The sequence below is a fragment of the Amycolatopsis sp. genome (assembly GCF_036008905.1).
Taxonomy (GTDB): Bacteria; Actinomycetota; Actinomycetes; order Mycobacteriales; family Pseudonocardiaceae; genus Amycolatopsis.
The window spans coordinates 1-54,848 of the sequence record NZ_DASYMU010000124.1 but is presented as its reverse complement, the minus strand read 5'-3'; the positions used below and the strand labels follow the sequence as shown (position 1 = coordinate 54,848).

Below are 54,848 nucleotides of genomic sequence, written 5' to 3'. Positions count from 1 at the left end.
CAATGCGGAAAATCAGGGCGTAGGAAGAGAAACGGTGCCGTCCTTCCAGTGCCAGCTCGGCTGCCGGAAGCGCGGTGACCACCCGAAAGCCCGGTATCGTCGAGCCTTCGGCGAGCGGACGCGGCCCGGACGCCGTGTAGTCGGCGCAGCCGACGATCCGCGCGTAGCCGGCCATCCCGGCTCGGTCCAGTGTTGCGAGCAAAGCTGTCCAGACAGCATCGACGTCTGCGGCGATGTCCGTGGCGTGCTCATCCAGGTACGGCAGCTGAGACACCGGTGCCTCCGTGGGTTTCCCGTGATCGCCGCTCGAGCACCGCGAGGACGGCCTCGCACCAGCGGATGTTCTGCTCCTCGTACATGCGCCCGCCCATGAGCGTGAGATACGGCCCGACGCGTTCGGCGTCACGCAGGTGCGCGTTTTCGGTTTGCCCATCGAGAAGGTTGTCGCGGAGCCGGTCGTAGAGCGCGAGTTTGCCGCGTGCCTGCGCCAAACGCTCGGTGAGGGCTTCCCGCACCGCGTCCAGATCGGTGCCGTCGGCGGCCTGCACCTTGACGAGGAGGTCGTCGCGGATCGCGGTCGGCTTGGCGGGCCGCGCGACGAAGGCGTGCAGCTCTTCGTGTCCGGCGGCGGTAAGGGTGAACACCCGTTTGTTCGGCCGGCGCTCCTGCTCGACCACGCGGCCCCGCAGCAGCGCCTCCGCCTCGAGGCGCTCGAGCTCGCGGTAAAGCTGCTGTGGGGTGGCCGACCAGAAGTTGGCGACCGACACATCGAACCGCTTGGACAGCTGGTAGCCCGACGCTTCGCCCTCCAAAAGGGCGGCGAGGACAGCGTGGCGCAGCGCCATCTACCCATCTCCCGTACGGCGTAGTAGTGTCATCCGCACCTATTAAACTTGTTGATTAGCTGGAGGTCAAGCCGTGCATCCGTTCCGCGCCGCCGTCGAAGCCAAGGACATGGACGCAGCCGTGGCGCTACTCTCCGAGGACATCGCCTTCCGCAGCCCTGTGGTGTTCAAGCCCTACCAAGGCCGCGCGGCCGTCGCGCCGCTCCTGCACGCCGTGTTCCACGTCTTCGAGGATTTCCGCTACGTGCGCGAGATCGGCGCCGAGGGCGCGGCGGACCACGTGCTCGTGTTCCACGCGCGCGTCGGGGACATGGAACTCGAAGGCAGCGACTTCCTCCACACCGGCGAAGACGGCTCGATCGACGAACTCATGGTGATGGTCCGCCCGCTCAGCGCGGCGCTCGCGCTGGCCAAAGCCATGCAGGCCAAACTCGCCGCGGCCGAGGCGTGACCACCAGGTGACGAACGGCGCTCCCGGTCCAGGGTTCGAACCTGGGCTGACGGAGCCAAAATCCGCCGTGCTGCCGATTACACCAACCGGGACTGCCTTCACGTAGCGCGTGCGGGAGTCGAACCCGCGTCACCGAAGTGAGAATCCGGTATCCGTTCCGCTGGACCAACGCGCCATCGATGTCTTGCGTTCTAGTCGGGCACCCGCGAGTCGAACGCGGTGTTTTCCGCTCCCAAAGCGGACGGGTTACCGTCTCCCTCGTGCCCGGTGAAACGCGCTCACGACGGGATTCGAACCCGCATCTTCCGCGCTGACAACGCGGTGCCTCAACCGTTGGGCTACGTGAGCATTCAGTGCCGTCCACACGCGACGGCCGTGCCCCTGCCAGGACTCGAACCTGGGACCTCGCCATTCGTAATGGCGCGCTCTTTCCTGCTGAGCTACAAAGGCTTTAAATTCACAACGACGAATTGATTTCGGGCGCACCGAATAAGGGGTGGCACCCCATAAAGAAAGCCGCCCGGATCGGTTTCCCGATGGGCGGCTCCCTCGACCTGACGACGTCTACGTCATGGCGGGGAGTCCGCACGGCTCGGCAGCTCTTGTTCGAGCGCCGAAAGAGGCTCGCGATCATCCGACGGGCGCACGGCGGCGACCACGGCGCCCGAGTACTGGCGTCGCATCCCTCGCTCCCGCGTGTTCGTCATGACTTCTCCTCCGTTTGCCCGTGTGCATTCATCATCACCGATGGATCCACGACCGTCAATTGTATTTATGCCGCGTTTTCGATCGTGGCGGCGATGCCGTCGAGAATGAGTTCTAGACCGAAGTCGAATTCGCGATCCGCCGGGGTGTCGGCGAGGTTTTCCGGCGGCGCCGCGAAGACAGGGGACGCGAAAAGCTTCGCGGCGTCAGGAAAGCGGGCCGGGTCGACGAGGCTCGCCAACGCCCTGCCGTAGTCCTGCTCGACCCGGATCTGGTCGAGACCGGCGTCGCGCCTGCCCTCCTCCAGTTGCTGGGTCACCACACTCGCCTGCCGCACGTAGCCGCCGAGCAGGCTGAGGTGCTCGCCGTCGTGGTGGCGATCGGGATCGCGGGCGATTCCGCGGTGACTTCGGTGCTCCCGACGAGTGACTCCACGTCCATGGCGGCTGACAGCTTCGGCGCCGCTGTGGCGGACCGGCTGACCGAGTGGCCGGCGACCGTACTCAGCATGCTGCCGTTCATCCTGTTCGTCTGGGTGGGTGCTTGGGCCGCGCGGCGCCGGATCCTGGAGGAGCCGCAGAACCACCGGCGGCTGCTGCGCTGGGGCGCGGTGGGCGGACTCGGCATCGCCGTCCTGGGCGGCCTGCCGATGGGCCTGCTCAGCGGCGGATTCCTGCACCTCGACGCCGACACCGCTTCGACGGCCAAGCTGCTGTACGAAACGTCGGGCTTCTTCGGCGGTGTCGGCTACCTCTGCCTGTTCGGCCTGCTCGCCCTCGCCTTGACGAAAGCCATGGCGTCACCGCGAAAGAACGTCGTCGTCGGCGCGATCACCGCACTGGGACAGCGTTCCCTGAGCGGTTACCTGTTCCAGACGCTCGCCTGGACGTTGCTGACCGCGCCGTTCCTGCTCTCGCTCGGCTCGAAATCCGACAACCCGACGTTGACCGCGACTGTGTCTGCGGTGGGCGTCTGGCTGATCACCGTGATCGGGGCGTACCTCCTGCAGCGGCGGTCCTCCCGGGGACCGGCCGAGACGTTGCTGCGACGGCTTACCTACGGCCGCCGCCAGGTCGTGTCCTAGATCGGGCGAACCGGTTGCCGGAGGATCGTTTTCAGTTTGGCGGGCTCGGTTTTCCGGGGATCGCCGAGATAGATCTCGTGGTGCTGCCCGACTGGTTCGAGCTCGTGCGCGGCGAGATATTCGTGGTGGAGGTGGGCGAGGATCGGCGCTTCGTCGTCGTAGGACCCGACGTGCAGAACCTGTGCGCATCGGCCCTCGTTCAGCGTCTGATACCGGACACCGGCGATGGCGGGAAGCTTTTTCTTCGCCAGCGCAACGGTTTTCGCCTCCTCCACCGCGGTCTCGGTGATCCAGGCAGGCTGGTTGACGAGCATCGTCCAGCGCCAGGAGTCCTTGGCGCGGGTGGTGAACGCTTCGAGGTCGTCGGCCCACCACAGGCCTTCCAGTGGTGCCACGACGAAATCCCGGCCGTCAGCGCGTTTAGTCGCGAACTTGATCGTGTAGGCGACTGTGTAAAGCGCTTCGACGGCTTGGGTGTATTCCGTGGCGGTGTTGGGATTGCCACTGCCGTCGATGGCGATGAACTGCTGCTCGGGCACGTCCACGAGGGCCCAGCCGGTGTTCTTCGGGGCGTAGAACTCTTTGAATTCCCGCTTCGGGTCGTAAGGGGGCATGGTCAGGTGTCTCCCAGTGTGTCGGTCAGTGAAGCGCGGTACGCGGTCAGCCAGGATTGCTCGGCGGCCAGCTGCGCGAGGCTGTACTCGAAGATCGCGCGGACGAACCCGGGGGCGTGCGGCTGCGCGTCCGCCGCACGCCGGACTTCCGAGTGACGTTCTTCGAGCGCCGCCGCGCGGTGGGCGAGAGCGGCTCGGAGACGTTCGGGCGGGATGGCCGGCTGGTTGGCGAGTCCCACCAGAAGGGGCGGGAACACGGGCCGCGGTTCCGCGATGGCTCGCTCGGACGCCTCTGCGCAAGCCCGGCGCCCGTCGGCGGTGGCGGCGTACACCTTGCGCGCGGTGGCCGGCCGGTTCACCCGCGCGTCGGTTTCCTCGACCAGGCCCCGGTTCCGAAGTTTCCCGAGCAGGTAGTAGATGGAGCTGAAGCCGATTTCGGTCCACTCCCGCATCCCCCGCGCGGTGATGACCTCGTCCAGCTCGTAGCCGTGCCGCGGTTTCTCCACGAGCAGGCCGAGCAGCGTCAGCTCGGCAGGAGTCAGGTCCGGGGGCACGCCCTATTCTAGCACTAGAATAGGCTAGCGGTACAGCCAGCCGGCGAAGGCGGCCAGCGCTGGTTCGGGATCAAGGCGTCCGACTCCGACACGGAAACGATCGGCCGGCGTCGGCGTCAGCTCGGAGCGGTAGATACTCGCCGGGAGAAGGAGAACACCCGCCTCCTCGACGAGCCGCGTGCAGAAGTCCTCCACGCCATCCGGGCCGAGATAACGGGGATAGGCCACGCAACCACCGTCGGGGGCTCGCCAGTCGAAGAGGTCGCCGAACCCGGCGAAGAACGCGTCGAAGACCGGGACGTTCGCGGCGATGATGGCGCGGTTGCGGTCCAGGATGCTCGCCCGTGCCTTGAGGGCGATCCGGGCGAGGATCTCGCTGGGCGCCGAGTTGCAGATCGTGGTGTAGTGCTTCGCGCGCTCCAGCCGCGAGCGGATTTCCCGGTCACGGCAAGCGATCCAGCCGATTCGCAGCCCCGGCAGCCCCAGCGACTTCGAGGTGACGTTCAGCGACAGCGCCGACGTCGAAAGGTCGGCCGCCTGAGGCAGGGTCCGCGCCGGATCCCGTTCCAGGCCACGGTAAACCTCGTCGCTGAACAGGTGGATCCCGCGTTCGTCACACAGTTCGGCGAGCCTGGTGAAGGTCTCGGCGCCGACGACCTTCCCGGTCGGGTTGTTGGGGAAGTTGACCGAGACGACCTTGGTCTCGGGGCGAAGAGCCGCGATCACCTCGTCGAGGTCCAGTTCCCAGTCCCGCTCGGCATGCAGGGCCACGCCGGTGACCTCGCACAGCGCCAGCGGAACGGTCTCGGCCGCCTGGTAGTTCGGGGTGACGACGACCGCGTGGTCGCCCGGCCCGAGCAGCACCTGCATGGCCAGGTAGAGCGCTTCTTCGGCGCCGGAAAAGCAGATCACGTCGTCCGCGCCGGCCTCGGTGTACGTCCGCGCGATCGCCTCGCGGAGCCCGGGGTCTCCGAAGGTCTCGGTGTAGCCGAGCGACAGCGTCTCCCACGCTTCCCGATCCGTGTCGTCGGCGAGCGCGAGCAGCTCGCTCATCGTCATGGTCTGCGCGTCGGACGCGGTCAGGTGGTGGCGGGCGGTGAACTCCCACCGGGAGAAGTACGTCTCGAGCTTGAAGTCAGGCAGCGGCGTCACTACTGGACCATACGTCTAAGCTAGACGTTTAGTCCAGGCAGCCACGGCGAGCAGGGAAAGGTGTGAAGGCCTCCTTCACAGACGCTGTGAAGGAGGCCTTCACGGGCGGCTAGCAGGCGGGGGCGCCGACCGCACCGAGCCCGGTCCACGGAAGCCAGGAATTCGTCGAGTTCCAAGCCTTCTGGATCAGATCCGCGCCGCTGTTGCGGGTGAAGACGTCGATCCGCTGGTTGTTCCACGAGACCGAGGTCGGGCTGGTCGTGATGTAACCGCCGAAATCACTCGCGGGGTACGTCGTCCAATCCGCGCCGTCCGGGGAATACCGGTGGATCAAGCTGTTGTCATGGTCGCGAAGGAAAACGTCGACACTGTTGCCCGCCCGGCTGCTCACCGTCGGCCGCCCGGTGATGTTCCCACCACGGTCCGCCCAGCTGTACCAACCCACCGCACTCGTCCACATCAACGACAGAAGACTTCCGTCGGCCGCTCGGGCGAAGACACTCATACGCGTGCCCTCCGGGTTCGCGACGACGGCGGGAGCACTGCTCGCACTGACCGTTCCGGCGTTGCCACCGATGTTGGACCAATTGGTCGTCCACGCACTCTGCCCGATATCAAAATGCCGGTAGACGATCTTATTCGCGGCGTTCTTCGCGAAAACATCGATACCCGTCGCGGAACGACTCGTCACCGCAGGCGACGACGTGATCACGTACTCCCCCAGATCAGCCCACGGATACCAGCCATGGGCCGAAGTCCACGTGATCTTCTTCAGCCGATTATCGATACCCTGCGCGAAAACATCGATCCGGCCACTACTCACAATGGCCGCCGGATCACCCTTGATCTTCGCATTCGACGCCAACGTCGCCCAGCAACTCCACTTACCACCGGAGAAGTTGCGATGCTTCAAAAGCCCATCAGTCGTCGCGGCGAACACATCAAGACCACCCACACCGCGGGAAACGACCGAGAGACCCGGCATCATCGTCGGCTCGGCCGCGCCACAGTTCTGGCTCGTGTAGGTCTCGACGCCAGCGGCGTAGTCGAACGGGTCACCGTGGAACGAGGCGGGCTTGATGTAGTCCGGGTAGGACTGGCCGCCACCGCGGTTGCGGAACTCGAAATGCAGATGCGGGCTGATCCCGGGGCTGTTGCCGTCGGTGTTGCCGACCGTGCCGATCAGCTGCCCCTGGCTCACCACACTGCCGTCGTGCACGGCCTTCGTGTCGAGATGCGCGTACAGCGTGGAATAGCCGCCGTGGTCGATCTCGAGATAGTTGCCGTAGTCGGAGGTTTCGCCGCCCTCCCACCGGACCGTGCCCGCGGCGGCGGCCCGCACCGGCTTCCCCTTGTCCTCGACACCCGGCGTGTTGAAGTCGATTTCGTTGTTGCGATGAGCGCTGCTGCCGGCGGACTTGCCCTGCCACGTGGTGCCGCAGTCAAAGGGCAGTTCGAGACTGGGCGCCGCGGCGGCACTCGCGTTCGGCGCGACAGCGACCAACGACAGTGCCAGCGCCGCGCCCAAGGTCATGGCGACAGCGCTCATTTTTCTTCGAATACCCATGGGATTCCTTCCACCCGCACTGACTGACGGCACCGACTATGTCGGCGGGCGCTAACCAACCACTAAGCGAGCGCTAACTCCGGCACAGCCGTCTCCGCCCTGGACGTCTCCGTCCAAGCCCAAATCCTGGAACTGTTGGTACACCTACAAAACGACCGAGGCCAAACCTGCCGACACCCAAGCCCTCCTCGCCGCCATCCCCTCGTGCGCAACTACCGCCATCTGTCGACAGATGGCGAAGAATTGTCGACTTCCCCGACCGGGTCGGACCGGTTGTAGCAACCCCTCTGATCTGCGAGGATGCCATTCCGCTACGACCGAAGGAGTATCCGATGGCCTCCCGACTCAACCCGTACGTCAGCTTCACCGACAACGCGCGCCAGGCGATGGAGTTCTACAAGGAGGTCTTCGGCGGCACCCTCGCCCTGAACACCTTCGGCGAGTACGGCATGGCGGACTCGCCGGAGGCGAACCTGATCATGCACGGCATGCTCGAGACCACGAGCGGCTTCACCCTCATGGGCGCCGACACCCCGCCCGGGATGACCTACGACCCCGGCCACAACATTTCGATCAGCCTGAGCGGCGACGACGGGGACGAACTGCGCGGCTACTGGGAGAAGCTCTCCGACGGCGGCACCGTGTCGGTTCCGCTGGAGAAGCAGATGTGGGGCGACGAGTTCGGCGCCTGCATCGACCGGTTCGGTATCGACTGGGTCGTGAACATCGGGCAACCCCAGTCTTGATTATAATTCGTGAGCAAAACTAAATTGTTTTGCGTTTCCAGTTTTGTTCATATTGGTCGTACCGGGCCGCCGGAATTCCGTTACGCTCCGCACCAACGAATACCCCGTTTGCGTAGGACCTAACCCTGTCCGGTGAATTCGACAACCAGCAGAGTCATTCCGCTCAGCGGTACAAGATTCGCGAGAGGACATGGAAAAGGTATACGTAGCCGCCCACGCCTCGGACCGGCTGACCTTCGCCGGCCTCGACGCCTACCTCGCGGCGCGTCCCGAAACCATTTTGGTTCCGGCAGACGCGCCGCGGGTGGACGTCGCCCTCTTCGTGACCGGGGAAGTTTCCTCGCGCACCATCGGCGAACTCCGCGAGTTCATGCCCGGTTTCCGGATCCCCACCGTGCTGGTGGCCGACGAACTCGACGAACGATCCCTGCTCACCGTCGTCGGCTGTCACGTGGTCGGTGCCTTGCCGCGCCGGACGGCCACGCGCCAACTCGTCCTGCGGAGCCTGCTCGCCGCGGCGGCCGGCGACGGGTTCATGACCAGCGAACTCCTGGGCATGCTCCTCACCGGCATCCGCTCCCTGCAGCGTGACGTGCTCGCGCCGCTGGGGCTGAACGCCGACGGGATGCAAACCCGCGAGGTCGAGGTACTCCGCCTGCTCGCCAAGGGACTGGACGACGCCGAGATCGGCGAGCGGCTCAGCTACTCGGAGCGGACGGTCAAGGGCATCATCTACGAGATCATCGGCCGGTTCAATCTGCGCAACCGGCCGCACGCCGTCGCGCACGCCCTGCGCTCCGGCATCATCTGAGCTCAGGCCGGATTCCGCCCGCCGCGGTCAGCGCGCGGTGCAGCGCGAGTTCCGCTGTCTGCCCTTCGGTGAGCACGATCCCGGTGCAGCCGCGCTGATCGCCGAGATGCTCGAACCGGTCACCGGGGTTCGCGGTGGGGAACCACTCCGGCCGCCCGGGCAGCGCGGCCAGCCGGTCGGGACCGGACCAGCCGGCCAACGTCCCGGCGCGATCGGCGTAGACGAGCACGAACGCGACTCCCGTGCCCTGTTCCAGTGGATCGTCCAGCAGCGCGGGCGACTTTCCCAGTGCCACGGAGAGCAGCGCGTTCAACGTGCCGTGGTTCACCGCCGCGCAACGGGAAGTCGACCCGAAGCTGCTCGCCCGGGTGTCCTCTTTGGACTCCCTGAGGTCCTACGGCCTCGCCCCGGCCGGTCTCGCGCTCATCGCACCCGCGATCGACGCGTTCGGCGCGGCCACGGTCCTCGCCACCTGCGCGGTGATCTGTTTCGCCGCACCGGGAATCGCCGCGCTCGTCCCGTCCTCGCGGTATTTCTCGCGCAAGCTCACGGCTGGTCGGGAGTGAACCGCTTTTCCAGGCCGGCCCAGCAGTCGACGTAGTCGTGCTGGAGTTCCGCCAATTGCGCGGCGTACGCGGTAACCCGCTGCGGATAACGGGTTTCGAACATGAAGGCCATCGTGCCCTCGAGTTTTTTCGGCTCCAGCGCCACCGTGCTCGCCTGCGCGAACGCCTCGGTGTCCGGGCCGTGCGGGGTCATGGAGTTGTGCAGGCTGAAGCCGCCGGGTACGAATCCCTGCGGTTTCGCGTCGTAAACGCCGTAGATCAAACCCATGAACTCCGACATGATGTTCAGGTGATACCAGGGCGGGCGGAAGGTGTTCTCCGCGACCATCCACCGGTCGGGGAACAGCACGAAGTCGATGTTCGCGGTGCCCGGTGTCTCCGACGGCGAGGTGAGCGTGGTGAAGATCGACGGGTCGGCGTGGTCGAACAGCAACGGGCCCACGGGCGAGAACCGGCGCAGATCGTACTTGTACGGTGCGTAGTTCCCGTGCCAGGCAACGACATCCAGCGGCGAATGGTCGAGCTCGGTGTGCCACAGCTCGCCGCCCCATTTGACGTACAAAGCGGACTTGACGTCGTCGCGATCCTCGTACGCCGCCACTGGGGTAAGGAAATCCCGCGGGTTGGCGAGGCAGTTCGCGCCGATCGGGCCGCGCTCGGGCAGGGTGAACGAGCCGCCGTAGTTCTCGCAGATGTACCCACGCGCCGGGCCGTCGAGCAGCTCGACGCGGAACTTCACCCCGCGCGGGATCACCGCGATCTCGCCAGGCTCGGTGTCGATGATGCCGAACTCGGTCCAGAACCGGATATTTCCCTGCTGCGGCACGAACAGCATCTCGCCGTCGGCGTTGTAGAGGTACTCGTCCGTCATCGACCGCGTGATCAGGTAGAGGTGGCTCGCCATGCCGTTCTGCGTCGCCACGTCCCCGGCGGTGGTGATCGTGCGGATGCCCTCGACCAGCGACTGCAGGGTGGCCGGGATGGCGACCGGGTTCCAGCGCATCGGGCCGATCGGCGCGTGGAACTCCGGGTCCGGGGCGCTGCGCCAAAGTCCCGCGTCGACCTTCCGGAACCGGCCGGAATGCCGTACGGACGGGCGGATCCGGTAGAGCCACGAGCGTTCGTTGCTCGCCCGGGGCGCGGTGAACGGCGAGCCGCTGAGCTGCTCGGCGTAGAGCCCGTAGGCGACCTTCTGCGGCGAGTTGCGCCCGATGGGGAGCGCACCGGGAAGGGCTTCCGTCTCGAACCCGTTGCCGAAACCCGACTGGTACTCGACCATATCCCCTCCTGGTGCTATTATCGCACCTCAAGTGCGCTTAGTGAACCTCACTGTAGGTACGGGCCTGGCGACCGTCAACCTGGGGAGCAGCAATGCCGGACGACACGCCTGCCGCGGGCGCGAAAACGCTCGACAACGGCATCCGGGTCCTCAAGGCCGTCGCCGCGCATCCGCAAGGGCTCGGCGTCACCGAACTCGCCCGGCTGGTCGGTGTGCACCGCACGGTCGCCTACCGTCTACTCGGGACACTCACGCAACACTCGCTGGTGTCACAGGGCAAAGACGGGCACTACCGGCTCGGGCTCGGGGTCGTCGAGCTGTCGATGTCGCTGCGCTCGGATCTCCGCTCGGTGGCACGGCCACATCTGCGCGACCTCGCCGAAGCGACGGGCGCGACAGCGCATCTCACCATCCTCGACGGAGAAGACGCCGTCAGCATCGCCGTCGTCGAGCCGGGCAACGTCGGCGTGCACGTGGCGTACCGCGTCGGCTTCCGGCATTCGGTGACCGTGGGTGCGGCGGGACTGGCGATCCTGCTCGGCCGGCCGCCCCAGCCGGGCGAACGACGTGAGGTGACCGAAGGCCGCCGACGCGGATTCGCCGCCAGCCAAGGAGAACTGCAGAGCGGCGCGTGGGGCTTGGCGGCGCCGGTAAGCGGCGCCGACGGCGAATCGGTGGCCTCGGTGGGCGTGATCGCGCTGGGCCCGCTCGACGAAGCCGCGACGTCGGCGAGTGTATTGCGTGCGGCCGAAGCGATTCGCCGGGAACTTCCGCTCTAGAGAAGGAGATCGTCCATGGAGTTTCAAGACGTGGTGCGCCGCCGGCGCATGGTCCGCCGGTTCACCACCGAACCGGTGGCCGAGGAAAGCCTGCGGCGGATCCTCCACAACTCCCAGCGCGGCCCGTCCGCGGGCTTCTCGCAGGGACAGGAGTTCCTGGTGCTGCGCGGTGAGGAACTGCCCCGATTCTGGGAGGTGGCGGGGCAGCGGGCGACCGATCCGATCACCACGGCTCCGCTCGTGATCGTGCCGCTCTCGGTCAAGGACGCCTACCTGGACAGGTACGCGCGGCCCGACAAGGGCTGGACGGACCGCGACGAGGCGCGCTGGCCGGTCCCGTTCTGGCATATCGACACCGGCATGGCCGCGTTGCTCATCCTGCAGACCGTGGTCGACGAGGGGCTCGGGGCGCTCTACTTCGGGATCGCGCCGGATCACGAAGCCGCGTTCAAGACCGAGTTCGGCGTGCCCGAGAGCCACGCCCCCATCGGCGCCATCGCGATCGGGCACAGCGACGAACCCCAGCAGGAGGGCAGTTCCGCGCAGCGTCTCGCCCGCCGCGCGGCCACGGACGTCGTCCACTACGGACGATTCACCCGGTGAGCCCGCTCGTCGGCAAGGTGCACCGCGAGGACGAGCGCGGCGTCGCGACGCTGTGGCTGGACAGGGGCAAGCACAACCAGCTCGACGCCGCCCTGCTCCACACCCTCGGCGACGCGCTCACGGCGTGCGGCACCGATCCGTCGGTGCGCGCGGTGGTGGTCACCGGTGCCGGTCCCAGTTTCAGTGTCGGCGCCGACCTGTCGAACGGCCCGTCGGCGGTGCGGGACCTGCTGGCGGGCGAGGGCGCGTACACCGGGGACTACCGGGAACCGGCCGGGCGCGTCACGGTCCGGATGGCCAAGATCGGGGTGCCGGTGATCGCGGCGGTCAACGGCGACGCGATCGGTGGCGGCGCGACGATCCTGCTCGCCGCGGACGTGCGGTTCACCGCCGACAGCGCGCGGTTCGGCTTCCCGTTCACGCGGCTCGGTCTCTCCCCCGAAGGCGCGTCGACGTACTTCCTGCCCCGGCTCGTGGGACCGTCCCGCGCGGCGGACTGGCTGCTGAGCGGCCGGCTCATCGACGCGCGCGAAGCACTCGCCGCCGGGCTCGTCTCCCGGGTGTTGCCCGACTTGGAAGTACTGCGCAACGCTCAGGAGTACGCACGCCAGTTCGTCGAACACACCTCCCGGTCGGCGGTCGCGGCGACTCGCGCGTTGCTGGCCGCGAACCCGGGAAGCCCCGAGGACGCGGCCAGCGCGGAAAGCCGCACGATCGCGGCACTCGCGGCGGCGCCGGACGGTTTGGAAGGCGTGGGAGCTTTCCTCGAACGCCGACCGCCACGCTTCAGCGGCTAGGAGACGGCTCGGTCCGTGTCGGCCCAGTGCCGGGCGCGCAGTTCACGTTTGAGGATCTTGCCCGCGCCCGACATCGGCAGCGCGTCGACGAACTCCACCGACCGCGGCGCCTTGTACCGCGCGATGTGCTCGGCGCAGTGCGCGCGCAGTTCTTCCGCCGAGACCTCGGCGCCCACGGCGAGTACGACGACGGCGTGCACACACTCGCCCCATTCGTCGTCGGGCACCCCGATGACCGCGCAGGCCGCGACGGCGGCGTGGCGGGCGAGGGCGTTCTCCACCTCGGCCGAGTACACGTTCTCACCGCCGGAAACGATCATGTCCTTGATCCGGTCGACTACGAAGACGTACCCGCGCTCGTCCATGTACGCGCCGTCGCCGGTGTGCATCCAGCCGTCACGGACGGCGGCCGCGGTCTCGTCCGGGCGGTTCCAGTAGCCCAGCATCACTTGCCCGCCACGGGAAATCACCTCGCCGACCACGCCGGGCGGGACGTCGTTGCCCTCGGGGTCGACGATGCGGACCTCGGCGTGCGGCGCGGCGCGTCCGGCGGAGCGACGCAAACCGTCGACGGCGTGCTCGGCCGGAGTGAGGACCGTGGTCACCGGCGAGAGCTCGGTCATGCCGTAGAGCTGGGTGAACTCCGCTGTCGGCAGCCGTTTCGCCGCGCGTTCCAGCACTGCCTCGGAGATCGGGGACGCGCCGTAGAGGAGCCGGCGCAGGCTCGACAGGTCGTGCCCGGCCGTTTCCGGCGAGTCGACCAGCATCTGGATCATCGTCGGCACGAGCAGCACGTCGGTGACGCCGTGGCTTTGGATCGCCTGCGCCGCACCGGCCGGGGTGAACGCGGAGATGATCACGTGCGTGCCGCCGAGCACGTTGCGCGCCACCCAGGCGGCGCCGTCGGCGAGGTGGAACATCGGCGCCGCGTGCAGCAACCGGCCCTCCGGCACTATGAACACGCCTGTCGACGCGGAGCCGAGCGCGGAAATCAGCAGGTTCGCGTGGCTGAGCATGACGCCCTTGGGCGTGCCGGTGGTGCCGCCGGTGTAGTAGATCCCGGCGAGCGCATCACCGCCGCGCCGCGCGTCCCGCACCGGCTCGTGGGTGGCGATGAGCTCCTCGAGATCGAGCGCGCCTTCGGGAGCGGGTCCGTCGCCGAAGTGGATCACGGTCTTCAGCTCGGGCACTCGACCACGCAACTCCGGAATCATCGGCGCGAAGGCGTCGTCGACGAGCAGCACCGCGGTGCCCGAGTCCGCCAGGGAGAACGCGATCTCGGCAACGCTCCAGCGGGTGTTCATCGGCGTGACCACCGCGTCGGCGAACGGCACCGCGAACAGGTATTCGTGGTAAGTGTCACTGTTGAGGGCGAGGATCCCGACCCGGTCGCCGGACTCGACGCCGAGCGCGTGGAACGCGCCGGCCAGCCGGGCGACCCTGGCGGCGCATTCCGACCAGGTGCGCACCCGCTCCCCGAAGATCGTGGCGGGCAGGTCCGGGGTCTGCTGCACGGCACGGTGCAGCGCCTGGGTGAGGTACATCGCCGCCCCCTCTCGGGTGAGAACGTCAGCTTATTGCCTCTAGTAACATACCGCTGTTCACTTGTTTGACAAAATCCCTGATAGAGGAAAGTCTTTCACGTACAACGCACTATCAGCCGTTTACCTACGGATGGTCCTCCATGTCTCTGCCGACCGCTCCCCGATCGCGTCCACGCGACCGCAAACAGCAGATCCTCGCCGCCGCGGCGCGCCAGTTCTGGGACGTCGGCTACCACCGGGTCGGCATGGCCGATATCGCCGCCGCCGTCGGGATCAGCGCCGGCGCGCTCTACCGGCACTTCCGCGGCAAGCAGGACCTGCTCGTCGACGTGATGCGGGAAGCGCTGGACCGGCTCGACATTGTCGCATCGCGCCCCGCGGATCTGGATCGGACGATCACAACCCTGGCGACACTCGCGTTGGAGAGCCGTGAGTTCGGGGTGTTGTGGGATCGCGACGCCGTCAACCTGCCCGAAGCCGAGCGAACGGCGTTGAGGAAGCGGCTTCGGAAGATTCTGCAGCGGACCGTGAGTGCGGTGGCGGCCTCAGGGATTCCTGCGGACGCCGCGCGGTTGCGAGCCCAGGCGGTGCACGCGGTGCTGGAAAGTCCGTCCTATCACCGGACCGAGGTCGACCGGGCGCTGTTGGAGCGGGTCGCCCGGGCCGTCGCGGTGGCGGAACTGCCGGAGACCGGGTCGCGGGCGCCGGCAGGTGGGCGGCACCCGCAGCGGTTGAGTTCGCGCCGCGAGGCCTTGCTGGCGGCGGCGATCCGGCTGTTCGGGGAGCGGGGATACCCGTCGGTGAGCATGACCGACATCGGTACCGCGGCCGGGATCGCCGGGCCGAGTGTCTACAACCATTTCTCGAGCAAGAACGAGTTGCTGACCGGCGTGCTCAACCGAGGCAACGAGGTCTTGTGGCTGGGACTGCACCAAGCCCTCGCCGCCGCCGACGGCCCGTTGGACGCGCTGGGCCACGCGATGCGGAGTTACGCGGTTTTCGCCACGGAGAACCCGGCGATCATCTCCGTCCTGCTCGCGGAGGTGATCAACCTGCCCGAAGAGCAACGCGAGGCCTACCGCCGAGTCCAACGAGAATACGTCGCCGAGTGGGTAGCGCTCGTGCTCCGAGCCCACCCCGGAATCCCCGAAACCGAGGCCCGAGTCCGCGTGCACGCCGCCTTCGGCGTCGCCAACTCCCTGTCCCGCACGACCCGCGCCGCCCTCGCCAACGAAATCACCACCCTCGGCCGCGCCACCCTCACCTGCTGACCCCCGCAGCACTTCCCACCCGGGAAACACGCCTACAGGAACGGGAAACAAGCTGGTCCCCACTCCCGTAGCCGTGTTTCCCGTTGGCGTAGGGGTGTTTCGCGGTTACATCGGGGCGGGGGCCAGGGCGTTGAGGGCCTGGACGACGGTGCGCTCTTCGTGGTCGAAGTGGGACTCGAGGTGGGTGGCCAGGCGGTTCAACTCGGCTCGCAGGCGCGCTGGGTCTGACTCGGTGGTGACCAGGATGCGGATCTGGGCTTGGAGGTCGGCGACGACGGCGTGGTCTTCGCCCAGTTTGCGCAGGACTGGGGCCAATGCCGGGAATTGGCGGGCCAGCATGGGGAACGCGCCCATGTCCTCACCGGTGTGATGTTTGGTCAGTGCGTCACAGAAATTCAGGCAGTGCTCGCGGAGATTCTTTCCCAAATGGAGCGGGGCGCCTTCGTCGGCTTGACGACGAAGGGTGGTCAGTTCGTCGCGGAGCCAACTGTGGACCTCGACCAGCCAGTCGCCCAGGCCTTTGACCCGTTCCGCGCCCGGACCGGGAGTGATTCGATACAGGACTACCACGGGGATTACCCGCGTTGTTTTTGCCTGGTATTCACCGAAACCGGGCGCTTCGGCGACTACCTTGTCGAATAGCGTGTCACGTTCATCGCCGGATGGGATGGCGGCGATCGCGTCGTAGGTTTCAGTGCCGGTTTCCACGGTGACCATCGGGTTCTTGCGGATGTTGTGGTACCACGCGGGATGCGTGTCGGCACCCATCGCCGAGGCGATGACCAGCGTTTTCCCGCCGATGTCCACGGGTCCCAGCAGGCTTGTCCGGCGCAGGCCGGTTTTCGCGCCGGTGGTGGTCAGCAGGATCAGCTTCCAGCCTTCGAACATGCCGCCGAGTTTCCCGTTGTTCTCCCGGAATTCCTTGATGACCTGCTGCTGGAACGCGTGAACGTCGAAATCCTGGTAATTGTCTGTCATGTAGTCCTTTCCAGTCAGTGGACTGGAGGGCGGAAACCACCATGAGCCGACGCCAAAGAACCCCGCAAGCCTGGTAAGCGCTGAAGAGGGAAACATCCACTTGCGAGAGACTCGGAACAATGCCGTTCTCTACGGTGGCTCGAAAGCCGCTACCTCCAGCAAATAGGCCCATACGGGGCGCACTCAGAAGTTAGCACGACGTCCGCGGGAATCACAAGCGACCCGGCAAGGTTGAATGCAATCATGAAAACCGGTATCCAGCTTCCCGAACCGTTGGTGACACTCCTTCGCGAGCCCAGCCTGTGCTACCTCTCGACCCTCATGCCCGACGGCTCCCCGCAGCTGACGCAGGTCTGGGTCGACACCGACGGCGAGCACGTCCTCATCAACACCGTCCGCGGCTTCCGCAAGGTCAATAACGTCGAGCGCGACCCCCGCGTCGCCGTCACGATCGCCGATTCCACCGCACCGGCCCGGTACTACTCCGTGCGCGGCCGGGTCGTCGACATCACCGAGGAAGGCGGCGCCGAGCACATCGAGCGGCTCGCGCAGCGCTACCTGGGCCGCTCGTACCCGTGGTTCGGCGGCCGGGACCAGGTCCGGCTCATCACGATCGAGGCGGACGCGGTCACCACCACCGGCTGACCGGCAGGGTTGAATACCCCCATGGACCCCGAGGCAGTCGGCACGGCCGACCAGATCATCGCGAACTTCCGCGACAAGGTGAACGTCCTGCGGTCCGAGTTCGCCGAGCTGGAAAAGGAGCACGGCCGCGAGGGCGCGACCTTCGCCCTCGTCCAGCGGATGCTGGCCAAAATAGACATCGACGACCCCGTGGCCGTTTCGGGCGAATACACCATGTTGCTGGCCGTGGCCGTCGCCCAGCTCGGTGACTAGATCAGGCGGGTCCCAGATCAGCGGACAGCCAGTGTTCCGGCCGCAGGTAGACGGCGACGTGCTCGCCGAGCTGGGTCCGTTCGTACTCCACGAACTCGGCGGCCTTGTCGGGTGGCAGGTACCGCGCGGCCATCGCCAGTGACCGCTCGTGGCTGCCCGGCAGAGTCCTGACCACCGGCCCCTCCACCGACACGTAGCGGTTTGTCGGCTCGGTCCGGTGCGCCAGCAAGCTGAACCGGCCGGCCGCGTAGATCGCCCGTGCCTTCCGCGAACCGGGAGGCGTCAGCACCCACAGCTCTCCGCCGGGGGTGTAGTGGTACCAGATGGGGATCGTCAGCGGCGCACGATCAGGCTTTTCGACCACCGACAGTGCACCGATATGGGGTTGGGCGAGGAATTCTTCGCGTTCTGCCACTGAGAGTGCCATGCGCCGGAGGCTACTCAACGGGTCTGACAAACCGCGGTCACGGATTTACCCGGGCCCGGCGCCGGACAAGCCTCAGCGCGCGAGTTCCCGGTGCCGTGGCCACCACGGCACGACGGCCGAAGTGCGCCGCCGGTAGTCGGAATACTCCGGATAGCGGCTGACGCTGATGCTTTCGGTGAAGATCGTCGATCCGACGAACAGCCCGGTGAGCAGAACCGCGCCCAGCACCGTCCACTGTGCCACCGAGCCGGCCGCGATCGCGCCGAAGGCGAACACGACCCACCACTGCGCCTGCTCGAAGAAGAAGTTGGGGTGACGCGAATAGCGGAACAGACCGGCCTGCAGGAACCGCGGCTCGGGCTCGCGCCCGGCGGCGACTTCGGCGCGCTTCCAGCCGTGGAAGTTCCACTGTTGCTGATCCGCCACGGTCTCCCCGATCAGGAACGCGAGGAAGACCAGGGTGGCCACGACGTCCCAGACGCCGAACGGCGAGCGGTGCTCCAGCGCGGTGTACGCGGGAAGGGTGATCAGCAGCAGGATCGCGTTCTGGTAGATCGTGATGAACAGCAAGTTGAACACCTGGAACAACCCCGGCGACATTCGGCCTCGCAGCACCGCCCAGCGGTAATCCTCGCCACCCCGGGCATAGCCACCCTTTCGGGCGAAGTTGAAGGTCAGCCGGATTCCCCACAAAGCGCCCACCACGAGCATGACGTTCAGCCGCGCGTCGGCGAACCCGGCCGCGCCGGCGAAGATCGCCAGGTAGACCACCGGGACCACCGACCAGATCCGGTCGACCCAGGAGTACTCCTTCGTCGTGACCGACAGCAGCCAAACCACCAAGCAGACGCCCGCGAAGACGACCAAGCAGACCTGCAACGCGCTCATGACCGCACTCTACTGACGCGAGTCGTAAAGTCACCGGACATGACCATCCCGGCACCGGCGAACCTGACCCTGCGTCAGCGGAAGATCGACATCTTCTTCGCCATCGTGTTCAGCGCGTTCACGATCACCTCGATCATCAGCGATCTGCTACCCACCGTGGGCGTGGACTTCTCCCAGCCGTCGGACAACTTCTTCGTCAACTCCAACTACTGGTACGCCCACGACGCCGACGTGCTCTTCATGCACCCGCCGGACTGGATGCGGATCGTCACCGGGTTGTCGGCGTTCGTCTACATGCCGTTCTACGTCGTGCTGGTGGCAGCGCTGCTCACCGGCCGGAACTGGATCCAGCTGCCGTCGGTCATCTACGCGACGATGATCGTGACACTCACCGGGATCGTGGTGTTCGGCGTGGAGTTCTTCGGCGATCCGGCGACGCGGACCGGCAACCCGGTGAAGTTCCTCCTGTTCAACCTGCCGTACGTGCTGGTGCCGCTGCTCCTGCTGATCCGGATGCGCAAACCGCTGCCGTTCACCCGCCGGTTCTGACCTCGGTTCCGCGGAAACCGTTCAGCCGCAAGCTGTTCGACACCACGAGACAACTGGACAACGCCATCGTCGCGCCCGCGATCATCGGGTTGCGCAGCCCGGCCGCCGCCAGCGGCAGCGCGGCCAGGTTGTACCCGAAGGCCCAGAACAGGTTCGACTTGATCGTCGACAGGGTGCGCCGCGAAAGCCGGATGGCGTCGACGGCGGCGAGCAGGTCACCGCGGACCAGCGTCAGGTCACCGGCTTCGATCGCGGCGTCGGTCCCGGTCCCCATGGCGAGCCCGAGATCCGCGGTGGCGAGCGCGGCCGCGTCGTTGACGCCGTCCCCCACCATCGCGACGACGTGTCCCCTGGCCCGCAGGACCTGGATGACGTTGACCTTGTCCTCCGGGGCGACGCCGGCGAGCAGCTCGTCGATGCCCACCTCCCGGCCGATCGTCCTGGCGACCGTCTCACTGTCCCCGGTGAGCAGCACCGGCCGCAGCCCGAGCCGCCGGAACTCGCGCACGGCTTCGGCCGACGTCGGGCGGACCGTGTCGGCGACGACGAGGACCGCACCGGCGATGCCGTCCCAGCCGACGACCACCGTCGTGTGCCCGGCTTGCTCAGCCTCGATCTTCGCCCCGTACAGCGCGTCGGGGAGCGAAATCCCGTGCTCGTACAACAGTTCCAGCCGCCCGGCGACCACGATGTGCCCCTCGACCAGCCCCTGTACGCCGAAGCCCTCGACGCTCTGGAACAACTCCACCTGCGGCAACTCACCGACGTATTCGGCGGCGGCCGTGGTGATCGCGACGCCGAGGGGATGCCCGGACGCGTTTTCGACCGCTCCCGCCAGGCGCATGGCCTCGACAGCGGAGATGCCGTCGGCGACGTTGATCAGCATCATCCGGCCGGTGGTCACCGTGCCGGTCTTGTCGAGCACGATGGTGTCCACCCGGCGCGTGGATTCCAGAACCTCAGGTCCCTTGACGACGATGCCGAGCTGAGCGCCACGGCCGGTGCCGACTAGCAGCGCCGTCGGTGTCGCGAGCCCCAGCGCGCACGGGCACGCGATGATCAGCACGGCGACCGCGGCGGTGATCGCGGTGTCGCCGCCCGCCCCGGCGCCGAGCCAGAAGCCGAGCGTCGCCAGTGCGAACCCCATGACCACCGGGACGAAAACCGCGGACACGCGATCGGCCAGCCGCTGCACCGCGGCCTTGCCGTTCTGGGCTTGCTCCACCATCGCGCCGATCCGCGCGAGCCGCGTGTCGGCGCCGACCCGCGTCGCGCGCACCACCAGGCGGCCGCTGACGTTGACCGTCGCGCCGACCACCTCGGTACCGGGCACCACCTCGACGGGAACCGCTTCCCCGGTCACCGGGCTCAGGTCGACGGCCGATTCGCCCTCCTCGGCCACGCCGTCGGCAGCGATCTTCTCCCCCGGCCGCACCACGAAACACTCGCCGACCCGGAGCTGCTCGATCCCGACACGCTGCTCACGGCCGTCCCGCAGCACCGCGACGCTCTTCGCGCCGAGGTCGAGCAGCGCCCGCAGCGCCGCGCCCGCCTTGCGTTTGGAGCGTGCTTCGAAGAACCGGCCGGTCACGATGAACACCGTCACCCCGGTGGCGACTCGCCAGACGCGTTGTGGTGGACCAAATCCGCACCGCCCAATCCCGTCCCCGCAACGCGAACCTGCCGGACTGGGAGGAAACCGCCGAACGCTCCCGGCACACGGCGACCCCGCGCTTCGAGGAAAGCGTTGTCCTGGGCCAACTCATCGGCGCTCTGGACGGTGACCGGCGGGAAGCCTTCCTGCTGACGCAGACCATGGGGCTGTCCTATTCGGACGCCGCTGAGATCTGCGGCTGTCCGGTGGGCACCATCAGATCCCGAGTAGCCAGAGCCCGAGACGACCTGATGACAGCCATGCAAGAAACCCGCCCCAAAAAACTAGGCCTGGCCGTGTAAAACGACTTGCGTGGCCAACCACTCATGCGGCCGTTAAGTCTCGAGCTACCGCAGTAAACCCGTTAGGCGGCAGACGAAAAACCACAACGCGCGCCCTCTTTTGGCCGAAGGCCCGTCAGCGCGCAGAGCCGCCGAAAACACAGCGCCCACCTGCCGAGCATCCCTCACGACCCCAATGCGGCGTTGGGGGCACTCAACGCCCCCAACGCCGCATTGGGGTCACCACAGCTCCCCGCCTGGCTCGCCATCTGTCGACAGATGGCGATCTCTTAGCTACTAAGAGATCACGTGATGTCGACATCTCGCGGCCGCACCCCGGGGTGTTGACGTGGTGGGTGTGGCGCGCCTAGGTTCCCGCGCTAGCGGCGACCAGTTCGCGTTGGGGCGCAACGGGTTCAACGGGTGCAACGGGCTGCTTGACGCTGCGGTGCAGGAAAAGCACCGCGGCGCCGGGCAGGCTCGCGGCCAGCGCCAGCACACCGTAGACGACCGAAACCGTAAGTCCTTGTGTCGCACCGAGTCCCGCCGCGCCGAACGCGACGGTGGTGATCGCTTCCCGCGGCCCGAAACCGCCGATGTTCACCGGCAGGCCCATCACCAGCAACGCCAGCACCAACGGCGCCAGCAACTGGCCGATAGACGCTTCCGAACCCGCCACTCGCGCGGCGACGACGAACAGCAGCAGGTGCCCGCCCAGCGCCAGCGCGGAGAACAGGAACACACCGGGGGCGCGCAGACTAAGGCGCGCGTCGGTCAACGTCGTCGCGAGTCCGCTGCGCCACTTCGACGTGCTCGTCCCCCATTTCGCCCACGCGATCATCCCCAGCAGCACGACAAGCAGGCACACCGTCACGATCACGACAGTGCGGCTCGGCACGAGATCCCCGGCGATGGCCGAAACCAGCGCGGGCTGGGTGAGCAGCACCGCGACCCCGAGCACCAGCAGAACCACTTGCCCCGCAACCCGTTCCAGGACGACCGCGCGCACACCGCGGCCGATATCACCGGACTGCTGGCCGTGACTCACCGCGCGGTGGACATCGCCGAGCACCCCCGCGGGCAATACCGCGTTGAGGAACAACGCCCGGTAATAGTCTTTGACCGCAGCGGAAAGCGTCAGCTCCAGCCCGAGCCGCCGCGCCACCAGGCACCAGCGCCAGGCGCAGAAAACCGTGGTCAGCAAACCGATACCGAGCGCGGCGAGCACCGACCAGACGGTGATCACGCGCAGCCCGTCCACGAACGCGCCGGTGCCCAGGCGCCACACGAGGACGCCGAGAATGGCGACACCGGTGAAATTCCGGATCCACGGCCAAAGTTTGCCCATCATGACAGTCCCGGGAGGGCCAGCAGGTCGACGTGGTGGACCACGGCGGTCACGCCGACACGACGGAGATAGGCCTCCGCGTGCGACGCGAGGTCTGGGCGCTGCTCACAAGCGGCAGCGACCCAGCCCCCGAGCCATTCCCCGGTCAGTTCCGTTTGTCCGGGGCCGAGCCGCCATGGGCTGGGCGCCGTGATCACGACCGCGCCGAGCCGTTCGAACGCCTGGGCGGCGACGGTGGCGGCGTCCGGTCCGAGCAGCCGCCGGCCATCGACCACCCGGCGCTGGTGGGCGTTGAAGGCCGCGGTGAAATCGGCGTCAAGCGGGTCCGGCGGGCTGAGTTCCACCCGTCCCGCGACGGAAAGCGTGAACAGCGCCGGGCAACCGGCCGTCACACAGGCCTCGGCGAGGCTGTGCACCTCGTCGAAGGTGAGCAGATCCAGCAGCGCCGACGCCGTCACCAGCGAAGTACCGGCGAGATCCTCGGCGCTCAACCCGGTGAGATCGCCGACCTGCGTTTCGACGCTGACGCCAGGCACCTTGGCACGGGCGAGCAGATCGGGATCACGGTCGTGAAGGATCCAGCGCTGCGGTCCGGGCAGGCGGCCGCTGAGCCACCGCGCCAGCGAACCGGTGCCGGATCCGAGGTCGCGGACGAGCAGCCGCGGGACGCCCGCGAGATACCCACGCAACGGGTCGAGTAGTGAGAGCGCGCGAGCCTCGGCATCGGCGCTTTCGCGCAACGCCAGCCAATCCGGCGCGAACTTGGGTGATCCTGGGGCGTTCACGCGGCCTCCCGACCGAGTCGGGCCAGTACGTCGGCCATCCGTCGTGAGGTCTCGCTCCACGGCTCCAGCACGTCACGCCGAAGCCGAGCCGAAGCCCGGAGCCGGTCCCGCACTCCGGATTCGCCGAACCAGCGGCGCAAGGCCGTGGCGAGCGCGTCGACATCACCTGATGGGACCAGGATTCCGGGCACGGTTCCGTCGGGCGCCTGCCCGAGGGTCTCCGGCACGCCGTCGACAGCCGTTGCCAGCACCGGGATTCCGCGCGCCAATGCCTCGGTGACGACCATCCCGTACGTCTCCGCACGCGAAGGCAGCACCGCCAGGTCAGCGGCGGAGTACGCGTTGGCGAGCGGCTCGCCGGTCAAAGGGCCCACAACCAGTACACGTTGGCCGAGGCCGTGGCGTTCAATCAGCCGCCGTATTTCTTCGACGTGCCCTGGGTCACGGCTCAGCGGTCCGGCGAATACGCAGGTCCAGGGCAGATCGGCGACGGCCGCGAGCGCCTCGACCAGCAGATCGTGCCCCTTACGCGGCGTCAGCGAGGCGACACACAACAGGCTCGACACGCCGTCCGTGCCGGGCGCGAGCGGCTCGGCGTCGACACCCGGCATGACGACGTGAACCCGCTCCCGGGCAAGCCCGTGGTGCTCGACCAGCCTGCGTGCCGCCCACGGACTCGTCGCCACGACCGCGCCCGCCGCGAGGAGCGTCTCTCGTTCACGCCCATCCAGCTCAGCCGCCAACGCGGGCGCCAGCCCGGTCTCGTCACCCAGCGGCAGATGCACGAGCACGGCCACGCGAAGCCGTTTCGCCTGCGGGACCACGATTTCGGGCACCCCACAGGCCACGAGCCCGTCGAGCAGCACGACCTCGCCGTCAGGGATCTCCGCCAAGGCACTGGCCAACGCGGTCCGCGCGCTGTCGTCCGGGCGCGGCCAGCCGCCCGAGACGACGATCTCGTGCACCGATTCCAGGCCTTCGCACAGTCGGCGGTCGTAGATGTTGCCCCCGCTGGGGACGCTCACGTCGTCCACGTCACCGGGAAGGACGACGTGGACCGCGCTCACAGCTCGCGCTCGTAGCTTGCCCAGGCGACGTGGGATTCGTGCAGGCTGACCGTGATTCCGGCGAGCCCGCGCGCGCCTTCGCCGAGCGCGCCCGCGCGCACCTTGTCGGCGAGCGCGTCCGCGATGGTCTTGGCGAGGAACTCCGTGGAGGTGTTGATCCCGGCGAACTCGGGCAGGTCGTCGAGGTTGCGGTAGTTGAACTTCGCAAGCGTGGCCTTGAGCTCCTCGGTGGCCAGCCCGATGTCGACGACGATGTTGTCGGCGTCGAGCTCGGGGCGGCGGAACGTCGCGTCCACGACGAAAGTGGCGCCGTGCAGCTGCTGCGCGGGCCCGAAGACCTCGCCTCGGAAACTGTGCGCGACCATGACGTGGTCACGAACGGTGATGCTGAACAAGGTGTGAACCTCCTATGCGGGACCGTAAACGATCCGATGGCACAACGCCGGGAGTTCGCCGTTGGCAAGTCTGGACATGACACCGGGCAGGTCGTCGAAATCGCTTTCACCGGTGATCAGCGCGTCGTATTTGGGATCGGCGAGCAGGCGCAGGGCGAGTGCCAGCCGGTCCGAATAACCGCGGCGCGCGCGGCGGGCGGGTGACACCGAGCCGACCTGGCTGCTGCGCACGGAGAGTCGCTTCGAGTGGAAGAACTCGCCGAGCGGCAGGCTGACCCGGCGGTCGCCGTACCAGCTCAGCTCGATGACCTCGCCCTCGTGCCCGAGCAGCTCGAGCGACCGGTTGAGCCCCGCCTCGGTGGCGCTGGTGTGCACGACCAGGTCGCACTCCCCCAGCGCGTCCTCGGGCAGCGCGAACTCGACGCCGAGCGCCTTGGCGACCTCTTCACGCTGGGGATCGACGTCGACGAGCTGCACGCGGACCCCGGGGAAACCGGCGAGGAGCCCGGCGACACTGCAGCCGACCATCCCGGCGCCGATGACGGCGATCCGGTCGCCGACCAGCGGCGCGGCGTCCCACAGGGCGTTCACCGCGGTCTCCAGGGTCCCGGCCAGCACCGCCCGCGCCGGGGGCACGTCGTCCGGGACCACGGTGACGGCTTCGGCCGGCACCACGTACCGCGTCTGATGCGGATAGAGGCAGAAGACAGTCCGGCCGAGCAGCTCCGGCGGTCCCTGCTCGACGATCCCGACGTTGAGATAGCCGTATTTGACCGGCCACGGAAAGTCACCGTCCTGGAACGGTGCCCGCATCACGTCGTACTGGTTTTCCGGCACGCCACCACGGAAGACCAGCGTCTCCGTCCCCCGGCTCACCCCCGAAAAAAGGCTGCGGACGAGCACCTCACCGTCGCCCGGCTCGGGCACCTCGGAAAATCGGAGCTCACTTTCTTCCAGGGATTTGAACCAGAAGGCACGTTCGGTACGTGTCATGGTCAACCTCCGCGATAACCGGGTGGCGCGAGTTCCCAGGAACCCCGCGGACCGGCGCGGCACCCAAGGAAGAAGCAGGTACTGATGATCACACGAGCAGAGTGTGGCACGGGTTCAGCCGCTCAAGAGCAGGCCGCCGGTGCGGGCGCACAGCTCATCCTGCTGACGCTGCTGTGGGCAGGCGTCGGCCTCAGCCCGATCGGCTGGCTCGCCGGAGCGACGTACGCCATCGCGATCTGGGCCATCCTCTCCTCCGCGCTGCGGCGCTACGGCACCCGCTCACTGGGCCCGGCCGACCTCGTCACGCTGGCCAGGTCCGTGCTCGTCGGCGGCGTGACCGCGCTCGTGATGGACGGCACCGCCGCGGGCAACCGCGTGCTGGTCCTCGTCGCGCTCGCCTCGGTGGCGCTCGCGCTCGACGCCGTCGACGGCAAGGTCGCGCGGCGCACCGGCACCAGCTCCCCGCTGGGCGCGCGGTTCGACATGGAGGTCGACGCGTTCCTCATCCTGGTGCTGAGCGTTTACGTCTCGCTTTCGCTGGGACCGTGGGTGCTGGCCATCGGCGTCATGCGGTACGCCTTCGTCGCGGCCGCCTGGGTGCTGCCGTGGCTGCGCTCGGAGTTGCCGGGCAGCTTCGCGCGCAAGACCGTGGCCGCGGGGCAGGGCGTCGCGCTGGTCGTGGCCGGGGCGGACGTACTGCCGATGGCGGGCGCCGGCATCGCGGTGGGCCTGGCGCTGGCGTCACTCGTGTGGTCGTTCGGCCGGGACGTCGTGTGGCTGTGGCGGCAGCACCACAGCCACCAGCCCGTGCCCGCCGCCGGCCGCGAGACTGTTTCCGCTGGTCAAGCCGCGTAAGTCAGGGCTGCGGGTGGTAGCGGAGCAGCACGACGTCGCCGAGCTGGCGGACTTCGGCCAGCTTCATGCGCTGGCCCGGTCCCTGGGGGAACACCGCCGGGTTGACCAGCCGCGGCGCGTCGGCCTGGCCGACGAAGAACGGCGCGTAGACGACGTGCAGCTCGTCGACGACCCCGGCGGAGAGGAACAGCGTGTGGACCATGCCGCCTCCTTCGACCATCAGCCGCTCGATCTTCCGCTCGGTCAGATCCGCCAGCACCGCGTGCACGTCCAGCGGGTCGCCCGCGTCGACGACCGTCGCCACCTCGCCCAGCCGCTCCTGGACCGACGGAAACGCGCTGCTCGTGGTGTAGACCAGCTTGTCGTTGTCGCCCGTGGTGAAGAATTTCGCCGTGGGCTCCACATTTCCGCTGCTGGTCAGTGTCACCTTCACCGGTGTGGCGGGCAGGCCGTCGCCGACGCGTTGCCGCTTCCGCTCCGCCGAATTCACCAGCAGCCGGGGATTGTCCGACCGGATCGTGTTGGCACCGACCAGGATGGCATCCATCCCGGACCGGACTTCGTCGACGCGGTCGAAATCCTGGTCGTTGGACAGCAGAAGCCGGTTCGTGCCGGTGTCGTCGACACAGCCGTCGAGAGAAACGGCGACCGACAGCAACACATAGGGACGCTGGCTCATGAAGACGATGATCCCTCCTCGGTGGTTCGTCACCTAACCTGCGCGACGAACCCCTCGGCGTCAATCATCAAAATAGTTTGTCGAAAGGCAGCCTCAGTACTTGTCCGGCCGGGACAGCGTTGTGCAGGCGGACATTGCCGAGCTCCGCCGGGGACAACGCCCGGCGGTAAAGCCGTACCTCGTCGAACTTCCCGTCCCAGCGGAAAGCGTTGTCGAGGCGCTGCCCCAGCTGCAACTGGAACGACACCGTTTCGCTGACCGAACCGGCAGGCGCCGGACCCGACGCGACCTGGGCACCGTCGACCCAGAGCAGCAGCTGCCCCGCCGCGCGCTGCAGCGCGATGTGGTGCCACGCCTGGTCGTCGTAGGCCCCGGCCGAGGTGATGGACTTCGTGCCGCCCGCGGTCGTCATCGAGGCGATCAACCGGTTCGCGCCGGGTTCGCCGCGCAGCCACAGTTGTGGCGCGGTACTCCCCATGCCGCCGAGCCAGAACAGCACCTGGTTGCCCTTGGTGGCGCCGTAGTTGAACCAGCCGGTCCAGGTGAGATCACCCGCGCCGGGCAGTTGCGAGCTGTTGTAGGGAACTCGGACGTAGTCGTCGACGCCGTCGAGTTCCAGTGCGCCGCCGAACTTCCCGCGGGTGGTTTTCGCGCCGCCCAGGACACGGCTGTCCGCGTGCTGCCCGGAAACGTCCGGCGTGGTCGGACCGGCACTCTTTCGCCAGCCGAGGTAATCCTCGTCAAACCGCGCGAAGCGGATTTCGTCTCGGGCGTCGACCGCGCCACCTTCGTACATCAGGCCGATTTCCGTCGTCCGCGCCTTCGGGTCACTGATCTGGACCAGGTCCGAGTAACCCGACCAGTCGGTGGTGAGCTGCGTGCCCTGTTCCGCGTTTTCCCAACTCCGCCCACTGTCGTAGGAGGAACGGATCATCATCCAGCGCCGCCGGTCGGTGTCCGACGGCGATGAGAACAGGATCCGGTCACCACGTCCTTCGCGGTGCAGGCGGAGCAGCGAGCCCTGGACCATCGGCGTCACCAGGTCCGGGATCGTGGTGAAATCCGTACTGAAGGTTTCCCCGCCGTCCCGGCTGATCGCGTAGTCGCGGTTGCCGATGTCGGTGCCGCTCTGCTCGCGGCCGCCGGCGTAGATCGAGCCGTCGGCCAGTTCGACGACACTGACCTCGGACGGTTTCTGCGCCATCGTGCCGCCGACGGGATGGTCGAAACTGTCGACGGCGCCGACTTTCCAGTTGTCGCCGTGGTCGTCGCTGTAGATCAGCGCGGCGTGGTTCTCGATGGAGTTCGTGCCGTCACTGGTTTCGGCGTTGACGCCGAAGACGAGCCGCCCGGCGTGCCGCCCCTTCGTGAGCTGGATTCCGTGCACCGGGCCGGATGCGTACCAGGAGTCCCAATTGGACGGTTTGACCTGCGCGCCGATGTCCTCGGGCGCCGACCACGTCACGCCGTCGTCGTCGCTGACCTGCTGGTGCGGGAACCGTGGACACGGGACGGAGCAGCCCTTGTCGTCGTCCCGACCGGCGTTGTAGGTGGTGATGAGCACGGTCCGGCCGGTCGTGGCGTCCACGATCGGCACTGGGTTCCCATGGGTGTCACCGTTTCCGCGGTTGACGACCTGCAGTGGCGACCACGTCTTGCCTCCGTCGGCGGACCGCTTCAGCACGAGGTCGATGTCGCCGGTGTCGCCGCAGTTGTCGATCCGCCCCTCCGCGAAAGCCAGCAGCGTGCCGTGGGTGCTGCGCACGATCGCGGGGATGCGGAAGCAGCTGTACCCCGGATCCCGCACGGCTTTGAACAGCACCTGCTGGTCGAAGAACGGCGTGGCCGCTTGCGCCGAACCGGGTACCAGCATCCCGGCGAGCATCGCCAAAACCAGTGCCACCCGGGCCGGCTGTGCCTTCAAACTGAGAGCCTTCATGACGTCCTCCCCAGAACAGCGACCCCGCGCGGGGCCAGCGAAACCCGGTCGAGCACGAGACCGGGATCGGTGAGCAGATCGGGCGCGGGCACCGGCAACGGCACGGTGACCTCCTCGCCACTGTGGTTGAGCAGGATCAGATACGTGTTTTCCTTGCCATCGCGGACAACCGCCTGCACGCCCTCGGGAAGTCCCGGCAGCACAGGCACGACTCCGGCTTCCGCGGCGACACGGTCCAGCAGCGTCCGCATGCCGTCGGCGTCCGGCCTGCTCGCGAGATACCAGGCGGCCCCGGCGCCGAAAGCGTGGCGGGTCACCGCGGCTTTGCCCGCGAGCTCGCCGCCGGTGAACTCCGCGATCACCTCGGCGCCTTCCGGTTCCACCCACTCGGACCAGATCGTGCCGGTCGCATCCGTGCCGTCGGCGAACTTCAGGCCGATACTTCCGTCCTCGGGCAGCGGCCAGAACTCGTCGATACGCAGCCCGAGGATGTCCCGCAGGGGTGCCGGATATCCGCCGAGATACGCCCGGTCACAACTGTCGACGATGCCGGAGAAGAACGACACCACGAGATGCCCGCCGCCTTCGACGTACCGGCGCAGGTTGGCGGCGACCTCGGTGTCCATCAGGTAGAGGTTCGGCACCACGACAAGCTTGTACGCCGACAGTTCCCGCGCCGGATGCACGACATCGCAGGTGATGCTCGCGTCGAACAGTGGCGCGTAGTGGGCCAGATGCGCCTCCAGCTGACGCAGATCGTCCGACGGATGCGAGTCCAGTTCGAGGCCCCACCAGCTTTCCCAGTCGTGCAGCAGCGCGACGTCGGCGCGCACACGGGTCCCGGCGAGCTGCGAAACCGCGGCGAGTTCCTGCCCCAGTGCGCTCACCTCACGGAACGTCCTGGTCTCGCGGCCGCCGTGCGGGACCATGGCGGAGTGGAACTTCTCCGCGCCACCACTGGTTTGCCGCCACTGGAAGAACAGCACCGCGTCGGCGCCCTGTGCGACGGCCTGCCAGCTGCCGAGGCGCATCGCGCCGGGCGCCTTGGGGCTGTTGCGGTTCCGCCAGTTCACCGCGCTCGGCGCCTGCTCCAGCAGCATCCACGGCTGTCCGTCCTTTGTGGACCGTACGAGGTCGTAGCCGAACGCGGCTTCGACATGCCCGCGCGGATCGTAGGGATCGGGATACGAGTCGAGACTGACGACGTCCTCGTGCGGGGTCCACTTGTGCCAGTCGAGTGCCTTCTGCACCAGCCCGACGAAGTTCGTGGTGATCGGGACGTCCGGCGTGACGCGGCGCAGGATCCGCTGCTCGGTCAGGAAACAGCCGAGCGAGGCGTCCGACGAAAACCGGTGATAGTCCAGCTGCTGAGCCGGATTGGGGAACGTGGGCGCGACCCGCGGCGGGAAGACCTCGACCCAGTCGTCGTACTGCTGCGACCAGAACGTCGTGGTCCAGGCGTCGTTGAGGGCGTCGATGTCGCCGTAACGGTTTTGGAGCCAGTTCCGGAAGTCCGCCGCCGAGTTGTCGCAGTAGCAGGCACGGATATGGCAGCCGTACTCGTTGCCGACATGCCACATCGCGAGCGCCGGGTGGTCACCGTAGCGGGCGGCGATCTGCTCGACGAGCCGTCCGGCATAACGCCGGTAGACCTCGCTCGACGGGCAGAACTGTTGCCTGGCACCGGACGACAGGCGCGTGCCGTCCGCGCGGACGGGCAGGATCTCGGGGTGCAGGTGGGTCATCCACGGCGGCGGGGACGCCGTCATCGTCGCGAGGCAGACCGCGATGCCGGACGCCGCGAGCTTGTCCATCACCGTGTCGAACCAGCCGAAGTCGTAGTCCCCTGGCCGTGGCTCGACACCTGCCCAGGAGAAGATCCCGGCGGTGACCATGGTGACCCCGGACTCCGTCATGAGCTTCATGTCCTCGTCCCACACCTCCGAGGACCAGTGCTCCGGGTTGTAGTCGGCTCCGTAGTGGATCCGATCGAAGGCGACCATCAGACGAGACCCGCTTCCCCGAGTTTTTCCTTGATGAGCAGCAGTTCTTCCGCGTTGAGCGGAAGCTGCGGCGGCGCCATGACAGCGTTGTCGATGAACCCGCGCATCTTCATCGCGGCCTTGAACGCGCCGAGCGCGGCCGAGCCGCGGCCCATCCGGCTCGGCGGCGAGACGTCGGTGATCGTGAACAGCCGCAGCAACCGTTCCTGCGCTTTCCTTGCGGCTTCGGCGTTTCCGGCGCGGGAGTGGTCGTAGATCGCCACGTACGCGGCCGGGTCGATGTTGCCGAGACCGGGCACGACCCCGCCCGCGCCCATCGCGAGCATCGAGTCGACGACGAGCTCGGAGCCGGTGAACACGGCGAACTCGTCGAGTCCTCGCTCACGCTTGCCCAGGAGAACGCCGACGTCACGCCGAGCACGAGCGAGACCACGACGGCGATGACCAGCCCCAGCACCGTCAGCTGGACGGTGAGCGGCAGCGCGGTCGCGATGGTGTCCCCCACCGGCTGCTTGGTGATCACGCTCGTGCCGAAGTCACCCTGCAGCAGCCGCCAGACGAAATGCACGTACTGCAGGGGCAACGGGTCGAGCAGCCCGTTCGCGCGCCGGAACTCCTCCAGCTGCTCGTGGGTGGCGTTGCCGCCGTCGAACGCCGCGAGCGCCGGGTCCGTGGGCGAGAACTGCATCACGATGAACACGAACAGGATGACGCCGAGCAGCAGCGGCACCAACGCGAGGATGCGGCTTAGGAGCATCCTGACAATGACGATCAAACCAGCTCCTTTGGGGGGTCCAGGGGGCTCGCCCCCGGCCGGGGTCTGGGGGTTGACCCCAGAAGACTCACGCCGGTTTGGCCTGGTTCAGGTAGATGCCGGGGTAACCCTGCGCCCGCACGCCGGAGATGGCCTTCGGGTCCCACGCGGTACCGAGCTGGGTGAAGACCACGGGGTAGATGACGGCCTGGTCGGAGATCAGGTCCAGCAGCTGCTTGGTCAACGCCTTGCGCCGGGTCTCGTCGGTCTCGGAAGCCGCCTTGTCCTGCAACCGGAGCAAAGCCTGGGCGTCGGCGTTGGTCCACCGGGCGTAGTTCTTCATCAGCAGCGACTGCTCGGCGTAGTAGTACCGGATCAGCAGATCGGGGTCGTTGCCGAACTGCTGCGGGTTGTTCGTCGTGGCGACGACCTGGAAATCGGTGCCGGCGTCCAGTTTGGAGAACAGAGCCTTGGTGTCCTGCGCGTCCAACGTGGTCGTCACGCCGATGGCGTCCCAGCCTTCTTTGATGACCTTGACGCAGTCGGCGACGAGTGAGGTGTTCGTTGTGGACAGTGAGATGCTCAGGCCGTTGACACCGGCCTGCTGTAGCAACGCCTTCGCCTTGTCCGGGTTGTACGCGAAGTCGTTGACCGCGGGCTGCGAAGAAGCCAGCTTCGGGTTGATGAACGAAGTCGCGTCGGTCCCGGCGCCCTTCAGGCCGATGTCGATCATCTTCTTGCCGTCGATCGCGTAATGCAGAGCCTGCCGGACGAGCTTGTTGTCGAAGGGCGGATGCGCGGTGTTGAACAGCAGGAACAGGTTGTTGCCGCCGTCGGCGAATTCGACGGTCCGGCCGGCCTTGCGCAACTGCTCGGCGTTGGCGGCCGGGATGTTCTCGACGATCTGCGCGTCCGGCGTCGCCCCGGAGATCGCCGCCACGCGCGGGGCGGCGTCGACGATCGACTTCCACAGCATCTTCTGGTACGCGGCCGGGCGCTCGCCGTTGTAGTCCTCGAACTTCTCGAAGGCGGTGTGGCTCAGCGGCGCCTGCTCGGTGACCTTGTACGGTCCCGATCCGACGACCTTGCCGCTCACCGCGTCGGCCCATTTACCCTCGAAGACGTGTTTGGGCATGATCTTGCAGGTCTGGATGCGCAGCAACGCGTACGGGAACGGGAAATTCAGCACGAATTCGACCGAGGAGTCGCTGACCTTCTTCACTTCCTTGAGCCAGCCCGTGAAGAAACTGTGCACCAGCACGTTTTCTTTCGCGTCCAGCGCCCGTGCGTAGGTGAAGACGACGTCGTCGGCCGTCACCGGCTGACCGTCGTGCCATTTCGCACCGGGCCGCAGGTCGAACTTCAAGCTGGTGCCGGTGATATCCGCGGGCAACGCCTTCGCCAGCCCGGGGAACGATTCCCGGGTCACCGGGTCACCCTCCACAAGGGATTCGTAACAATGCAGATTGGCGGCCATCGAGAACGCCGACGCCGTCTGCAACGGGTCCCAGGTCTGGTTGTTGCCGTAACCGAGGACGGCGGTGAGGGAGCCGGTCGCGCTGCCCGTCCGGTTCGTCGACGCCGGGCCGCCACCGCACGCGGCGAGCGTCGACGAGAACGCCGCGACGCCACCGGCCAGCGCGGTGTAGCGCAGTAAGTCACGCCGGTTGAACCGCCGGCCGGACCCGAACGGGCTCTGGGACATAACGTCTCCTGAACTTGTTGATCGCCACCAGTGATGAGGTCCGTCAAGAAGTAGGACGTGGGATGTCCTATGACCTGGCCGAACCTTAGAACTCGACCGGCCGGTGGGTCAAGTACTTCGGGGACATTGCCGAAACCCTGCTGTCACAGGGGGGAAACATCAGGGGAATGACGTAGGATGTCCTCGGTGGCGACGTGCCAGTGAACCAACTTATCCCCGGGAGACGACATCTTGGCGCGCCTTCAACGCAGCGAAGAGATCACCAAGCAGATCATCGATCTGATCATCGAGCGGGCACTGCCGCCCGGCGCTCCGATGCCGACCGAACTCAGCCTGATGGAGGACATCGGCGTCAGCCGTAATTCCATCCGGGAGGCGATCAAGGCACTGCAGGCATTGGGCATCGTGGAGATCCGCCACGGTTACGGCACGTTCGTGGGCTCCGCGGGCTCGGAGGCGCTGCAGACGTGGCTGCTGTTCCGCACGCGCACCCGCGGCGCCACCGACGTCGGCCGCCTGCGGGACCTGCTCGAGCTGCGGGAAATGATCGAGACCGAATTGACCCGGCGGGTCGCCTGCGACCACCGGCCCGAACTGATCGACGAGCTCGAGGCGTGCGTCGCGCGGATGCGCAAGAAAGGCCCGGACGGCGCGGTGGCCGATCGGGAGTTCCACGACCTGCTCTGCGCCGAGGCGGGCTTCGACCTCGCGCGGGAGCTCACCGGGCTGTTCTGGGACGTCTACCGGGCCACCGAGGGCGAGCTCGGCGGCCCCGCGTCGTCACCGGCCAGCACGGCCAAACGCCACCAGCTCATCGTCGACGCGCTGGTCCTCGGCGATCCCGACGCGGCCACCGAGGCCGTGCACCGGCACTTCGACGAGGTCCGCAAACGGGCCAAGGCCGGCCTCTACGGCGGCTTCGGCGAGGCCCGCCCGGCACAGACCGTGAAGGGCCTTACGGGGTGAACGCGGTGAACAGGAAGGCGCTGAACACCAGCAGGTGCACCGCGCCCTGAAGCACGGTGGCGCGGCGGGTGATCAGCGTCAGCATGCTGATCACCATGGTGAGCACGAGGAAGACGATCTCGGTCGGGCCGAGCCCGAGCACCAGCGGACCGGTCATCCAGATCGACGCGATCGCCAGCGCCGGGATCGTCAGCCCGATACTCGCCAACGCCGAGCCCAGCGCCAGGTTGAGACTGGTCTGCAGCCGGTCACGCCGCGCGGCACGCACGGCGGCCAGCGTCTCCGGCATCAGGACCAGCAACGCGATCGCCACCCCGACCACACCCAGCGGCGCGCCGATCGACTCGACGGCCGATTCGAGCGTCGGCGACACCGTCTTCGCCAACCCGACCACCGCGACCAGGCACACCAGCAGCAGCCCCAGGCTCACCAGCGAGGTCTTGGTAGACGGCGCGGGCGCGTGCTCCTCGACGTCGTCTTCTGTGTTGGAAACGGCCTTGTTCGGCACCGGGAGGAAGTAGTCACGGTGCCGAACGGTCTGGACGAAGACGAACACGCAGTACAACGCCAACGACGCGAACCCCGCGAAGGCTAGCTGCGCCGGAGTGACGGTCCCGCCCGGCGCGCTGGTGGTGACCGTGGGCAGGACAAGACTGAGCGTGACCAGCGCGGCGAGAACGGCCAGCGCACCGCCGGAACCCTCGACCCGGAAGTCCTGAACCCGGTGCCGCAACGCGCCGACCAACAGCGCCAGCCCGACGATACCGTTGCAGGTGATCATCACCGCCGCGAAGACGGTGTCCCTGGCGAGCGTGGCGGCCTTGTCACCACCGGACGCCATCAGGGTGACGATCAACGCCACCTCGATGACCGTGACCGCGATGGCGAGAATGAGCGTCCCGAACGGCTCGCCGACCCGATGGGCCACAACCTCGGCGTGATGCACCGCCGCGATGACCCCCGCCGCCAAGGCGAGGCAGACCAAGGGCAGGAGAACGGGCCCGAGGTCTCGTCCCCAGGAAATGACGAGGACGACGATCGCCGCGGGCGGGGCGATGAGGCTCCATCGGGGGAGAACTGCCGTCGGTGGCCTGCTTGTCGTGGTCACTTGGTCAGCCTAGGTGATGAGTGTTCTTTGGACCGAATCGTGATCTTGCTCGGTCTCTGGCTTTTGTTGTGCTGCTTGGGTTGTGGGCTTCTTGGGGTGGCGGACGCCACTTTTCCCGGTTCTTGGTTGGGTTTCAGGCGGTCCGGATGGATATTTTCGCTCCACGCATAACGTTCCCGAGATTTGACGTGTCGATTTGCTGGCACATAAGGGTTTCTCCATCACGCGGGCTAGTCCATCCGCAACACCACCCACACGAACACGCCGCCTAACCCCTGCTGACCGCGATGTCACCCCATCGCGGTCAGCGCCCCACCCATCACCACCTCACGAGATGTCGACATGACGTGATCTCTCTCCAACTAAGACACCGCCATCTGTCGACAGATGGCAAAGCGGGCTAGTCGGCGTGGCCGGCGATGTTGACCACGATGCCGTGGGGATCTCGGACGAAGAACCGTCGCAGACCCCAGGGCTCCTTGGTGAGCGGATAGACGATCTCGTAACCGCGGCGTTGTGCCTCCGCATAGGCGGCGTCGACGTCGGCCACGGCGACGGTGAGCGACGACTGCTCAGGGGCGGTGGCGTCGCCGGAGACGAGGCTCACCTGCACACTCGGGTTCGTCGGTGATCGGAAGCTGGCGACCCAGCCCATGTCGAATTGTTTCTGAAGACCGAGGAACTCCTCGTAGAAGTCGTGACCGGTGGTCGCGTCGTCGACGTTGAGGTTCGGCACGATGCGGTGGATGATCATTTGCTCGCTCTCGTGAGTAATCGCGGAGTCCTTATCCTGCTCCGCCTCCACCCCAGGTCAAGCGACCGCGAAGAGCAGCCCCGCCGCGACGGTTTCGACGCCGAAGTAGAACCAGATCGGATAGAACACGGTCGGCCGGTCGACCAACCGGGACACCACTCTGCCCAGCGCCATGCCCGCCAGCGCGGTGCCGACGGCGATCACCACACCGGACCTGATGCTCTCGGCACCCAGCGCGGCGACACCCAGCAGCACCGCCGTCGCGACGCCGAAACCGCCGTAGACCGCGCGGACCTCCGACCTGGCCTCCGGGGTGTCGGCACTGAGGCGGAAGGGGCGGACCAGCGCGGCCGGGGCCGCCAAGGCGTACCCGCCCATGCCCAGGAAGAACACCCCGACGGCGATGATCACTACGGTAGCCATGCACCACTCCTCGAAACCGCCGCGAAACCGGAGACCAGGATGACGCCCGCGCCCGCGACGCAGCTTCCAGAAACCGGCTGCGCGACCCTGTGGCTCTGGCCCGGCCACGCCGTCTACTCCGGGCCGTCGCTGGACCTCGGGCCGCACTCCGGCTCGGTGGCCTGTCTCGCGGTCGGGCTGGACGACTCGTTCACCGTGCGGACCGCCACCGAAGGCGGACGCCCGGCGCGCACGGCGCTCATCGCGCCCCGGGTTCGGCATCAACTGGTGGCACACGGCCGCCAGATGATCTTCTGCTACCTCGATCCGGCGTCGGCGCGTGAACGGCAGTGCCGGTTGCGGATGTCGAGCGGAAGCGAAAGCGTCCGCTACGACCACACCGAGGAGGACGCGCTCATCGCGAACTCGCCGGACCCGGCACTCCACTGGCTCGACATCGCCGGACCGGCGAAACACCACGTGCTGGACGAACGTATCGACGCCGCGGCCCGGCACCTGCGCGAGCGAACGAATCCGGCCCCCGGCGCCGACGAGCTCGCCACCCGGGCGGGCCTGTCGACGTCGAGGTTCCTGCATCTGTTCCGGGAGCACACCGGCACCAGTTTCCGCCGGTACCGCCTGTGGGCCCGCATGCTGCGCGCGGGCACCGAGCTGGCAGGCGGCCACGATCTCACCTTCGCCGCGGCCGAGGCCGGCTTCGCCAGCCCGTCGCATTTCAGCGACAGTTTCCACGCGATGTTCGGCCTGCGCCCCAGCCGGCTGCTCGCCACCGGCGTCGCGATCCGGCCGTCGCCCACCGACTAGGCTGGTTTTCTGGACGGCCGCAAGTTCTGGAGGTGTTGTGGTAGACGACTCCATCGACTTCCAGCAGCTGGTCGACCCGTTCCGCGGGGAGCTGCAGGCGCACTGCTACCGCATGCTCGGCTCGCTGCACGACGCCGAAGACGCCATGCAGGAAACACTGGTGCGGGCCTGGCAAGGCCTCGGGAAGTTCGACGACCGCGGCACGATCCGGCCGTGGCTGTACAAGATCGCCACGAACCGCTGCCTGACGCTGATCGAGCGCCGAAGCCGCCGCGAGCTGCCCACCGATCTGAGCCCGGGCGCCGCGCCGCTCGCCGAGACGACCTGGCTGGAGCCGTATCCCGACGACAAACTGGGCTTGGCCGCGCTGGATCCCGAAGCCCGTTACGCCGCGCGCGAAGGGGTGGAGCTGGCCTTCGTCGCCGCGCTTCAACACTTGTCTGCGGGCCAGCGGGCCGCGCTGGTCCTGCGTGAGGTGCTCGGATTCTCCGCGCGGGAGGTCGCGGGCCAACTGGAGACCACGGTCGCGTCGGTCAACAGCGCGTTGCAGCGCGCCCGCAAGGTCCTCGGTGACCGGCTTCCCAGCGTCACCCAGCAGGCGAACCTGCGCTCGCTCAGCGAGAACAGTATCCGGAAGATCGCGGACCAGTACACGATGGCGTGGGAGATCGGCGACGTCGACGCGATCGTGTCAATGCTGACCGAGGACGCCAAGTACGCCATGCCGCCGCTGCCGGATTGGTACGAGGGCCACGACGCCGTCCGCGCGTTCCTGCTGGAGAAGCCGCTGACCAGGAAATGGCGTTTCCTCCCGGCGCGAGCGAACGCGCAGCTCGCGTTCGGCACCTACATGTGGGATGAGGACAAGGCCGTCTACCTCCCGGCGGGGATCGACATACTGCGGCTCGAGGGCACGAAAATCGCCGAAGTGGTCGCGTTCCTGACCGCGGACTTCTCCCGGTTCGGCCTCCCCGCCGAGATTTCCGGGTAATTTCCGCCGCCGCGATGAGTTCGGCGATTTCGCCGGGTTACACCTCCTGAAAGCACTCACCTGCAGGAGGCAAACCATGTTGCTCGAAGGTAAGAACACGATCGTGTACGGCGCAGGTGGCTCGGTCGGCGGTGCGATCGCGACGGCCTTCGCCCGCGAAGGCGCCCGGGTGTTCCTCGCCGGGCGCACCCGGGCGACCCTGGAGAAGGTCGCCGACCAGATCCGCGGCGCCGGCGGGGTGGCCCAGACAGCCGAGGTCGACGCGCTGGACGAGCGTTCGGTCGACGAACACGCGGCCGGCGTCGTCGCGCTGGCCGGGAGTATCGACGTGTCGGTCAACGTCATCTCGGACAGCGACGTCCAGGGCACCCCGATGGTCGACATGGCGTTGGAGGACTACCTCCGCCCCGTCGCCACTGCCCTGAGCTCGAAGTTCCTCACGTCGCGCGCGGCCGCCCGGCACATGAAGACCCAGGGCTCGGGGGTGATCATGGCATTCGGCGGTTCGGGCGACCGCGGCCCGATGCGCGAGTACAACCTTGGCGGAATCCAGGCCGCGTTCGACGTCGTGGAGTCCATGCGGCGGCAGCTAGCGGTGGAGCTCGCGCCGTTCGGGATCCGAGTACTAACCCTGCAGACCGGCGGCCTTCCCGAGACCATCCCAGCGGACTACGACCAGCGCGAGACCATCGCGCGCAACATCGTCGGGCTGACGCTGACCGGGAAGGCCGCGACACTGGACGACGTCGGCAACGTGGCCGCGTTCGCCGCGTCGGACTGGGCTCGCACCATGACCGGGGCCGCGCTCAACATGACCTGCGGCTCGTACATCAACTGAGCAGGGGGAACACACATGGTCAACTCAGTGCGCTCGAAAGACGGCACGCTCATCGCCTACGACCGGATCGGGGCCGGACCGGCGGTGATCTACGTCGGCGGTGCGACCTCGTACCGCGCGTTCGACCAAGCCGGTGCCGAACTCGCAAAACTGCTGTCACTGCGGTTCACCGTCTTCACCTACGACCGCCGAGGCCGTGGCGAAAGCGGGGATACCGCGCCCTACGCCGTCGAGCGGGAGGTCGAGGATCTCGACGCGCTGATCGGCGTCGCCGGCGGCAACGCCCACCTGCTGGGCGAATCCTCCGGCGCGGTGCTCGCCCTCGAAGCGGCGGCGCGGGGCCTCGCGGTCACGAAACTCGCCTGCTACGAGCCGCCGTTCATCGTCGACGACGGCAGGGCGCCGATGCCCGCCAACTTCGTCGACCAACTGGACGGCCTGGTGGCCGCAAACCGCCGCGGCGACGCCTTCAAGCTCTTCATGACCGTGGCGGTCGGGCTGCCCGAGGAGATGGCCGCCGGAGTTCAGCAGGACCCGATGTGGCCGGCGCTCGAGGCCATCACGCACACCATCGCCTACGACGGCCGGGTCATGGGCGATACGCAGAGCGGCGACCCGACGGCGCTGGCCCGGTTCGCGAGGGTCGCCGTCCCGACGCTGGTGCTCGCCGGGAGCGAAAGTCCCGAGTACCAGCGCAACGCGGTCGCGGTGCTCGCCGACGTCCTGCCGAACGCCGAGAGCGCCACGCTGGAAGGGCAGGGGCATCAGTTCTCCCCCGCCGTGCTGGCGCCGGTCGTCGAGGAGTTCTTCGCACTCCTGTCACATGGGCTCGGTCCGGTTCGTCAGTGACTTGACGGACAGCGACGGAGGAATGTGACCGATGGACGAACACGACTGGCTGGCCGAGCAGTTCGACACCCACCGTCCGCAGCTGCGGACGGTGGCCTACCGGATGCTCGGCTCGCTGAACGAGGCGGACGACGCGGTGCAGGAGTCGTGGCTCCGCCTCAGCCGTTCGGATGTCAGCGCGGTCGAGAACCTGGGCGGCTGGCTGACGACGGTCGTCGGCCGGGTATGCCTGGACATGCTGCGCTCGCGCAAGTCGCGGCGTGAGGAGTTCGGCGCGGAGATGCCCGATTCGGTCGACGGGCACGATCCCGAGCACGAAGCGGTGCTGGCCGACTCGGTCGGGCTCGCGTTGATGGTCGTCCTCGAGACACTGGCGCCGGCCGAGCGGCTCGCGTTCGTGCTGCACGACATGTTCGCCCTGTCGTTCGACGAGATCGCGCCGATCGTGGGCCGGTCCCCGGTGGCGGCGAGGCAGCTCGCCAGCCGTGCGCGCCGCCGGGTCCAGGGCAAGGACGCGGTGCCCAGCGCCGACGCCACCCGGCAGCGGGAAGTGGTCGACGCCTTCCTCGCCGCTTCCCGCGGCGGGGACTTCGCCGCACTGCTCGAGTTGCTGGATCCGGACGTCGTGGTGCGTGCCGACGACGCGGCCCGGCGGGCGGGCGCGGCGGGCGAAATCCGCGGAGCGGCCGCGGTGGCGAAAACGGTCTCGGGTCGCGCCAAAGGGGCGCGCCCGGCGCTGCTCGAAGGACTGGCCGGAGCGGTCTGGGCGCCGGACGGAAAGCCGCGGCTCGCGTTCAGCTTCATCGTCGAGGACGGGAAGATCGTCGAGATCGCGCTGCTCGCCGAGGCCGCGACTCTCCGCGATCTGGAGGTCGAAATCCTCGGAGCCTGATAGAAAGACAGGATGATCACCGATCCTTTCGCCGATCTCGACGCCTTCCTCGGTATCCCCCGGATCGGAGGGCTCTGGCTCTCGCCGGACGGACAGCGGCTCGTCGTCGGGATGGCGACCCTGGATCAGCGGAAAGCCCGGTACAGCACGGCTTTGTGGGAGATCGACCCGGCGGGAGAACTACCTGCACGGCGGTTGACACGCAGCGCGCGGGGCGAGTCGGGCGCCGCGTTCACGCCGTCCGGGGATCTCCTGTTCGTGTCGTCGCGCCCGGCACCGGACGGTGGCGAAGCGGTGTCCTCGCTGTGGTCGCAGCCCGCCGGCGGCGGTGACGCCTGCGTGGTGGCGGCTCCGCCCGGCGGCGTGCGCGGTGTCGCCGTCAGCGCGTCCGGGACGATCGTGTTCGGCTCGTCGATGCTGCCCTCGGCCACGGATTTGGCCGGTGACAAGGAAATCCGCGCGCGGCGGAAGGACGCGGGGGTCTCCGCGATCCTGCACGAGGAGTTCCCGATCCGGTACTGGGACCACGATCTCGGGCCGGACCGGACCCGGCTGCTGGTCGCCGAGAACGGCGGCGAGCCGCGGGACATCACCGGTCATGTCGGCCGCGCGCTGGACGACGACTGCTCCTGGGACATCACGCCGGACGGCCGGACCGTCGTCGCGACGTGGGCGGTGGCGGAGCCCGCCGGTTCGCAGCGGCACACCGTGGTCGCGATCGACGTGGCCACCGGTGAACGCCGCACACTGGCCGGCGATCCGGACCACGACTACGACTCGCCGCACCTGTCCCCCGACGGCTCGCGAGTCGCGATCGGGGTCCGCAAGCGTTACACCCCAAAGGATCCCGGCGACCGCTGGCTGAGTGTCGTTCCTGTCGCCGGCGGCCGGATCCACGCGCTGACGGCGGAGTGGGACCGCTGGCCGCACAGCGCGCGCTGGACCCCCGGCGGCACCGCGCTGATCGTCGTCGCGGACGACCACGGCCGCTCCCCGCTCTGGCGCGTGGACGCCACGACCGGGCAGGCGACCCGGTTGACCCAGGACGGCGCGTACACCGACGTCCGGGTCGCGCCGGACGGCCGCTGGGCCTACGCGCTGCGCTCGTCGGTCGACAGCCCGCCCGCGCCCGTCCGCATCGCGCTCGACGGCTCCGGCATGGAACCGTTGCCCAGCCCGGCGGAAACGTCCGAGGTGCCGGGGCGGCTGGAGGAAGTCACCACCACCGCCATCGACGGAACCCCCATCCGGGCCTGGATGGCGTTGCCGCACAACGCGAACTCCGACACGCCCGTCCCGCTGCTGCTCTCGATCCACGGCGGGCCGGTGATGTCGGTGCACTCGTGGTCGTGGCGCTGGAACCCGTGGATCGCGGTGGCGCAGGGGTACGCGGTGCTGCTGCCCGACTTCGCGCTGTCCACCGGCTACGGCATCGGCTTCATCCGGCGCGGCTGGGGGAAATGGGGCGCCGAACCGTACACCGACCTGATGTCGATCACCGACGCCGCGCAGGACCACCCCGAGATCGACGCGAGCCGCAGCGCCGCGATGGGCGGTTCCTTCGGCGGCTACATGGCCAACTGGATCGCCGGGCACACCGACCGGTTCGACGCGATCGTCACGCACGCGTCGGTGTGGAACCTCGAGAACTCGATCGTGACCGGCGATATCGCGCACGAATTCCGCCGCGAACTCTCCCCGGAGGACGCCGCAACCCATTCACCGCACCAGTTCGCCGGCGATATCACCTCGCCGATGCTGGTCATCCACGGCGACAAGGATTACCGCGTGCCGATCGGCGAATCGCTGTACTTGTGGTGGGACCTCTCGGCCCGGTCGAAATCCGCGGACGGGTCGAGCCCGCACAAGTTCCTCTACTTCCCGGACGAAAACCACTGGGTGCTGGCGCCGAATCATACGAAGATCTGGTACGCCACCGTGCTCGCTTTCCTGGCGCAGCATCTCCGCGGCGAAACCTGGCAGCGCCCGGACCTCCTCGGCTGAGGTCGACATTTCGCAGCGGGCTTATTACCGTCGGAATATGGACAAAACGCTGATCGGCAAAGTCGCCCTGGTCGCCGGCGGAACCCGCGGCGCGGGCCGTGGCACCGCCGTGCAACTGGGGGCGGCCGGCGCGACCGTCTACGTCACCGGGCGGACGAGCGGCGCGCGGCGGTCCGAAATGGACCGGCCGGAGACGATCGAAGAAACCGCGGCCCTCGTCGACGAAGCCGGCGGACGCGGGATCCCGGTCCGGGTCGACCATCTCGTGCCCGGCGAGGTGGAAGCGCTGGTGGCACGGATCGAGCGCGAGCAAGGCACGCTCCATATTCTGGTGAACGACATCTGGGGCGCCGAGATCGAGTGGGAGAAGACGGTCTGGGAATCCACTTTGGACACCGGGCTCCGCACGCTGCGGCTCGGTGTGGAAACCCATGCCATCACCAGTCATTTCGCACTGCCGCTGCTCATCAAGACCCCGGGCGGCCTGGTGGTCGAGATGAACGACGGCACCGCCGAGTACAACGCGGCGAACTACCGGGTCTCCTTCTTCTACGACCTGGCCAAGGCGTCGGTGCTCCGGATGGCGTTCGCGCTGGGGCACGAACTGGCGCCGCACGGCGCGACGGCCGTGTCGCTTTCACCGGGTTGGCTGCGCTCGGAGGCCATGCTCGACGCCTACCGGGTCACCGAGGAGACCTGGCTGGACGCGACGAAGATCCAGCCGCATTTCGCCATTTCCGAAAGCCCGGCGTTCGTCGGCAGGGCTGTGGTGGCGCTCGCGGAGGATCCCGATGTCTCGCGCTGGAACGGGAAATCGCTGTCCAGCGGGGAACTGGCGAAGGTGTACGGCTTCACCGACCTGGACGGCAGCCGTCCCGACGCCTGGCGCTACCTCGTCGAAGTCCAAGACCCCGGACGGCCCGCCGACGTCACCGGCTACCGCTGAGAGAGCGGGGACGCAGCGATCCCCGCCCTCTCAGTCGGTCGACCGGTGGTGAACCAGGTGACTCGGGACTTCTTCCATTCGTTGTGCGGCAGTTCCTTCGTCTCGGTGCCGTCGTTGTAGAGATCGGCGGCACCGGCGTCCGTGACGAGCTGGACCCGGGCTCCGGGCGCGGAGAGGTCCGGTACGTCCACAATGGACTCCCACGCGCCCGCGTCGGCGGTGGGCAATGACCGCACGAGCACCGGGGCGTGCGCGGGAACGCCGTCCCACGAATAGAGCGCGTACGGATCACTGTTGTCGTCGGCCGCCCAGGATCCGGCGATGATCAGGTACTGGTTGGCACTGTTCTTGCGGATGTCCCGCACACTCAGCCCGCCGAGATCCATCAGGATCGGCGTGCCGAAGGTGGCGTGGCTGCCGGTGACGAGCCGGTCGGTGTTGGTCACCGGGATGACCAGCGCCTTTCCCCCGGTGGACGGCGGGACGAGTGGCGCCCGGAAACCGAGGTACACCGTCGTGGAGCTTCCCGGGGCGAACTCGAGACCTTCGAGGTTGAAGCCGTCGACCTGCTTGGGGATGTTGCCTTCCGACGCACCATCGGCGAGACCGAAGTAGAGAGAGGGGTTACCACCTTCGCCATCTGTCGACAGATGGCGATCTCTTGGAAACTGAGAGATCACGAGATGTCGACATCTCGTGGCTAGCACCTTGACCGTGCCCTCGACGACGTTGAGCCGCCGGGCGATCTCGGCGTTGGGCAGCCCGCCGCCGACCAGCGCCATCCACAACAGCGCCTTGGCCCAGAGCCGGTTCGGCATCGGCCCGGCCTAGTGGTGAAGCGCCTCGCCGAGATGCAGCACTCGCAGCTCACTGAGCAGGCGGACGTATCGGCTGCCGCGCGTGTCGCGGGGCAGCACCAGAGTCGGACGCGGCAGGACGACGTCGTTGTACCGGATGGCGAGCAAAGCCGCGCAGTCGCCGAACTCCTCGTCGACCTCACCCCAGGACAGCGTCACCTGATAGCCGTCCTGACTGCGCGCGAGGACGACGACGTTGAGATGGTCCATTTTGTGGTCGTCCCGCAGCGCCAGGCCGATATCGGTCAGCAGATCGTGCAGTGCCACTCCCCGCACCTCGTCCATACGATCGCACGAACGAGTGACATAGTGGACCCGTTCGGGGCCACGGGCACGCCGGTCCAACTCGGCCGTCGACACCACCGTGCCGGGAACCCGGACGGCGCCGGTCACCAGGAACTCGTCGGCACGCAACGGCGAGCGAGCCTGAGGGATCGCCACCTTCGCTGGTTCCATCACCTTAGACTAAGCCACAACAGCGATCCGCATAAGCCACCATAAGGCGCGTTTATCACCGCAGGTGAGAAGTTGCGCTGGCGGTCTAACCGCAGATCAGATTCTCCGCAGCCGGACGAGGGCGCTGGCGTAATCCCCCTCGGGCAGCTCGACCGACAACCCCTGAACGGCGAGGACAGCCCCGGTGTACTCCGCCCCCGAGTCCTCGTCGCGGTAGCGCGCCGCCGCGTCCAGCCCGGTCAGCCGGACCGGTGGCTGTGCCCGGCCGAAATGCCGGGTGGGCACGAAGACGAACACCACCGCGCGTTCGCTGCCGGCTGAGACGTACTGGGTGACGCCCTGCCCGGACCGGTAGAGCTTCCCGTGCTGCACGACCGGCCGGATGTCCTTGTACAGCGCGATCTGCGTGCGCGCGTACGCCAGTTCGTCATCGCTCCACTTCGTGACGTCGCCGCCGATGCCGAGCACGCCGGTCATCGCGACATGGAACCGGAACGCGAGCGGGATGGACCGGCCGGTGAGGAAATGCGGGTTGTCGGTCACCCAGGCGGCCATCGCGCGCGCCGGGTAGACCTGGCTGTAACCCTCCTGGATGAGCAGGCGGTCGTAGGCGTCGGTGTTGTCGGAGGTCCACACCTGGTCGGTGCGGGCGAGCGCGCCGAAGTCGATCCGGCCGCCGCCACCGGAACAGGATTCGATGCGCAGCCCCGGATGTTCGGCTCGCAGGCGGTCCATGATCGCGTACACCGCCCGGGTGTGGCCGATCCAGAGGCTTTCCGGATCCTCGGTGTTCGACGGCCAGCCGGCCTCGCTGAAGGCGCGGTTCATGTCCCACTTGAGGAAGTCGATGCCGTGGTCGCCGACGAGCGCGTTGAGCCAGTCGAACGCCCACTCCGCGACTTCGGGATCGGCGAAGTTCAGCACCAGCTGGTTGCGCAGTTCGGTACGGCGCCGGTTCGCCTGATGCAGGACCCAGTCCGGATGCGCGCGGTAGAGATCGCTGTCCGGGTTGACCATCTCCGGTTCGACCCACAGCCCGAACTTCATCCCGAGCCGGTGCACCTCCTCCACCAGCGGCTTGAGCCCGTCGGGGAACCGCTCGGGGTTGACCTGCCAGTCCCCCAGCCCCGCGTGGTCGCTGAGTCGTCGGCCGAACCAGCCGTCGTCCATCACGAACAGTTCCGCGCCCAGCCCGGCCGCATGACCGGCGAGCTTCAGCTGCCCGGGCTCGTCCACGTCGAAACCCGTTGCCTCCCAGGAGTTGTACAGCACCGGGCGCAGCTCGTCGGCGTGCGGCAGCACGTCCCGCAGCGCGTAATCGTGCCAGCTCCGGCTCGCTCCGCCGAAACCGTGCGCCGAGTAGAGCCCGGCGAACACCGGTGTCCGCAACGTCTTGCCTGGGGCCAGTTTCCAGTGGACACCGTCGTGGCCGAACCCGCCGGTGACGGCGACCTTGTCGGCCGAATCACGGGCGACGGTGATCCGCCACGAACCGCTCCACGCCAGCGCGGTGCTCCACACCTCGCCGTGGTCCTCGCCCGCGTCCCCGGCGTCGACCATCACCCACGGGTTGGCGTGGTGACTGCTGACACCGCGACGGCTGGTCAGCACGGTTTCGGCAGTGGCGAGTTCACCGCGGCGCAACCGCGACTCGCCGCACCACTTGCCGATGACATGGCTGAGCCGGTACGCGGGCCGCGCGGGCAGCGACCATGCGGCGGAATCCGCGCGCAGCAACGAAATGTCCTCGTCGTCGCCGGTGTTGACCAGCTCCACCCAGCGCTCGACGACGTCGGTTTCCGGCGTGACGCGGTAGTACAGCGCGATCCCCAGCGGGTAGTGCCGGTCGGTGAAGTCCAGCCGCAGGGTGGTGCCGCCGAGGATTTCCGAGCCGGTGAACGCCCACTCGATCGCGCGGGTGCCGTCGGCGAACCGGACCTGCAGCGACGCCGGCCCGAAGCGCGCGCCGCCATCGACGGCCAGCTCTTCCCAGCCGTCGTAAGGGCCGTCGAAACTGTTGTCCGGTAAGCGATCCGGCTGCTCCAGGCCAATCAGCTCGGACGCGGTCAGCGACCGTCCCCAGTGGACGTTCACCGGTGCGCCGTCACCGCCGAGGGCCACGCCGTAGCTGGTGGAAAGGGTGCTCAGCAGCCACATCCGGCGCCCGGAGCCGCCGATGACCTCGCTGATCGCGGACATAGTGCTCCCCTCTTAGATTGTCTTTCTCGGTTTCAAAAAGACACAGGTTTTCTTTTGGCTTTAGCCCTTGCTGGAACCGAGCGTGAGCCCGGCGACGAACTGCTTCTGCAGCAGGAAGTACAGGATGAGCGTCGGGATGGCCGTCATCAGCGCGCCGGCCGCGACGAGGTTCGGGTTGGTGAAGAACTCGCCGGACAGGTTCGCGATGGCCGAGGTGATCGGCCGCTTGCTCCCGGTCTGGAAGAGCACCAGCGCCCAGAAGAAGTCGTTGTAGATCCAGATGGATTCCAGCGTCGCGAGCGCGGCGAACGCGGGACGGCACAGCGGCAGGATGATCTGGAAGAACTGCCGCCACACCGGGGCGCCGTCCACGAGAGCGGCTTCGGTGATCTCGTGGGGAATCGTGCGCATGTAGTTGCTCAGCACGAACGTGCAGAACCCGCACTGGAACGCCACATGGATGGCGATCACGCCCCACGCCGAGTTGTAGAACAGCCCCGAGTCGCTCATCCACGACGGCAGCGGAAGCTTCAGGTACAGCTGGAAAAGCGGGGTGATCAGCGCCTGCGGCGGGAGCAGGTTGCCCGCGGTGAACAGCATCAGCAGCGCCAGGTTGAACCGGAAGCTGAAGCGGGTCACGAAGAACGCGATCCCGGCGGCGAAGAACAGCGTCAGCAGCACCGCCGGAACCGTGATGAGCAGCGAGTTCCAGAAGTAGTGCGGGAACTCCGCCTGCTGCCAGGCGTTGCTGTAGTTCTCCCCGGTGATCGCCTTCGGGAAGGTCAGGAAACCGCGCGACGCCGTTTCGTCGTACGGGCGCAGCGAGGTATAGACCGCCCACAGCAACGGGATCAGCCACACCAGCGCTGTCACCGAAAGGAAGACGTGAAGCAGTACGCGGGCGGGTTTGACCTTGCGGCGGGCCTTGTGGACCGGCCGCGGCGCGGCGACCGCGGTCCGGACGCGCTTCGCCGGGGCTTGCGCGGTCATCGCTGCTCCTTGCGGAAGTTCTGCACGAGATAGGGAATGATCACCACGAGCGAGACGATGAGCAGGATCACCGCCAGCGCCGAGCCGTAGCCGACCTTCCCGGACTCACCGACGATGTTGTTGGTGATCAGGATCGACAGCAGTTCGAGCCCCTGCTTGCTGCCGGTGTTGCCGCCCATCACGTAGACGAGGTCGAACGCGCGGAGTCCTTCGAGGACGGTCACCACCAGGATGATCACGTTCACCGGGCGCAGCGACGGGAAGGTGATGCGGAAGAACGTCTGCCGCTCGTTCGCCCCGTCGATGGCCGCGGCCTCGCGCAGGGTCGGGTCGAAACTCTTCAACCCGGCCAAATACAGGATCATGATGTACGCCGTGTGACGCCAGCCCGCGGCCACCAGCACGGCGGACAGGTTCAGGCTGGGGTCGCCGAGCCAGTCCAAATAGGTCCCGCCGGGGTTGTTCGTGCCGAGCAAGCTGTTCAGCAGTCCGTAATCCGGCTGATAGAAGATCTGCCAGATGAACCCGACGACGGCCAGCGAAATGACCATCGGCAGGAAGATCGCCGTCTGGTAGAAGCGGCTGAACCGGATCTTCTTGTCCAGCTGGTAGGCCAGGAAGATCCCGAACGGCGTCGGGATGGCGATCAGGAAGAGCAGCCACAGCACGTTGTTCGTCACCGCGGGCCAGAACGACGGGTCGTTGGTGAAGGCCTGCACGTACTGGCTGAGGCCGGCGCCGTGGATGGTGTCGAGCCCGATGCCGTCCCAGTCGGTGAAGGACAGGAACACCGACGCGATCGCCGGGAACCAGACGAGCGCGAGGTGGATCACCAGCGGGATCCCGACCAGCAGGCCGAGCACCAGTTTGTCGCGGCCGGTCAGGCGCCGCATCTTGCGCCGCCGGACGGGGCGTCCGGCGGCCTTCTTCGTGCTCGTCGTTGTCTTCGTGCTGCTCACAGCGAGGCCTCTCAGGCGGAGAAGTAGCGGCTCTTCTGCGATTCGATGCTCTGCAGGGTCGGCTGAACCTGGCTGGGGTCGTTCACGAAGCTCGAGAGCGCGGGAATGACGACGTCCGACATGAACCCGGGATCGCTGTCCCGGTCGCCGAACTGCGACATGTTCTTGGAGCTCGCGATCAGCGCGGCGGCCTTGGTCTGCAAGGCGTTGTACTTCGTGGTGTCCGAGTTCGTCACCACCGCGAGGTTCGACTTGTCCCCGCTCTGGTACGCCTCGGCGGCGGGCGCTGTCCCGATGAACTGCATCAGTTTCAGGGCGCCGTCGAGGTTCTTCGGCGACTTGCTGAGCAGGAAGCCGTCGGTGGGCGCCTCGACGGTGTCGAGCCCGTGCGCGGGGTCGACCACCGGGAACGGGAAGAAGTCGAGGTCGTCGAGGTCCGCGCCCTTGAACGAGGTCGCGACGAACATGCCCGTCACGGCCATGCCGGTCTTCTTGTCCACCAGCGCCTGCTGCGCGTCCTGCCACTTCCGGCCGGCGCCGCCCTGCTGGTAGAAGGGGATGACCCGGCCCCACTGCTCGAGCACGGCCTTGACCTTAGGGTCGGTCCAGGAGGTCTTGCCGCTCATGAGGTCGATGTGGAACTGGTAGCCGTTGGTGCGCAAGTTGAGGTAGTCGAAGGTGTTGAGCAGCGTCCAGCCGTCGCCGGAGCCGATGCCGTGGGAGAACGGGCTCAGGTTGTCGTTCTTCATCCGCCCGGCCAGCGCGATCAGGTCGTCGTAAGTGGCGGGGATCTGGTAACCGTGCTGCGCGAACACGCTCTTCCGGTAGAACACCGCGGTCGGGTAGTTGTAGATCGGCACGAAGTACGGCTTGCCGTCTTCACCGAGGCAGAGGCTCTTGGTGGCAGGGCTGAAGTTTCCTTCGATGGCGGGCCAGATCGAGTCGATCGGGTGCAGCAGGCCCTTCTTCGCGAACGCCTGCATCCGGTAGCCGGCGTACCAGGTGAAGACGTCGTCCGGGGTGCCCTGCAGGTAGCTGTTGATCGTCTTCTGGAAGGTGTTGTTGTCGACGATGTTGGGCTTGACCGTGCCGCCGCCGCTCTTGCCGAAGGCGTCGATCAAAGCCTGGTAAGCGGCCTTGGCCGTCGGCTCGGATCCGCTGGAGCCCAGGGAGATCGCGCCGGGGCCGGCGGCCGCGCCCGTCGACGAATCGCCGCAGGCCGCGAGTAACGGGCCGGCGGCGGCCAAGCCGGCGACTCCGAGGAGTCCTTTGAGGACGGTCCGGCGGTCGGCGGCGAGCATGCCGACCCGCCACGGCTCGGGCGAACGGCGCTGGAAGTGAGACATCATCGGCTCCTTGGTTGGTTTCGGCGGGGACCGGGCTTCACGACGTGTGAGGCGCGATGAAACGTTGGATGGCGACGGCTGCGGCGCCCCTGGCCCAGTCGTCGAACGACAGCGGCCGGATGATCAGATCGCAGTCCCCCGCCGCGCCGAAGGCGTGCTCGGCGAAGGTGGTGCGGATCTGTTCGGAGAACAGGTCATAGGCGGCGAGGCCCTCACCGGAGATGACGATCCGTTCGGGGCCGAGGAAGTTGGCGACGGCGGCGAGCGCCATCCCGATGGCGTGCCCGGCGACGGCGAACACCCGCCGCGCGGCCGGGTCGTTGCGCGCCAGTTCGATCGCGGACGCGAGATCCGCGACCTCGGCGCCGGTGGTTTCGCTTATCTGGGCCAGAATCGCGGAGTTCCCGGCGATCGCCTCGACACAGCCGCGGTTGCCGCAGTGGCAGAGCGGACCGTCCTTGTCGACCGGCAGATGCCCGATCTCCCCGGCGACGCCGTGCGCCCCGGAGACGACGCGCTCGTTGACGAACAGCCCGCAGCCGATCCCGGTGCCGACGGTGACCACGGCGAACGAGCCGGCCCCGACACCGGAGCCGAACCATTGCTCGGCCACGGTCAGCGCGCGGACGTCGTTTTCCAGCCGGACGGGCAGCCCCGTCGCGGCCGCGACGAGGGCGACGAACGGCACCTGGCGCCAGCCGAGGAACGGCGAGTAGCGGACCATGCCGCTCTCCGGGTCGACGTCGCCGCCGACGGACACCCCCAGCCCGCCGAAGCTGGCGCGGTAGGAGTCCGACTCGCCGAGCAGTTCCGAGACCAGCGCGGCCAACTCGGTCACCACGTCTTCGACCGCGCCGGACCGCAGCGGCCGGTGCCGGACCGCGCACACGGTCGCCTGCAGGTCGGTGACCACGCCGATGAGTTCGTCGCCGGTCACCTTGACCCCGGCGAAGTAGCAACGCTCGGCGTGCACGCGAACCGGTGTCGCGGGGCGCCCGACGCGGCGCGCGCCCTGGTCCTCGGCGGTTTCCTCGACCTCGACGAGATACCCGGCGTCGGCCAGCGGCTTCATCGCCTTGGTCACCGCGGCGGCCGAAAGACCGGTCCGCACGGCCACGTCCGCCCGCGACAACGGGCCGCCGGTGAGCACCGTGGTGAACACCAGCGAGCCGGTGGCTCCGGCGACGGGCGGTCGGCTGTGACCTGGGGAACGCATGCCCGACAGACTAGGGGTAATTATTTTCCGCCGTCAAGAAACTAATTTTACAGCAGGTCAGAGGCTTGCTCAGGCGTCGTGAACCGCAGGACTGGGTTCCGCGAACGCCTTGGCGACGGTGGCACGGTCGAACACGCGCCACGTCGCGACCGAAACCACCACCGCGACCACGAAGCCCACCCAGTAGGGCGCGGTCAGCCCGAACTTCGCGGCGACCAGTCCGCCAAGCAACGCGCCGACACAATTGCCTCCGGCCGCGATGAACAGCGTGGTGCTGGAGACGCGGCCCATCATCGCTGGCGGCGTCAGGCGCTGGCGCAGGGAGCTGCCGACGATGCTCCACAACGCACCGTGCACCCCGAAGGCGAACAGGACGAACCCGATGAAGAACGGGCTCCGTGAAGTCGCCAACGCCAGATGTGTGCCGGCCTCGATCAGCAGGCCGATCCGCAACGTCCAGCTCGCCGTCAGCCATCTGATCAGGTGCTCGCCGACGGCCGAACCCAGCACCCCGCCGACAGCGATACAGGTGAACAACAGGCCGTAACCGACCGAACCAAGATGTAGCCGTTCCGTCGCGAGCAGCACGAGGATCGCGATCGCGGCGGTGAGGGTCAGGTTGAGGAGTCCGATGAGGACAGCCATGGTCCGAAGAAGTCGTTGCCGGGCAAGCCAACGGAAGCCTTCCGCGACCTCGGCGCGGACCGAACGCGGCGCCCGCGGTTCGTCCGGGTGATCCGGCGAGGGGCGGTACACCCCCGCGACGAGTCCGATGAGGACCGCGCTGGCGGCGTAGGTGAGTGCGTTGACGAAGAACGGGATGCTCGCCGCCACCACGAACAGGAATCCACCCAGCGGCCCCGCGACCATGCCCTGCATGAGTGTGGTCCCGCCGCCCAGCCAGCCGTTCGCCCGTTCCAGCCGGGCGCGCGGCACCACCGAAGGGATCATCGCCTGACTCGCCGACCGGAAGACGACCTCGCCGGTGTTGAGCACGAACAAAACGCCGTACAGCAACGCGATACTGACGTGCCCGGTCAGGATGACGGCCGCCAGCAGCCCCACGGCGACCACGCGTACCCAGTCGATCACGACCATCAGCCGTCGCCGGTCCACCCTGTCCACGAGCACACCGCCCGGCAGGGCGAACAGCAGCCAAGGCAGCCAGGCGACGCAGAACGCCGCGGCCACCACCAAGGGATCATTGGTCCGTGACGCGACGAGCAACGGGACCGCAATCGTGGCCAGCCCACTGCCGAGCGCCGACGTCGTACTCGCCGCCCACAGTCTGACGAACCGCCCGCCCAGTTTCTCCACCCCGCCGACCGTCATGCCAGGCGACGCTATCAGCGGCGCCGAGCCATGATCCGCGGTTCCGCTGAGAGCCGATTTTTCTGGACTTGCGGGTCCACTTTTTCGTGGTCATCCTCGGAAGGGCAGCATCCGTTGAACCGAGGAGATCTCCGAAATGCACGCGATTGTCGTCCACGAGCTGGGCGGACCCGAGGTCATGAAGTGGACGGAGGTGCCGCGCCCGGTGCCCGGCCCCGGTGAGGTGCTCGTCCGGGTGGCGGCGGCCGGGGTGAACTACATGGACGTCGGCGCCCGGTCCGCACCCGTGTCGTTCCCCGGGTTCCCGTTCCGCATCGGTGCCGAAGGGTCGGGCGAGGTGATCGACCTGGGTGACGGCGTCGGGCGCTTCGCCGTCGGCGACCGGGTCGCCTGGTTCTTCCACGTCGGCAGCTACGCCGAGTACGTCGCCGTTCCGGTGGACTCGCTCGTCGCGATGCCGGACTTCGTCGACTACGAGACAGCCGCCGCGGTGATGATGCAGGGCCTGACCGCCAGCCATTTCACCACCGAGACCTACCCGATCAAGCCCGGCGACACCGCCGTCGTGCACGCGGCGGCGGGCGGGGTGGGACAACTGCTGACCCAGCTGATCAAAGCCAAGGGCGGCACCGTCATCGGCTTGGTCTCGCGCGAGGAGAAGGTCGCCAAGGCGAGGGAAGCCGGTGCGGACCACGTGCTCGTCTCCAGCGGTGGCGGCTTCGAAGACCGGGTGCGGGAACTCACGGGCGGCGAGGGCGCCGACGTCGTCTACGACGGCGGCGGATCGGCCACTTTCGTTTCGTCCCAGAAGTCCTTGCGGTACCACGGGACGCTGGCCTACTACGGGCCGTTCATGGGCGTCCCGACGCTCACCCCGATGGACCTGCCGTCCAGCATCCACCTCACCTATCCGGTCGTCCAGCACCACGTCCGCACGCGCGAAACTCTCGTCGCGCGCACGAACGAGGTCTTCGACCTGCTCAAGACCGGACGGCTCCGCGTCAAGATCGGCGGCCGCTACCCCCTCGCCGAGGCCGCGCGGGCACACGCCGACATCGAATCGCGGCGCACCACCGGGAAGCTGCTGCTTCTTCCCGGCCAGGCAGGCAAGTCCTGACCCCGCGTGGCTCGTGAGCGTTGAGGTCAGTGAGTGACACGAACGCGTCGTTCAGGGCATCGCAGGTCAGGTGGCCGCGTGGGGTCGTGAGTGGCTACGAGTGTTATTGATGGGTAAGGCAAATGTGGCATGATCGGTGGATGGCTCCGAAGGTTCGGGTGACGGATGCGCGGCGGCTTTCTCAGGCGTCGCAGGAGGATCTGCGTCGGCGGGTGGTGGCCGCGGTGCGGTCCGGT

General features: G+C 67.7%; 57 protein-coding genes, 4 tRNA genes and 3 pseudogenes (1 of these 64 running past the window's edge). 23 read left to right on the top strand and 41 right to left on the bottom strand.

The annotated features are described in order from the left end of the window. Both VGP60_RS22240 and VGP60_RS22235 read right to left on the bottom strand, forming a co-directional pair. Window positions 1-274, bottom strand: partial view of a hypothetical protein gene (locus VGP60_RS22240; RefSeq protein WP_327549982.1) — the 5' portion only. The gene continues 161 nt to the left of window position 1, outside the view; 274 of the gene's 435 nt are visible here — the first part of the coding sequence; it begins with the start codon at window positions 272-274; its stop codon lies beyond the left edge, outside the window. Continuing rightward, window positions 249-845 carry a PadR family transcriptional regulator gene (locus tag VGP60_RS22235; protein ID WP_327549981.1) on the bottom strand — a complete coding sequence of 199 codons (597 nt, stop codon included), beginning with the start codon at window positions 843-845 and terminating at the stop codon, window positions 249-251. The genes VGP60_RS22240 and VGP60_RS22235 overlap by 26 nt, the downstream gene beginning before the upstream one ends. Before the next feature lie 73 nt (window positions 846-918). Between VGP60_RS22235 and VGP60_RS22230 the strand changes: the two genes are divergently transcribed. Beyond that, window positions 919-1,296, top strand: a complete 378-nt coding sequence (locus VGP60_RS22230; RefSeq protein WP_327549980.1) for a nuclear transport factor 2 family protein — start codon at window positions 919-921, stop codon at window positions 1,294-1,296. 20 nt (window positions 1,297-1,316) lie between these two features. Here VGP60_RS22230 and VGP60_RS22225 read toward each other — a convergent pair. The 6 genes from VGP60_RS22225 to VGP60_RS22200 form a co-directional block, all read right to left on the bottom strand. Then, window positions 1,317-1,388, bottom strand: a tRNA-Gln gene (locus VGP60_RS22225). A gap of 11 nt (window positions 1,389-1,399) precedes the next feature. After that, window positions 1,400-1,471, bottom strand: a tRNA-Glu gene (locus VGP60_RS22220). Between the two features lie 100 nt (window positions 1,472-1,571). Continuing rightward, window positions 1,572-1,644, bottom strand: a tRNA-Asp gene (locus tag VGP60_RS22215). Between the two features lie 28 nt (window positions 1,645-1,672). Then, window positions 1,673-1,746 (bottom strand) — tRNA-Arg (locus VGP60_RS22210). A 119-nt stretch (window positions 1,747-1,865) separates the two neighbouring features. Next, on the bottom strand, window positions 1,866-2,003 hold the full coding sequence (locus VGP60_RS22205; RefSeq protein WP_327549979.1) for a hypothetical protein: 138 nt from the start codon (window positions 2,001-2,003) through the stop codon (window positions 1,866-1,868). Between the two features lie 65 nt (window positions 2,004-2,068). Continuing rightward, window positions 2,069-2,320, bottom strand: a complete 252-nt coding sequence (locus VGP60_RS22200) for a TetR/AcrR family transcriptional regulator C-terminal domain-containing protein (protein WP_327549978.1) — start codon at window positions 2,318-2,320, stop codon at window positions 2,069-2,071. Here VGP60_RS22200 and VGP60_RS22195 point away from each other — a divergent pair. After that, complete coding sequence (locus VGP60_RS22195; RefSeq protein ID WP_327549977.1) at window positions 2,309-3,085, top strand: DUF418 domain-containing protein; 777 nt, start codon at window positions 2,309-2,311, stop codon at window positions 3,083-3,085. The two genes, VGP60_RS22200 and VGP60_RS22195, sit on opposite strands and share 12 nt — an antisense overlap. Here the strand turns inward: VGP60_RS22195 and VGP60_RS22190 are convergent. From VGP60_RS22190 to VGP60_RS22175, 4 genes are all read right to left on the bottom strand, one after another. Continuing rightward, the gene (locus tag VGP60_RS22190) at window positions 3,082-3,699 is read right to left on the bottom strand and encodes a GyrI-like domain-containing protein (RefSeq protein WP_327549976.1); all 618 of its coding nucleotides are present in this window, start codon (window positions 3,697-3,699) and stop codon (window positions 3,082-3,084) included. The genes VGP60_RS22195 and VGP60_RS22190 overlap by 4 nt on opposite strands. Window positions 3,700-3,701: 2 nt before the next feature. Continuing rightward, on the bottom strand, window positions 3,702-4,253 hold the full coding sequence (locus VGP60_RS22185) for a PadR family transcriptional regulator (protein WP_327549975.1): 552 nt from the start codon (window positions 4,251-4,253) through the stop codon (window positions 3,702-3,704). 24 nt (window positions 4,254-4,277) lie between these two features. After that, window positions 4,278-5,405, bottom strand: coding sequence for a pyridoxal phosphate-dependent aminotransferase (locus VGP60_RS22180; protein ID WP_327549974.1), 1,128 nt, complete (start codon window positions 5,403-5,405; stop codon window positions 4,278-4,280). A gap of 109 nt (window positions 5,406-5,514) precedes the next feature. Then, window positions 5,515-6,954: a peptidoglycan DD-metalloendopeptidase family protein gene (locus VGP60_RS22175; protein ID WP_327549973.1), complete on the bottom strand. Its 1,440-nt coding sequence runs from the start codon at window positions 6,952-6,954 to the stop codon at window positions 5,515-5,517. A 350-nt stretch (window positions 6,955-7,304) separates the two neighbouring features. On the opposite strand from VGP60_RS22175, the gene VGP60_RS22170 reads away from it, so the two are divergent. Both VGP60_RS22170 and VGP60_RS22165 read left to right on the top strand, forming a co-directional pair. Further along, entirely contained in the window at window positions 7,305-7,718 is a 414-nt protein-coding gene (locus VGP60_RS22170; RefSeq protein ID WP_327549972.1) for a VOC family protein, read from the top strand. A 190-nt stretch (window positions 7,719-7,908) separates the two neighbouring features. Beyond that, window positions 7,909-8,529, top strand: coding sequence for a helix-turn-helix transcriptional regulator (locus tag VGP60_RS22165; RefSeq protein WP_327549971.1), 621 nt, complete (start codon window positions 7,909-7,911; stop codon window positions 8,527-8,529). Here the strand turns inward: VGP60_RS22165 and VGP60_RS22160 are convergent. Beyond that, window positions 8,522-8,833: a hypothetical protein gene (locus tag VGP60_RS22160; protein WP_327549987.1), complete on the bottom strand. Its 312-nt coding sequence runs from the start codon at window positions 8,831-8,833 to the stop codon at window positions 8,522-8,524. The genes VGP60_RS22165 and VGP60_RS22160 overlap by 8 nt on opposite strands. 4 nt (window positions 8,834-8,837) lie before the next feature. Here VGP60_RS22160 and VGP60_RS22155 point away from each other — a divergent pair. Continuing rightward, window positions 8,838-9,095: pseudogene (locus VGP60_RS22155) on the top strand (MFS transporter); the annotation flags it as partial. Here VGP60_RS22155 and hmgA read toward each other — a convergent pair. After that, window positions 9,076-10,374, bottom strand: coding sequence for a homogentisate 1,2-dioxygenase (gene hmgA / locus VGP60_RS22150; protein ID WP_327549970.1), 1,299 nt, complete (start codon window positions 10,372-10,374; stop codon window positions 9,076-9,078). The pseudogene VGP60_RS22155 and the gene hmgA overlap by 20 nt on opposite strands. A gap of 92 nt (window positions 10,375-10,466) precedes the next feature. Here hmgA and VGP60_RS22145 point away from each other — a divergent pair, with 92 nt between their 5' ends. Genes VGP60_RS22145 through VGP60_RS22135 form a run of 3 tightly spaced genes read left to right on the top strand, consistent with a single transcriptional unit; the run spans window position 10,467 to window position 12,553 of the window. Then, window positions 10,467-11,153, top strand: a complete 687-nt coding sequence (locus VGP60_RS22145) for an IclR family transcriptional regulator (protein ID WP_327549969.1) — start codon at window positions 10,467-10,469, stop codon at window positions 11,151-11,153. Between the two features lie 15 nt (window positions 11,154-11,168). Next, entirely contained in the window at window positions 11,169-11,756 is a 588-nt protein-coding gene (locus VGP60_RS22140) for a nitroreductase family protein (protein WP_327549968.1), read from the top strand. Further along, window positions 11,753-12,553, top strand: a complete 801-nt coding sequence (locus VGP60_RS22135; protein ID WP_327549967.1) for an enoyl-CoA hydratase-related protein — start codon at window positions 11,753-11,755, stop codon at window positions 12,551-12,553. Before VGP60_RS22140 ends, VGP60_RS22135 begins: the two co-directional genes overlap by 4 nt. On the opposite strand, the gene VGP60_RS22130 is transcribed toward VGP60_RS22135, so the two are convergent. Beyond that, window positions 12,550-14,097: a long-chain-fatty-acid--CoA ligase gene (locus VGP60_RS22130; protein ID WP_327549966.1), complete on the bottom strand. Its 1,548-nt coding sequence runs from the start codon at window positions 14,095-14,097 to the stop codon at window positions 12,550-12,552. The two genes, VGP60_RS22135 and VGP60_RS22130, sit on opposite strands and share 4 nt — an antisense overlap. A 140-nt stretch (window positions 14,098-14,237) precedes the next feature. On the opposite strand from VGP60_RS22130, the gene VGP60_RS22125 reads away from it, so the two are divergent. Next, window positions 14,238-15,368: a TetR/AcrR family transcriptional regulator gene (locus tag VGP60_RS22125; RefSeq protein WP_327549965.1), complete on the top strand. Its 1,131-nt coding sequence runs from the start codon at window positions 14,238-14,240 to the stop codon at window positions 15,366-15,368. Window positions 15,369-15,473: 105 nt separating this feature from the next. Here the strand turns inward: VGP60_RS22125 and VGP60_RS22120 are convergent, their stop codons facing one another. Then, complete coding sequence (locus VGP60_RS22120; RefSeq protein ID WP_327549964.1) at window positions 15,474-16,346, bottom strand: nitroreductase/quinone reductase family protein; 873 nt, start codon at window positions 16,344-16,346, stop codon at window positions 15,474-15,476. A 243-nt stretch (window positions 16,347-16,589) separates the two neighbouring features. On the opposite strand from VGP60_RS22120, the gene VGP60_RS22115 reads away from it, so the two are divergent. Both VGP60_RS22115 and VGP60_RS22110 read left to right on the top strand, forming a co-directional pair. Beyond that, window positions 16,590-16,991 carry a TIGR03618 family F420-dependent PPOX class oxidoreductase gene (locus VGP60_RS22115; RefSeq protein WP_327549963.1) on the top strand — a complete coding sequence of 134 codons (402 nt, stop codon included), beginning with the start codon at window positions 16,590-16,592 and terminating at the stop codon, window positions 16,989-16,991. A 21-nt stretch (window positions 16,992-17,012) separates the two neighbouring features. Continuing rightward, entirely contained in the window at window positions 17,013-17,243 is a 231-nt protein-coding gene (locus VGP60_RS22110) for a hypothetical protein (RefSeq protein WP_327549962.1), read from the top strand. 1 nt (window position 17,244) lies between these two features. On the opposite strand, the gene VGP60_RS22105 is transcribed toward VGP60_RS22110, so the two are convergent. Continuing rightward, window positions 17,245-17,670, bottom strand: coding sequence for a pyridoxamine 5'-phosphate oxidase family protein (locus VGP60_RS22105; protein ID WP_327549961.1), 426 nt, complete (start codon window positions 17,668-17,670; stop codon window positions 17,245-17,247). A 72-nt stretch (window positions 17,671-17,742) separates the two neighbouring features. Continuing rightward, the gene (locus VGP60_RS22100) at window positions 17,743-18,558 is read right to left on the bottom strand and encodes a DUF1295 domain-containing protein (RefSeq protein WP_327549960.1); all 816 of its coding nucleotides are present in this window, start codon (window positions 18,556-18,558) and stop codon (window positions 17,743-17,745) included. 39 nt (window positions 18,559-18,597) lie between these two features. On the opposite strand from VGP60_RS22100, the gene VGP60_RS22095 reads away from it, so the two are divergent. Continuing rightward, window positions 18,598-19,107: an emopamil-binding family protein gene (locus tag VGP60_RS22095; protein WP_327549959.1), complete on the top strand. Its 510-nt coding sequence runs from the start codon at window positions 18,598-18,600 to the stop codon at window positions 19,105-19,107. Here VGP60_RS22095 and VGP60_RS22090 read toward each other — a convergent pair. Next, a pseudogene (locus tag VGP60_RS22090) lies at window positions 19,091-20,725 on the bottom strand (heavy metal translocating P-type ATPase); the annotation flags it as partial. The gene VGP60_RS22095 and the pseudogene VGP60_RS22090 sit on opposite strands and share 17 nt — an antisense overlap. Window positions 20,726-20,742: 17 nt before the next feature. On the opposite strand from VGP60_RS22090, the gene VGP60_RS22085 reads away from it, so the two are divergent. Continuing rightward, window positions 20,743-21,063: a sigma factor-like helix-turn-helix DNA-binding protein gene (locus VGP60_RS22085; RefSeq protein WP_327549958.1), complete on the top strand. Its 321-nt coding sequence runs from the start codon at window positions 20,743-20,745 to the stop codon at window positions 21,061-21,063. 346 nt (window positions 21,064-21,409) lie between these two features. Here VGP60_RS22085 and VGP60_RS22080 read toward each other — a convergent pair whose 3' ends face one another. Genes VGP60_RS22080 through VGP60_RS22060 form a run of 5 tightly spaced genes read right to left on the bottom strand, consistent with a single transcriptional unit; the run spans window position 21,410 to window position 25,630 of the window. Continuing rightward, entirely contained in the window at window positions 21,410-22,393 is a 984-nt protein-coding gene (locus tag VGP60_RS22080; protein WP_327549957.1) for a lysylphosphatidylglycerol synthase transmembrane domain-containing protein, read from the bottom strand. Further along, window positions 22,390-23,175: a class I SAM-dependent methyltransferase gene (locus VGP60_RS22075; protein ID WP_327549956.1), complete on the bottom strand. Its 786-nt coding sequence runs from the start codon at window positions 23,173-23,175 to the stop codon at window positions 22,390-22,392. Before VGP60_RS22075 ends, VGP60_RS22080 begins: the two co-directional genes overlap by 4 nt. After that, the gene (locus VGP60_RS22070) at window positions 23,172-24,242 is read right to left on the bottom strand and encodes a glycosyltransferase family 4 protein (RefSeq protein ID WP_327549955.1); all 1,071 of its coding nucleotides are present in this window, start codon (window positions 24,240-24,242) and stop codon (window positions 23,172-23,174) included. Before VGP60_RS22070 ends, VGP60_RS22075 begins: the two co-directional genes overlap by 4 nt. Beyond that, window positions 24,239-24,637 carry a 6-carboxytetrahydropterin synthase gene (locus tag VGP60_RS22065; protein WP_327549954.1) on the bottom strand — a complete coding sequence of 133 codons (399 nt, stop codon included), beginning with the start codon at window positions 24,635-24,637 and terminating at the stop codon, window positions 24,239-24,241. Before VGP60_RS22065 ends, VGP60_RS22070 begins: the two co-directional genes overlap by 4 nt. A 12-nt stretch (window positions 24,638-24,649) precedes the next feature. Then, on the bottom strand, window positions 24,650-25,630 hold the full coding sequence (locus VGP60_RS22060) for a zinc-binding alcohol dehydrogenase (RefSeq protein WP_327549953.1): 981 nt from the start codon (window positions 25,628-25,630) through the stop codon (window positions 24,650-24,652). A gap of 84 nt (window positions 25,631-25,714) precedes the next feature. On the opposite strand from VGP60_RS22060, the gene VGP60_RS22055 reads away from it, so the two are divergent. After that, window positions 25,715-26,485, top strand: a complete 771-nt coding sequence (locus tag VGP60_RS22055; protein ID WP_327549952.1) for a CDP-alcohol phosphatidyltransferase family protein — start codon at window positions 25,715-25,717, stop codon at window positions 26,483-26,485. 1 nt (window position 26,486) lies between these two features. On the opposite strand, the gene VGP60_RS22050 is transcribed toward VGP60_RS22055, so the two are convergent. From VGP60_RS22050 to VGP60_RS22025, 6 genes and pseudogenes are all read right to left on the bottom strand, one after another. Beyond that, window positions 26,487-27,164 (bottom strand): RibD family protein, encoded by a 678-nt coding sequence (locus VGP60_RS22050; RefSeq protein ID WP_327549951.1) that lies wholly within the window; start codon window positions 27,162-27,164, stop codon window positions 26,487-26,489. A 67-nt stretch (window positions 27,165-27,231) separates the two neighbouring features. Then, window positions 27,232-29,103 (bottom strand): sialidase family protein, encoded by a 1,872-nt coding sequence (locus VGP60_RS22045; protein ID WP_327549950.1) that lies wholly within the window; start codon window positions 29,101-29,103, stop codon window positions 27,232-27,234. Then, complete coding sequence (locus VGP60_RS22040; RefSeq protein ID WP_327549949.1) at window positions 29,100-31,106, bottom strand: beta-galactosidase; 2,007 nt, start codon at window positions 31,104-31,106, stop codon at window positions 29,100-29,102. Before VGP60_RS22040 ends, VGP60_RS22045 begins: the two co-directional genes overlap by 4 nt. Beyond that, a complete protein-coding gene (locus VGP60_RS22035; protein WP_327549986.1) occupies window positions 31,106-31,501 on the bottom strand; it encodes a dihydrodipicolinate synthase family protein in 396 nt (131 codons plus the stop codon). Before VGP60_RS22035 ends, VGP60_RS22040 begins: the two co-directional genes overlap by 1 nt. A 122-nt stretch (window positions 31,502-31,623) precedes the next feature. Further along, window positions 31,624-31,863, bottom strand: a pseudogene (locus tag VGP60_RS22030) (ABC transporter permease); the annotation flags it as partial. An 85-nt stretch (window positions 31,864-31,948) separates the two neighbouring features. Then, the gene (locus tag VGP60_RS22025; protein ID WP_327549948.1) at window positions 31,949-33,565 is read right to left on the bottom strand and encodes an ABC transporter substrate-binding protein; all 1,617 of its coding nucleotides are present in this window, start codon (window positions 33,563-33,565) and stop codon (window positions 31,949-31,951) included. A gap of 231 nt (window positions 33,566-33,796) precedes the next feature. On the opposite strand from VGP60_RS22025, the gene VGP60_RS22020 reads away from it, so the two are divergent. Beyond that, window positions 33,797-34,531, top strand: coding sequence for a FadR/GntR family transcriptional regulator (locus tag VGP60_RS22020; RefSeq protein WP_327549947.1), 735 nt, complete (start codon window positions 33,797-33,799; stop codon window positions 34,529-34,531). Here VGP60_RS22020 and VGP60_RS22015 read toward each other — a convergent pair. From VGP60_RS22015 to VGP60_RS22005, 3 genes are all read right to left on the bottom strand, one after another. Next, complete coding sequence (locus tag VGP60_RS22015; RefSeq protein WP_327549946.1) at window positions 34,521-35,639, bottom strand: ionic transporter y4hA; 1,119 nt, start codon at window positions 35,637-35,639, stop codon at window positions 34,521-34,523. The genes VGP60_RS22020 and VGP60_RS22015 overlap by 11 nt on opposite strands. Window positions 35,640-36,039: 400 nt before the next feature. Further along, window positions 36,040-36,393 carry a VOC family protein gene (locus VGP60_RS22010; RefSeq protein WP_327549945.1) on the bottom strand — a complete coding sequence of 118 codons (354 nt, stop codon included), beginning with the start codon at window positions 36,391-36,393 and terminating at the stop codon, window positions 36,040-36,042. 57 nt (window positions 36,394-36,450) lie between these two features. Further along, window positions 36,451-36,816 (bottom strand): DUF4345 domain-containing protein, encoded by a 366-nt coding sequence (locus VGP60_RS22005; RefSeq protein WP_327549944.1) that lies wholly within the window; start codon window positions 36,814-36,816, stop codon window positions 36,451-36,453. Window positions 36,817-36,855: 39 nt separating this feature from the next. On the opposite strand from VGP60_RS22005, the gene VGP60_RS22000 reads away from it, so the two are divergent. From VGP60_RS22000 to VGP60_RS21970, 7 genes are all read left to right on the top strand, one after another. Beyond that, window positions 36,856-37,620, top strand: a complete 765-nt coding sequence (locus tag VGP60_RS22000; protein WP_327549943.1) for a helix-turn-helix domain-containing protein — start codon at window positions 36,856-36,858, stop codon at window positions 37,618-37,620. A 37-nt stretch (window positions 37,621-37,657) separates the two neighbouring features. Then, entirely contained in the window at window positions 37,658-38,611 is a 954-nt protein-coding gene (locus VGP60_RS21995; protein WP_327549942.1) for a sigma-70 family RNA polymerase sigma factor, read from the top strand. A 76-nt stretch (window positions 38,612-38,687) separates the two neighbouring features. Then, window positions 38,688-39,449: an SDR family NAD(P)-dependent oxidoreductase gene (locus VGP60_RS21990; protein ID WP_327549941.1), complete on the top strand. Its 762-nt coding sequence runs from the start codon at window positions 38,688-38,690 to the stop codon at window positions 39,447-39,449. Between the two features lie 15 nt (window positions 39,450-39,464). Further along, window positions 39,465-40,298 carry an alpha/beta hydrolase gene (locus VGP60_RS21985; protein ID WP_327549940.1) on the top strand — a complete coding sequence of 278 codons (834 nt, stop codon included), beginning with the start codon at window positions 39,465-39,467 and terminating at the stop codon, window positions 40,296-40,298. Window positions 40,299-40,329: 31 nt separating this feature from the next. Beyond that, a complete protein-coding gene (locus tag VGP60_RS21980) occupies window positions 40,330-41,190 on the top strand; it encodes a sigma-70 family RNA polymerase sigma factor (RefSeq protein WP_327549939.1) in 861 nt (286 codons plus the stop codon). A gap of 12 nt (window positions 41,191-41,202) precedes the next feature. Further along, a complete protein-coding gene (locus VGP60_RS21975) occupies window positions 41,203-43,194 on the top strand; it encodes a prolyl oligopeptidase family serine peptidase (protein ID WP_327549938.1) in 1,992 nt (663 codons plus the stop codon). A 37-nt stretch (window positions 43,195-43,231) separates the two neighbouring features. Further along, window positions 43,232-44,140 carry an SDR family oxidoreductase gene (locus VGP60_RS21970; RefSeq protein WP_327549937.1) on the top strand — a complete coding sequence of 303 codons (909 nt, stop codon included), beginning with the start codon at window positions 43,232-43,234 and terminating at the stop codon, window positions 44,138-44,140. On the opposite strand, the gene VGP60_RS21965 is transcribed toward VGP60_RS21970, so the two are convergent. From VGP60_RS21965 to VGP60_RS21930, 8 genes are all read right to left on the bottom strand, one after another. Then, window positions 44,131-44,958: a hypothetical protein gene (locus VGP60_RS21965; protein WP_327549936.1), complete on the bottom strand. Its 828-nt coding sequence runs from the start codon at window positions 44,956-44,958 to the stop codon at window positions 44,131-44,133. The genes VGP60_RS21970 and VGP60_RS21965 overlap by 10 nt on opposite strands. A 9-nt stretch (window positions 44,959-44,967) precedes the next feature. Continuing rightward, window positions 44,968-45,453, bottom strand: coding sequence for a molybdopterin-binding protein (locus VGP60_RS21960; RefSeq protein WP_327549935.1), 486 nt, complete (start codon window positions 45,451-45,453; stop codon window positions 44,968-44,970). A 96-nt stretch (window positions 45,454-45,549) separates the two neighbouring features. Beyond that, window positions 45,550-47,652, bottom strand: coding sequence for an alpha-galactosidase (locus tag VGP60_RS21955; protein WP_327549934.1), 2,103 nt, complete (start codon window positions 47,650-47,652; stop codon window positions 45,550-45,552). Window positions 47,653-47,712: 60 nt separating this feature from the next. After that, window positions 47,713-48,642, bottom strand: coding sequence for a carbohydrate ABC transporter permease (locus VGP60_RS21950; RefSeq protein WP_327549933.1), 930 nt, complete (start codon window positions 48,640-48,642; stop codon window positions 47,713-47,715). Continuing rightward, window positions 48,639-49,601 (bottom strand): sugar ABC transporter permease, encoded by a 963-nt coding sequence (locus VGP60_RS21945; RefSeq protein ID WP_327549932.1) that lies wholly within the window; start codon window positions 49,599-49,601, stop codon window positions 48,639-48,641. Before VGP60_RS21945 ends, VGP60_RS21950 begins: the two co-directional genes overlap by 4 nt. A gap of 11 nt (window positions 49,602-49,612) precedes the next feature. Then, on the bottom strand, window positions 49,613-50,947 hold the full coding sequence (locus VGP60_RS21940) for an ABC transporter substrate-binding protein (RefSeq protein ID WP_327549931.1): 1,335 nt from the start codon (window positions 50,945-50,947) through the stop codon (window positions 49,613-49,615). A 37-nt stretch (window positions 50,948-50,984) separates the two neighbouring features. Further along, the gene (locus tag VGP60_RS21935) at window positions 50,985-52,163 is read right to left on the bottom strand and encodes an ROK family transcriptional regulator (RefSeq protein ID WP_327549930.1); all 1,179 of its coding nucleotides are present in this window, start codon (window positions 52,161-52,163) and stop codon (window positions 50,985-50,987) included. 69 nt (window positions 52,164-52,232) lie between these two features. Continuing rightward, window positions 52,233-53,495 carry an MFS transporter gene (locus VGP60_RS21930; protein WP_327549929.1) on the bottom strand — a complete coding sequence of 421 codons (1,263 nt, stop codon included), beginning with the start codon at window positions 53,493-53,495 and terminating at the stop codon, window positions 52,233-52,235. Between the two features lie 136 nt (window positions 53,496-53,631). On the opposite strand from VGP60_RS21930, the gene VGP60_RS21925 reads away from it, so the two are divergent. Then, window positions 53,632-54,612 carry a quinone oxidoreductase gene (locus VGP60_RS21925; RefSeq protein WP_327549928.1) on the top strand — a complete coding sequence of 327 codons (981 nt, stop codon included), beginning with the start codon at window positions 53,632-53,634 and terminating at the stop codon, window positions 54,610-54,612. Window positions 54,613-54,848 lie beyond the last annotated feature (236 nt).

Coding starts and splice junctions, on each gene's coding strand:
- VGP60_RS21940 (WP_327549931.1), bottom strand. CDS start 50,947: ATGTCTCACTTCCAGCGCCGTTCGCCCGAGCCGTGGCGGGTCGGCATG.
- VGP60_RS22205 (WP_327549979.1), bottom strand. CDS start 2,003: ATGACGAACACGCGGGAGCGAGGGATGCGACGCCAGTACTCGGGCGCC.
- VGP60_RS22100 (WP_327549960.1), bottom strand. CDS start 18,558: ATGAGCGCGTTGCAGGTCTGCTTGGTCGTCTTCGCGGGCGTCTGCTTG.
- VGP60_RS21985 (WP_327549940.1), top strand. CDS start 39,465: ATGGTCAACTCAGTGCGCTCGAAAGACGGCACGCTCATCGCCTACGAC.
- VGP60_RS22095 (WP_327549959.1), top strand. CDS start 18,598: ATGACCATCCCGGCACCGGCGAACCTGACCCTGCGTCAGCGGAAGATC.
- VGP60_RS22175 (WP_327549973.1), bottom strand. CDS start 6,954: ATGAGCGCTGTCGCCATGACCTTGGGCGCGGCGCTGGCACTGTCGTTG.
- VGP60_RS21950 (WP_327549933.1), bottom strand. CDS start 48,642: ATGACCGCGCAAGCCCCGGCGAAGCGCGTCCGGACCGCGGTCGCCGCG.
- VGP60_RS22005 (WP_327549944.1), bottom strand. CDS start 36,816: ATGGCTACCGTAGTGATCATCGCCGTCGGGGTGTTCTTCCTGGGCATG.
- VGP60_RS22055 (WP_327549952.1), top strand. CDS start 25,715: ATGATCACACGAGCAGAGTGTGGCACGGGTTCAGCCGCTCAAGAGCAG.
- VGP60_RS22130 (WP_327549966.1), bottom strand. CDS start 14,097: ATGTACCTCACCCAGGCGCTGCACCGTGCCGTGCAGCAGACCCCGGAC.
- VGP60_RS22115 (WP_327549963.1), top strand. CDS start 16,590: ATGAAAACCGGTATCCAGCTTCCCGAACCGTTGGTGACACTCCTTCGC.
- VGP60_RS21935 (WP_327549930.1), bottom strand. CDS start 52,163: ATGCGTTCCCCAGGTCACAGCCGACCGCCCGTCGCCGGAGCCACCGGC.
- VGP60_RS22060 (WP_327549953.1), bottom strand. CDS start 25,630: ATGACACGTACCGAACGTGCCTTCTGGTTCAAATCCCTGGAAGAAAGT.
- VGP60_RS22110 (WP_327549962.1), top strand. CDS start 17,013: ATGGACCCCGAGGCAGTCGGCACGGCCGACCAGATCATCGCGAACTTC.
- VGP60_RS22120 (WP_327549964.1), bottom strand. CDS start 16,346: ATGACAGACAATTACCAGGATTTCGACGTTCACGCGTTCCAGCAGCAG.
- VGP60_RS22010 (WP_327549945.1), bottom strand. CDS start 36,393: ATGATCATCCACCGCATCGTGCCGAACCTCAACGTCGACGACGCGACC.
- VGP60_RS22000 (WP_327549943.1), top strand. CDS start 36,856: ATGACGCCCGCGCCCGCGACGCAGCTTCCAGAAACCGGCTGCGCGACC.
- VGP60_RS21960 (WP_327549935.1), bottom strand. CDS start 45,453: ATGGAACCAGCGAAGGTGGCGATCCCTCAGGCTCGCTCGCCGTTGCGT.
- VGP60_RS22105 (WP_327549961.1), bottom strand. CDS start 17,670: ATGGCACTCTCAGTGGCAGAACGCGAAGAATTCCTCGCCCAACCCCAT.
- VGP60_RS21970 (WP_327549937.1), top strand. CDS start 43,232: ATGGACAAAACGCTGATCGGCAAAGTCGCCCTGGTCGCCGGCGGAACC.
- VGP60_RS22025 (WP_327549948.1), bottom strand. CDS start 33,565: ATGTCCCAGAGCCCGTTCGGGTCCGGCCGGCGGTTCAACCGGCGTGAC.
- VGP60_RS21990 (WP_327549941.1), top strand. CDS start 38,688: ATGTTGCTCGAAGGTAAGAACACGATCGTGTACGGCGCAGGTGGCTCG.
- VGP60_RS21965 (WP_327549936.1), bottom strand. CDS start 44,958: ATGCCGAACCGGCTCTGGGCCAAGGCGCTGTTGTGGATGGCGCTGGTC.
- VGP60_RS22190 (WP_327549976.1), bottom strand. CDS start 3,699: ATGCCCCCTTACGACCCGAAGCGGGAATTCAAAGAGTTCTACGCCCCG.
- VGP60_RS22140 (WP_327549968.1), top strand. CDS start 11,169: ATGGAGTTTCAAGACGTGGTGCGCCGCCGGCGCATGGTCCGCCGGTTC.
- VGP60_RS21980 (WP_327549939.1), top strand. CDS start 40,330: ATGGACGAACACGACTGGCTGGCCGAGCAGTTCGACACCCACCGTCCG.
- VGP60_RS21955 (WP_327549934.1), bottom strand. CDS start 47,652: ATGTCCGCGATCAGCGAGGTCATCGGCGGCTCCGGGCGCCGGATGTGG.
- VGP60_RS21930 (WP_327549929.1), bottom strand. CDS start 53,495: ATGACGGTCGGCGGGGTGGAGAAACTGGGCGGGCGGTTCGTCAGACTG.
- VGP60_RS21975 (WP_327549938.1), top strand. CDS start 41,203: ATGATCACCGATCCTTTCGCCGATCTCGACGCCTTCCTCGGTATCCCC.
- VGP60_RS22170 (WP_327549972.1), top strand. CDS start 7,305: ATGGCCTCCCGACTCAACCCGTACGTCAGCTTCACCGACAACGCGCGC.
- hmgA (WP_327549970.1), bottom strand. CDS start 10,374: ATGGTCGAGTACCAGTCGGGTTTCGGCAACGGGTTCGAGACGGAAGCC.
- VGP60_RS22050 (WP_327549951.1), bottom strand. CDS start 27,164: ATGAGCCAGCGTCCCTATGTGTTGCTGTCGGTCGCCGTTTCTCTCGAC.
- VGP60_RS22125 (WP_327549965.1), top strand. CDS start 14,238: ATGTCTCTGCCGACCGCTCCCCGATCGCGTCCACGCGACCGCAAACAG.
- VGP60_RS22080 (WP_327549957.1), bottom strand. CDS start 22,393: ATGATGGGCAAACTTTGGCCGTGGATCCGGAATTTCACCGGTGTCGCC.
- VGP60_RS22040 (WP_327549949.1), bottom strand. CDS start 31,106: ATGGTCGCCTTCGATCGGATCCACTACGGAGCCGACTACAACCCGGAG.
- VGP60_RS22165 (WP_327549971.1), top strand. CDS start 7,909: ATGGAAAAGGTATACGTAGCCGCCCACGCCTCGGACCGGCTGACCTTC.
- VGP60_RS21925 (WP_327549928.1), top strand. CDS start 53,632: ATGCACGCGATTGTCGTCCACGAGCTGGGCGGACCCGAGGTCATGAAG.
- VGP60_RS22045 (WP_327549950.1), bottom strand. CDS start 29,103: ATGAAGGCTCTCAGTTTGAAGGCACAGCCGGCCCGGGTGGCACTGGTT.
- VGP60_RS22145 (WP_327549969.1), top strand. CDS start 10,467: ATGCCGGACGACACGCCTGCCGCGGGCGCGAAAACGCTCGACAACGGC.
- VGP60_RS22235 (WP_327549981.1), bottom strand. CDS start 845: ATGGCGCTGCGCCACGCTGTCCTCGCCGCCCTTTTGGAGGGCGAAGCG.